Annotated in this window: 51 protein-coding genes, 1 tRNA gene and 1 pseudogene (1 of these 53 running past the window's edge); 28 read left to right on the top strand and 25 right to left on the bottom strand. The window is 62.9% G+C overall.

Features of this window, described 5'->3' with window-relative positions:
• The first annotated feature begins 184 nt into the window (after positions 1-184).
• Entirely contained in the window at positions 185-526 is a 342-nt protein-coding gene (locus AC0L3U_RS04360) for a hypothetical protein (protein ID WP_473360831.1), read from the top strand.
• A gap of 4 nt (positions 527-530) precedes the next feature.
• Here the strand turns inward: AC0L3U_RS04360 and AC0L3U_RS04365 are convergent, their stop codons facing one another.
• The 4 genes from AC0L3U_RS04365 to AC0L3U_RS04380 all read right to left on the bottom strand — a co-directional run bounded on the left by AC0L3U_RS04365 (position 531) and on the right by AC0L3U_RS04380 (position 4,041).
• Complete coding sequence (locus AC0L3U_RS04365; protein ID WP_473360832.1) at positions 531-1,172, bottom strand: peptidoglycan recognition protein family protein; 642 nt, start codon at positions 1,170-1,172, stop codon at positions 531-533.
• A gap of 34 nt (positions 1,173-1,206) precedes the next feature.
• Positions 1,207-2,418, bottom strand: a complete 1,212-nt coding sequence (locus AC0L3U_RS04370) for a GGDEF domain-containing protein (RefSeq protein ID WP_473360833.1) — start codon at positions 2,416-2,418, stop codon at positions 1,207-1,209.
• 580 nt (positions 2,419-2,998) lie between these two features.
• Positions 2,999-3,610 (bottom strand): LysE family translocator, encoded by a 612-nt coding sequence (locus tag AC0L3U_RS04375; protein WP_473360834.1) that lies wholly within the window; start codon positions 3,608-3,610, stop codon positions 2,999-3,001.
• A 56-nt stretch (positions 3,611-3,666) separates the two neighbouring features.
• Positions 3,667-4,041: a response regulator gene (locus AC0L3U_RS04380; RefSeq protein ID WP_247403712.1), complete on the bottom strand. Its 375-nt coding sequence runs from the start codon at positions 4,039-4,041 to the stop codon at positions 3,667-3,669.
• Between the two features lie 127 nt (positions 4,042-4,168).
• Here AC0L3U_RS04380 and AC0L3U_RS04385 point away from each other — a divergent pair, with 127 nt between their 5' ends.
• Complete coding sequence (locus tag AC0L3U_RS04385) at positions 4,169-5,005, top strand: SDR family NAD(P)-dependent oxidoreductase (RefSeq protein ID WP_473360835.1); 837 nt, start codon at positions 4,169-4,171, stop codon at positions 5,003-5,005.
• Between the two features lie 120 nt (positions 5,006-5,125).
• Here AC0L3U_RS04385 and AC0L3U_RS04390 read toward each other — a convergent pair whose 3' ends face one another.
• Positions 5,126-5,932 carry a lytic murein transglycosylase gene (locus tag AC0L3U_RS04390; protein WP_473360836.1) on the bottom strand — a complete coding sequence of 269 codons (807 nt, stop codon included), beginning with the start codon at positions 5,930-5,932 and terminating at the stop codon, positions 5,126-5,128.
• A gap of 175 nt (positions 5,933-6,107) precedes the next feature.
• Here AC0L3U_RS04390 and AC0L3U_RS04395 point away from each other — a divergent pair, with 175 nt between their 5' ends.
• Together AC0L3U_RS04395 and AC0L3U_RS04400 are read left to right on the top strand one after the other, a co-directional pair.
• Positions 6,108-7,046: an OmpA family protein gene (locus AC0L3U_RS04395; RefSeq protein WP_473360837.1), complete on the top strand. Its 939-nt coding sequence runs from the start codon at positions 6,108-6,110 to the stop codon at positions 7,044-7,046.
• Positions 7,047-7,643: 597 nt separating this feature from the next.
• Complete coding sequence (locus tag AC0L3U_RS04400) at positions 7,644-7,880, top strand: hypothetical protein (protein ID WP_007614643.1); 237 nt, start codon at positions 7,644-7,646, stop codon at positions 7,878-7,880.
• Between the two features lie 566 nt (positions 7,881-8,446).
• Here the strand turns inward: AC0L3U_RS04400 and AC0L3U_RS04405 are convergent.
• The 3 genes from AC0L3U_RS04405 to dnaG form a co-directional block, all read right to left on the bottom strand.
• Positions 8,447-9,520, bottom strand: a complete 1,074-nt coding sequence (locus AC0L3U_RS04405) for a ParA family protein (protein ID WP_473360838.1) — start codon at positions 9,518-9,520, stop codon at positions 8,447-8,449.
• 473 nt (positions 9,521-9,993) lie between these two features.
• Positions 9,994-12,144, bottom strand: coding sequence for an RNA polymerase sigma factor RpoD (rpoD, locus tag AC0L3U_RS04410; protein WP_473360839.1), 2,151 nt, complete (start codon positions 12,142-12,144; stop codon positions 9,994-9,996).
• 377 nt (positions 12,145-12,521) lie between these two features.
• Positions 12,522-14,534, bottom strand: coding sequence for a DNA primase (dnaG, locus tag AC0L3U_RS04415; RefSeq protein WP_473360840.1), 2,013 nt, complete (start codon positions 14,532-14,534; stop codon positions 12,522-12,524).
• A gap of 192 nt (positions 14,535-14,726) precedes the next feature.
• On the opposite strand from dnaG, the gene AC0L3U_RS04420 reads away from it, so the two are divergent.
• Positions 14,727-15,290 (top strand): chlorite dismutase family protein, encoded by a 564-nt coding sequence (locus AC0L3U_RS04420; protein ID WP_473360841.1) that lies wholly within the window; start codon positions 14,727-14,729, stop codon positions 15,288-15,290.
• On the opposite strand, the gene AC0L3U_RS04425 is transcribed toward AC0L3U_RS04420, so the two are convergent.
• Positions 15,287-15,685, bottom strand: coding sequence for a gamma-glutamylcyclotransferase family protein (locus AC0L3U_RS04425; protein ID WP_473360842.1), 399 nt, complete (start codon positions 15,683-15,685; stop codon positions 15,287-15,289). The two genes, AC0L3U_RS04420 and AC0L3U_RS04425, sit on opposite strands and share 4 nt — an antisense overlap.
• Positions 15,686-15,775: 90 nt before the next feature.
• Complete coding sequence (locus AC0L3U_RS04430; protein WP_473360843.1) at positions 15,776-16,687, bottom strand: transglutaminase family protein; 912 nt, start codon at positions 16,685-16,687, stop codon at positions 15,776-15,778.
• A 91-nt stretch (positions 16,688-16,778) separates the two neighbouring features.
• On the opposite strand from AC0L3U_RS04430, the gene AC0L3U_RS04435 reads away from it, so the two are divergent.
• On the top strand, positions 16,779-17,585 hold the full coding sequence (locus AC0L3U_RS04435) for an N-formylglutamate amidohydrolase (RefSeq protein WP_473360844.1): 807 nt from the start codon (positions 16,779-16,781) through the stop codon (positions 17,583-17,585).
• Between the two features lie 11 nt (positions 17,586-17,596).
• Here AC0L3U_RS04435 and AC0L3U_RS04440 read toward each other — a convergent pair whose 3' ends face one another.
• Positions 17,597-18,217 carry a LysE family translocator gene (locus AC0L3U_RS04440; RefSeq protein WP_473360845.1) on the bottom strand — a complete coding sequence of 207 codons (621 nt, stop codon included), beginning with the start codon at positions 18,215-18,217 and terminating at the stop codon, positions 17,597-17,599.
• A gap of 166 nt (positions 18,218-18,383) precedes the next feature.
• Here AC0L3U_RS04440 and AC0L3U_RS04445 point away from each other — a divergent pair, with 166 nt between their 5' ends.
• The 3 genes from AC0L3U_RS04445 to AC0L3U_RS04455 are packed head-to-tail and all read left to right on the top strand — an operon-like array spanning position 18,384 to position 19,670.
• Positions 18,384-18,698, top strand: a complete 315-nt coding sequence (locus tag AC0L3U_RS04445; RefSeq protein ID WP_027565303.1) for an ArsR/SmtB family transcription factor — start codon at positions 18,384-18,386, stop codon at positions 18,696-18,698.
• On the top strand, positions 18,691-19,161 hold the full coding sequence (locus tag AC0L3U_RS04450) for an SRPBCC family protein (protein ID WP_473360846.1): 471 nt from the start codon (positions 18,691-18,693) through the stop codon (positions 19,159-19,161). The genes AC0L3U_RS04445 and AC0L3U_RS04450 overlap by 8 nt, the downstream gene beginning before the upstream one ends.
• Entirely contained in the window at positions 19,158-19,670 is a 513-nt protein-coding gene (locus tag AC0L3U_RS04455; protein WP_473360847.1) for an SRPBCC family protein, read from the top strand. The genes AC0L3U_RS04450 and AC0L3U_RS04455 overlap by 4 nt, the downstream gene beginning before the upstream one ends.
• A gap of 18 nt (positions 19,671-19,688) precedes the next feature.
• Here AC0L3U_RS04455 and AC0L3U_RS04460 read toward each other — a convergent pair whose 3' ends face one another.
• Positions 19,689-19,865: a hypothetical protein gene (locus AC0L3U_RS04460; RefSeq protein ID WP_197031093.1), complete on the bottom strand. Its 177-nt coding sequence runs from the start codon at positions 19,863-19,865 to the stop codon at positions 19,689-19,691.
• Positions 19,866-20,274: 409 nt separating this feature from the next.
• Between AC0L3U_RS04460 and AC0L3U_RS04465 the strand changes: the two genes are divergently transcribed.
• A complete protein-coding gene (locus AC0L3U_RS04465) occupies positions 20,275-21,081 on the top strand; it encodes a transglutaminase-like domain-containing protein (protein WP_473347001.1) in 807 nt (268 codons plus the stop codon).
• A complete protein-coding gene (locus tag AC0L3U_RS04470; protein WP_018453604.1) occupies positions 21,081-21,272 on the top strand; it encodes a hypothetical protein in 192 nt (63 codons plus the stop codon). The genes AC0L3U_RS04465 and AC0L3U_RS04470 overlap by 1 nt, the downstream gene beginning before the upstream one ends.
• 27 nt (positions 21,273-21,299) lie before the next feature.
• Here AC0L3U_RS04470 and AC0L3U_RS04475 read toward each other — a convergent pair whose 3' ends face one another.
• Positions 21,300-22,073 carry a DUF2189 domain-containing protein gene (locus tag AC0L3U_RS04475; protein ID WP_473360848.1) on the bottom strand — a complete coding sequence of 258 codons (774 nt, stop codon included), beginning with the start codon at positions 22,071-22,073 and terminating at the stop codon, positions 21,300-21,302.
• A 313-nt stretch (positions 22,074-22,386) separates the two neighbouring features.
• Here AC0L3U_RS04475 and AC0L3U_RS04480 point away from each other — a divergent pair, with 313 nt between their 5' ends.
• Complete coding sequence (locus tag AC0L3U_RS04480; protein WP_473360849.1) at positions 22,387-24,615, top strand: ATP-binding protein; 2,229 nt, start codon at positions 22,387-22,389, stop codon at positions 24,613-24,615.
• A 14-nt stretch (positions 24,616-24,629) separates the two neighbouring features.
• On the opposite strand, the gene AC0L3U_RS04485 is transcribed toward AC0L3U_RS04480, so the two are convergent.
• From AC0L3U_RS04485 to AC0L3U_RS04500, 4 genes and pseudogenes are all read right to left on the bottom strand, one after another.
• Positions 24,630-26,240: an acyl-CoA synthetase gene (locus AC0L3U_RS04485; RefSeq protein ID WP_473361101.1), complete on the bottom strand. Its 1,611-nt coding sequence runs from the start codon at positions 26,238-26,240 to the stop codon at positions 24,630-24,632.
• 122 nt (positions 26,241-26,362) lie between these two features.
• Positions 26,363-27,499: an epoxide hydrolase family protein gene (locus AC0L3U_RS04490; RefSeq protein WP_473360850.1), complete on the bottom strand. Its 1,137-nt coding sequence runs from the start codon at positions 27,497-27,499 to the stop codon at positions 26,363-26,365.
• 158 nt (positions 27,500-27,657) lie between these two features.
• Entirely contained in the window at positions 27,658-28,113 is a 456-nt protein-coding gene (locus tag AC0L3U_RS04495; protein WP_007614677.1) for a GatB/YqeY domain-containing protein, read from the bottom strand.
• Positions 28,114-28,146: 33 nt separating this feature from the next.
• Positions 28,147-28,890, bottom strand: a pseudogene (locus AC0L3U_RS04500) (alpha/beta fold hydrolase); the annotation flags it as partial.
• Positions 28,891-29,021: 131 nt separating this feature from the next.
• Between AC0L3U_RS04500 and carA the strand changes: the two are divergent.
• Positions 29,022-30,212, top strand: a complete 1,191-nt coding sequence (carA, locus tag AC0L3U_RS04505) for a glutamine-hydrolyzing carbamoyl-phosphate synthase small subunit (RefSeq protein ID WP_473360851.1) — start codon at positions 29,022-29,024, stop codon at positions 30,210-30,212.
• 126 nt (positions 30,213-30,338) lie between these two features.
• Entirely contained in the window at positions 30,339-30,860 is a 522-nt protein-coding gene (locus tag AC0L3U_RS04510) for a hypothetical protein (RefSeq protein ID WP_473360852.1), read from the top strand.
• A gap of 112 nt (positions 30,861-30,972) precedes the next feature.
• On the opposite strand, the gene AC0L3U_RS04515 is transcribed toward AC0L3U_RS04510, so the two are convergent.
• Complete coding sequence (locus tag AC0L3U_RS04515) at positions 30,973-31,497, bottom strand: Dps family protein (protein ID WP_007596666.1); 525 nt, start codon at positions 31,495-31,497, stop codon at positions 30,973-30,975.
• 113 nt (positions 31,498-31,610) lie between these two features.
• On the opposite strand from AC0L3U_RS04515, the gene AC0L3U_RS04520 reads away from it, so the two are divergent.
• Complete coding sequence (locus AC0L3U_RS04520) at positions 31,611-32,312, top strand: class I SAM-dependent methyltransferase (protein WP_473360853.1); 702 nt, start codon at positions 31,611-31,613, stop codon at positions 32,310-32,312.
• Between the two features lie 256 nt (positions 32,313-32,568).
• On the opposite strand, the gene AC0L3U_RS04525 is transcribed toward AC0L3U_RS04520, so the two are convergent.
• On the bottom strand, positions 32,569-32,940 hold the full coding sequence (locus AC0L3U_RS04525) for an ArsR/SmtB family transcription factor (protein WP_473347017.1): 372 nt from the start codon (positions 32,938-32,940) through the stop codon (positions 32,569-32,571).
• Between the two features lie 112 nt (positions 32,941-33,052).
• On the opposite strand from AC0L3U_RS04525, the gene AC0L3U_RS04530 reads away from it, so the two are divergent.
• The 3 genes from AC0L3U_RS04530 (at position 33,053) to greA (ending at position 38,517) form a co-directional block, all read left to right on the top strand.
• Positions 33,053-34,222 carry an MFS transporter gene (locus AC0L3U_RS04530; RefSeq protein WP_473360854.1) on the top strand — a complete coding sequence of 390 codons (1,170 nt, stop codon included), beginning with the start codon at positions 33,053-33,055 and terminating at the stop codon, positions 34,220-34,222.
• Between the two features lie 144 nt (positions 34,223-34,366).
• Positions 34,367-37,831, top strand: coding sequence for a carbamoyl-phosphate synthase large subunit (gene carB, locus AC0L3U_RS04535; protein WP_473360855.1), 3,465 nt, complete (start codon positions 34,367-34,369; stop codon positions 37,829-37,831).
• A 212-nt stretch (positions 37,832-38,043) separates the two neighbouring features.
• Positions 38,044-38,517, top strand: coding sequence for a transcription elongation factor GreA (gene greA, locus AC0L3U_RS04540; protein ID WP_007596674.1), 474 nt, complete (start codon positions 38,044-38,046; stop codon positions 38,515-38,517).
• An 89-nt stretch (positions 38,518-38,606) separates the two neighbouring features.
• Here greA and AC0L3U_RS04545 read toward each other — a convergent pair whose 3' ends face one another.
• Entirely contained in the window at positions 38,607-39,086 is a 480-nt protein-coding gene (locus tag AC0L3U_RS04545) for an Lrp/AsnC family transcriptional regulator (protein WP_007596676.1), read from the bottom strand.
• 265 nt (positions 39,087-39,351) lie between these two features.
• Here AC0L3U_RS04545 and trxB point away from each other — a divergent pair, with 265 nt between their 5' ends.
• From trxB to AC0L3U_RS04570, 5 genes are all read left to right on the top strand, one after another.
• Entirely contained in the window at positions 39,352-40,317 is a 966-nt protein-coding gene (gene trxB, locus AC0L3U_RS04550) for a thioredoxin-disulfide reductase (protein WP_473360856.1), read from the top strand.
• Between the two features lie 5 nt (positions 40,318-40,322).
• Positions 40,323-41,246: a LysR family transcriptional regulator gene (locus AC0L3U_RS04555; protein ID WP_007614700.1), complete on the top strand. Its 924-nt coding sequence runs from the start codon at positions 40,323-40,325 to the stop codon at positions 41,244-41,246.
• 462 nt (positions 41,247-41,708) lie between these two features.
• On the top strand, positions 41,709-42,617 hold the full coding sequence (locus AC0L3U_RS04560; protein WP_473360857.1) for a 4-hydroxy-tetrahydrodipicolinate synthase family protein: 909 nt from the start codon (positions 41,709-41,711) through the stop codon (positions 42,615-42,617).
• A 179-nt stretch (positions 42,618-42,796) separates the two neighbouring features.
• The gene (locus tag AC0L3U_RS04565) at positions 42,797-42,943 is read left to right on the top strand and encodes a hypothetical protein (protein WP_166517545.1); all 147 of its coding nucleotides are present in this window, start codon (positions 42,797-42,799) and stop codon (positions 42,941-42,943) included.
• A 98-nt stretch (positions 42,944-43,041) separates the two neighbouring features.
• Entirely contained in the window at positions 43,042-43,221 is a 180-nt protein-coding gene (locus AC0L3U_RS04570) for a hypothetical protein (RefSeq protein WP_007596684.1), read from the top strand.
• Positions 43,222-43,299: 78 nt separating this feature from the next.
• Here the strand turns inward: AC0L3U_RS04570 and AC0L3U_RS04575 are convergent, their stop codons facing one another.
• Positions 43,300-43,977, bottom strand: a complete 678-nt coding sequence (locus AC0L3U_RS04575) for a ParA family protein (RefSeq protein WP_007596685.1) — start codon at positions 43,975-43,977, stop codon at positions 43,300-43,302.
• Between the two features lie 446 nt (positions 43,978-44,423).
• Positions 44,424-44,786, bottom strand: coding sequence for a hypothetical protein (locus AC0L3U_RS04580; RefSeq protein ID WP_027520308.1), 363 nt, complete (start codon positions 44,784-44,786; stop codon positions 44,424-44,426).
• Positions 44,787-45,108: 322 nt separating this feature from the next.
• Between AC0L3U_RS04580 and AC0L3U_RS04585 the strand changes: the two genes are divergently transcribed.
• From AC0L3U_RS04585 to AC0L3U_RS04595, 3 genes are read left to right on the top strand one after another with little or no spacing between them, the layout of a single operon-like run.
• Positions 45,109-46,275: a CaiB/BaiF CoA transferase family protein gene (locus tag AC0L3U_RS04585; protein ID WP_473360858.1), complete on the top strand. Its 1,167-nt coding sequence runs from the start codon at positions 45,109-45,111 to the stop codon at positions 46,273-46,275.
• Positions 46,272-47,201, top strand: a complete 930-nt coding sequence (locus tag AC0L3U_RS04590) for an HpcH/HpaI aldolase/citrate lyase family protein (protein ID WP_473360859.1) — start codon at positions 46,272-46,274, stop codon at positions 47,199-47,201. Before AC0L3U_RS04585 ends, AC0L3U_RS04590 begins: the two co-directional genes overlap by 4 nt.
• A gap of 6 nt (positions 47,202-47,207) precedes the next feature.
• Positions 47,208-48,146 carry an AEC family transporter gene (locus AC0L3U_RS04595; protein ID WP_473360860.1) on the top strand — a complete coding sequence of 313 codons (939 nt, stop codon included), beginning with the start codon at positions 47,208-47,210 and terminating at the stop codon, positions 48,144-48,146.
• Positions 48,147-48,435: 289 nt separating this feature from the next.
• On the opposite strand, the gene tenA is transcribed toward AC0L3U_RS04595, so the two are convergent.
• Positions 48,436-49,110 (bottom strand): thiaminase II, encoded by a 675-nt coding sequence (gene tenA, locus AC0L3U_RS04600; protein WP_473360861.1) that lies wholly within the window; start codon positions 49,108-49,110, stop codon positions 48,436-48,438.
• 702 nt (positions 49,111-49,812) lie between these two features.
• Here tenA and AC0L3U_RS04605 point away from each other — a divergent pair.
• Positions 49,813-53,001 (top strand): STAND family AAA ATPase, encoded by a 3,189-nt coding sequence (locus AC0L3U_RS04605; protein ID WP_473360862.1) that lies wholly within the window; start codon positions 49,813-49,815, stop codon positions 52,999-53,001.
• 76 nt (positions 53,002-53,077) lie between these two features.
• Here the strand turns inward: AC0L3U_RS04605 and AC0L3U_RS04610 are convergent.
• Both AC0L3U_RS04610 and AC0L3U_RS04615 read right to left on the bottom strand, forming a co-directional pair.
• Positions 53,078-53,154: transfer RNA gene (locus tag AC0L3U_RS04610), tRNA-His, on the bottom strand.
• Between the two features lie 194 nt (positions 53,155-53,348).
• On the bottom strand, positions 53,349-53,780 hold the full coding sequence (locus AC0L3U_RS04615) for a phasin (protein WP_473360863.1): 432 nt from the start codon (positions 53,778-53,780) through the stop codon (positions 53,349-53,351).
• A 652-nt stretch (positions 53,781-54,432) separates the two neighbouring features.
• Between AC0L3U_RS04615 and AC0L3U_RS04620 the strand changes: the two genes are divergently transcribed.
• Positions 54,433-56,564, top strand: partial view of a PAS domain-containing sensor histidine kinase gene (locus AC0L3U_RS04620; RefSeq protein WP_473360864.1) — the 5' portion only. 1,249 nt of this gene lie beyond the right edge of the window; only the first 2,132 of its 3,381 coding nucleotides appear in the window; its start codon is at positions 54,433-54,435; its stop codon lies beyond the right edge, outside the window.

Here is a 56,564-nt window from a genome sequence, read left to right on the forward strand (position 1 = left end):
GAATCGACCAGACCAGCCCATTTTGATGTGTCAGCTATGTCTCCGAACACCTGTCAGTGATCTGCCCGGTCTAAACATTGAACCGGGCGATGACAGCCGGTTTGTGGCTCTGCCTTGAACCCGCACTGCCGGTCGACCGACCAAAAGCATCGGACCGGCAGCCTCAAGAGAACGGACACAGACCGTGTCGATCATCCTGCAATCCACCGTCGGCGGTTTCTCCGCCCAGTTCACGCGCAAGCTGCCGCTGGTCGAGCAGGCGATGCGCGACCACGGGCTCGAGCCGTCGGAGTTCGTGATTTCGAAGGACTATGCCTCGACCGCAACGATCCCGCTGATGGGTCCGTTCTTCTTCAATTACAGCGTCTACTTCGGCGACGAGACATTCACCGTCACCGAACCGAACGACATGGTGTTCCTGGACTACTTCTTCAAACGCGTGCTGGCGGTGGATGACCCACCGGAACTGCCGCGGCGGCCGGGCTTGATCCGGCGGCTGTTCGACTGGATGTCGCAACCGGTGTAGCTCGTCACTCCCCCCAAGTTCTTGCCCCCCAAACCCGCGCCAGCGTCGCGAGCCAGCAGCCTTCGCAATAGCGGGCGTCCTTGTAGTCGATCCAGTTGTGTGCATAGACGTGGTCGAGCGGGATGCCGTAGCGCGCGCGCAGGATCTGGACGAGGATCTTCCACGCCGCGACCTGCGCCGCGGTCGGGCCCGTCGTGACGTCGGGATAGTTGCCGGCGAACTCGACGCCGATCGAATTGTCGCGCAGCACCTGGCGAAAGGTAGGCTTGTTGTCGATGTACTTGTTGTCGTTGCGGTTGGCACCGTCGCCATGGGTCGGCACCAGGTTTTCCGCGACCGCCCAATAGACGGTGCCGTCGGTCTCCACCCACAATGTGACGCCGCGACGCGTGGGATTCTTCGCCTGCTCTTGCGCGCCGCCGCGCGCCGAGCCGGCCGGTCCCTCGGTCTGGTGCACGATGATGTTGCGCCAGGGTCTTGCGTTGCCGACATGGCCCCATGGCGCCAGCCACACCATCTTCAGGCCGGGAATGTCGGGTGTGCCGGAGGCGCGCGCGAGCTTTGCGAGCTCGGCGTCGGTCGCAGCGGCAGGTGCGATCAGAATGAGAGCGGCGAGAACGGCAGCGAGCAGGCGAGAGATCATCATGCGGGTCCAATGCGGACCAGAGATTAGCACGCCCTTACGCGAATTTGCGCAAGGCCTCGCCCGGACCGATCGGGTCAGGCATGAGCGGCGGCGCCGGATCGTGGACGGCAAAGTCGTTCTTGCCGTTCTTCTTGGCCGCATAGAGGGCGTGGTCGGCATGCGCGATCAAGCGGTCCGGAAACTGGCCGACGCCGCGGTCCCACTGCGCCACCCCGATCGAGATCGCGATCGGAATGTCGACGCCGGTGCAAGTGACGGCATCCTGGCGGCAGACCTCGAGCACGCGGCGGGCGATCGCAGCCGCCTCGCGCAAGGTCGACGACGGCAGCACCACGCAGAATTCGTCGCCGCCGGTGCGGGCGAGCATATCGCCGGGCCTCAAGCGCGTCTGCGCCATCAGGGTGAAGTGCTGCAGGCAGGCATCTCCCGCGGCATGACCATGGGTGTCGTTGACGGCCTTGAAGCCGTCGAGATCGATCACCAGCAGCGAGAACGGCTCGCTGCTGCGCTCCGAGCGGGCGCATTCTTCACCCAGCCGCTGCAACAGATGCCGCCGGTTGGCGACGCCGGTGAGATCGTCGAGCAGCGCGAGGTCGGCAACCTCGTTGCGCAGGCGGTCCATCGCCATCAGCAGGAAGCCGAAATTGAGCGTCATCGACAGAAACAGCAGGCCCAGCACCATGACGGCATGAGACTCCCCTCCGGAGACCGACGAGAAATCGCCGCCGAGCAGATTGCCGATCGCACGGGCCGCGAAGATCGCGATGATGGTGATGATCACGATGCCGGAGAGCCGGGCTCCCGGGCTGGCACGGCCTTCCGATGGCGACAGCAGCAAACGCAGCGACAGCGCCAGCGGCAGCCCCTGGCCGAGCGAGTAGCTGAGCATGCGCAGCTGCATGTGATCGTATGCGACCATGAAGAACACGACGCCGCCGAGGCTGAGAATTCCCGTCGCGGCCATGAGGCGCCAGGACACCGGCCGACCGTAGAAGCGCTGAATGCCCATGGCGGCAAGGCAGCTCGCCGCGATGACGCCGGCGGCTCCGAGCAGAAGCGGGACAGGCGAAACGACGAAAAGGCGGATCAGGGCCGCCATCGTGCCGGTCGCGCCGACGAAGCACGATGCCATCCAGAACCGCGCGGCCGCGAATTTCGGATAGGAGCGCGTCACGTAGGCCCAGATCAGGCCGAGCGCCAGGAAGTTGACGACGAACACGGTCCAGAGTGTCGGCACGTTCAGCATGGCGCGCGCCACACGCGCAGCGTCGCGCCCTCTGTCCCTGCCAGCTGTCCGTTCATGACCCCGTCCCCGTTTTCTTGCGGAGACAATGCGGCCGTCGCGCTTAACGGAGTCTCACTGCGATCCGCGAAAACATGCCTTTGGTTTTGGATTCATGAACGGCTAGCGCATGGTCGGATCGTCGAGCACGCCGGCGATGCGGATTCGCGGGCCAAAATCACCCGAAAATGCATCTGAGCTGTGGATAACGCGATGACACGGATGTGACAGCGCGGGGCAGAAGCGCGCGAATCTGCTGAGCTTGTCATCGAGGATGTTGCGAGGCTGGCCCTCCGCCGAGCATCCCTCGTGTCGCGTTTCACCATTAACCCTGAAGAGGATCCTATGGCTAAGAAAGCGAAGAAGGCGAAGAAGGCGACGAAGAAGAAGGCCAAGAAGGCAGCGAAGAAGAAGTAACGAGGCTTCTTATTCTTTGCCCGGGTGGAGCTCGCTCCGCCCGGGCGTCGGGTGGGAGTTCTGAATTGGAAGACGGCGGGCGCAAGGCCCGCTTTTTATTGGCTTCCGCCTTTAATGGCTGGAGAAGTTACCGCTCCGCGAACGCCAGCTTGGCGCCGAGCGCGGCGAAGCCGGCGGCAAAACTCCGGCGCAGCCAGGCCATGACGCGCGGGCGGGAGATCACGCGCTCGCGCACCGAGGCTGCGCAGAGGCCGTAGACCACGAACACCGCAAACGTCATCGCCATGAAGGCGCCGCTCAATTCCAGCATCCGCGCCAGCACATGGCCCTCGTCCGCGGCGATGAACTGCGGCAGGAAAGCCAGGAAGAAGATCGACAGCTTCGGATTGAGGATGTTGATCAGGAAGCCGGTCACGATCACCCGGCCGACCGAACGCTCGCGGATCTCGCCGTCCACCGCCAGCGCCCCGGTCTCGCGCAGCGCCTGCCAGGACATGTAGAGCAGATAGGCGACGCCGCACCATTTCAGCGCAGCGAAGGCGAGCGCACTGGTGTGGAGCACGGCGGCGAGCCCCAGCATCGCGGCCGTCATGTGCGGCACGATCCCGAGGGTGCAGCCGAAAGCGGCCGCGATGCTCGCGCGCGAGCCGCGGGTCAGCGCGGCGGCCAGCGTGTAGAGCACCCCGGTGCCGGGCGAGGCGACGACGATCAGCGAAGTAAGCAGGAAGGACAAGGTCATGGACAGACCTTATCACCGCGCCCTGGACCACGAAAGCCGGCCCAGCGGGATCGCCGTCAGGACAGCTGCGCGATCTCGGCCTCGCGGAGGACGTCGAGCGGCGCCCAGGGCTTGGCCCAGAACTTTGCGCCGTTCGGCAAGGGCTGCATCAAGGGGCGGCCGGAGGTGACGACGACGTCGAGCTTCGGGTTGCGGTCCTTGGCGACGTGCGCGAGCTCGACGCCGTTCATGCGGCCCGCAAGCTGGACGTCGGTCATCATCAGGCAGAGCGCGCCGGCGCTCTTCTCCAGCACAAGCTCGGCCGCCTCGGCGCTCTCGCACTGAATGACGTCGTAGCCGCTTTCTTCGAGAAGAAGACTGAGCATCTCCCTCTGCATGAGGTCGTCTTCCACGATCAGTGCGGTGGCTCGAAACGGTTGTGCTTGTCCCATCGGCGGCTCCCAATGCTGCCTGTCTTCATCAAGTAACGTAGGTTAAGGTGGGAACAGCGATGCGGTTCGGTTCCAATATGAAAAAATGTAAATCATAGTTCCGCTCGAGAGGCTTGACGGGGACATCATGACAGCGATCTGCGGCGCCGCCGCCATTACCGGAGCGGCAAGCGGTATCGGCCGCGCGCTGGCGATCGAGCTTGCGCGGCGCGGCTGCGATCTCGCGCTTGCCGATCGCGACGAGGCCGGGCTGAAGACGCTCGCTGCCGAGATCGGAGCCGCATGCAAGATCAGCCTGCATCGGATCGACGTCAGCGAGCCCGACGACATCGCGCAGTTCGCGCGTGAGGCGACCGTCGCGCATCCCGCGCTCGGCATCGTCGTCAACAATGCCGGCGTGGCGCTGATGGGCTCGTTCGACGAGATCGACCAGGCGCAGATGGACTGGCTGTTCAACATCAATTTCTGGGGCGTGGTGCACGGCACGCGCGCCTTCCTACCGCATCTGAAGACGCTGGGCGAGGCGCACATCGTCAACCTGTCCTCGATCTTCGGCATCATCGCCCCGCCGGGACAGTCGGCCTATGCCGCGGCGAAATTCGCGGTGCGCGGCTTTTCCGAGAGCGTGCGGCACGAGCTTGCAGTCGCGGGCAGCCCTGTGAGGTTGTCGGTCGTGCATCCCGGCGGCGTCGCCACCGCCATCGCCCGCAATTCGCGCACCGGGATCGGCGTCACCGACAATGCGCGCCGGTCGCAATCGATCGAGCGGTTCGAGAACGCGGCCAAGACCACGCCGCGCGACGCCGCGCTACGCATCATCAAGGGCATCGAGAGAAACGAGCCGCGCATCCTGATCGGCAACGACGCCCGCTTCATGGATCTCCTGCAGCGATTCCGCCCGGCAACGTACTGGGCGCCGTTGCAGCGCAAGCTGGAGAGGATGGCGAAGGGGCTGGCGAAGTAGGTCAGGGGCGCGGCACTGTCTCCGCTCGTCATTGCGAGGAGCGCAGCGACGAAGCAATCCAGACTGTCTCCACCTGGATTGCTTCGCTGCGCCCGCAATGACGATTGTGGTTAGCTCCCCTCACTGCCCCGCCAGCCGATCGGCAAAATACCCGATCGTCTTGCGATAGATCACCGCCCTGTTCCATTCGCGCATCGCCTCGAAATTGGCAGTGCCTTCGCCGTAGGGCTGGCCCATCTTGAAGCCGCTGGTGTGGAGCAGGTTCGCGGTGGAGGCGAGCACGTCGGGAACGCTGTGGCGGAGATCGACGTGGCCGTCGCCGTCGAAATCGACGCCGTACTTGATGTAGGAGGACGGTAGGAACTGGGTCTGGCCGATCTCGCCGGCATAGGCGCCGATGAGGTCGCGCAGCGGCAGGTCACCGCGCTGCACGATCTTCAGTGCCGCGAGCAGCTCGCCCTGGAATAGCTCGGTGCGGCGGCAATCATGCGCCAGCGTCGCCAGCGTGCGGACCACCGGCAGCTTGCCGATGTCGCCCTTGCCGAAATCGCTCTCCAGGCCCCAGATCGCGATCAGGATATAGCGGGGCACGCCGAACTGCTGCTCGATGCGCGAGAGCAGCGCGGCATGGCGCTGCAGCAGCGCCTTGCCGCCATTGATGCGGCCGGGGCCGACCCGGGTCGAGACATACTGCTCAAAACTCTTGTTGAAGGTGTAACGCTGGCGCCGGTCGAAGGCGAGCACCGCGCCATCCTGCTGCACACCGCTGAGCGCCGCGCTGGTCACGCCCGCCGAGACGCCGGCAGCTTGCGCTTCCGAGGTCATGCTGGCGACAAAGCTGTTGAAGTCGCCGCCACAGCGCGCGGCTTGCGCCGATCCGCCGGCCAGACAGGCGATGAAGGCGATGGCCAAGGCGTATTTCGACATTCGGATGAATCCTACAGGGAATGGGCGGGGGAGCAGCGCGCGATCATGCCCGGGAACCGGATTCGCGTCAAAGCGGCAAATCCTCGCCAGAACCGATCGCTGCCTGCCTGCGACAAATCAAATGCGATCGCCCCCTCCCCAACCGATCGAGATGACCATGCCTATGCGGATCTCCATGCTCATGTCCATGTCGCGCCGGATGCTCGCCGTCCTCGCCTTGCTCTCCCTCACCGTGACTGCCGCTTCCGCGCAGACGCGCGATGCCGCCGGCAGCCGCGACTATCCCGGCATCGGCCGGTTCGCCGGCAGCGTCATCACCGGCTATGTGATGAAGGATTTTGACGCGGCGCGGATGCAGGCGGCTCCCTTCAAGGACGGCCAGCCCGTCGATGCGCGGCGGCTCGAGGGCCGCGTCTTTCGCATCGCCTATCGCACTAATCCCGGCCCCTCGATCCTGGAAGTGTCGCGCAATTTCGAGACGCAGCTTGCCAAAGCCGGCTTCGAGACCCTGCTCGCCTGCGATACCGATGCCTGCGGCGCCATTCCCTTTACTGAAGCTATCGACACGCTGCCGGTCCCGCAGATGTGGGTCGATGGTTTCAACTATCGTTACTACGCCGGCCGCAAGACCGAGGGCGGGCGCGAGAGCTTTGCCAGCGTCCTGGCCAGCCAGAACAACCAGGACATCACAGCGCAGGTCACCGTCGCCGAGCTCGGCGCCATCGCCAACAAGATGGTGGACGCCGCCGCGATGGCGAAGGGGCTTGGCGAGACCGGTCACATCGCGCTCTACGGCATCTATTTCGACACCGACAAGGCCGTGCTCAAGCCCGAGAGCCGCCCGACGCTGGAGCAGATCGCAAAGCTGCTGACGAGCCAGCCGCAGCTCAACGTCTTCATCGTCGGCCACACCGACAGCCAGGGCGCCTATGAGTACAATCTCGACCTGTCGAAGCGCCGCGCCGAAGCCGTCGCAGCCGAGCTGGTGAAGAGTTTTCGCATCGCGCCGACGCGATTGCGCACTGCCGGTGTTGGATTGCTGGCGCCGGTGGGTCCCAATGCGACGGAGCCCGCCCGTGCGTTGAATCGTCGGGTGGAGCTGGTGGCGCCGTGAGATTGGTGCATGCTGCGCGCGCAGCATGATGGAACAATGCGAAGGCGAAAACGAATTAACATATGTTAGTCAGCGCAATTTCTGCACGCACGCGGGAATACGTGCAGGCAAACGCACTTTTCAACAAGGCGCGCGCCGGTCGCTGCATTGCGAGAGCAGGAAATATGAGCAAAGTGATTTGGCCATCCAAGCAATTGCTTTGACGCTGATCGAAACGCGAAGTCGCGACTACTGCATATCTGATGCGTTCGCTGAGACATCGCAGCGCCAACGATTTGCCTTGCCACGGCATGGCGCCGGTTATAACCTTCTATTCTAGGTTGTCGCCCCGCCAGCCCCGGGCGACGCTGAAGACCAAAATAAACGGCGGGCTTCGCGGCCCGCCGTTTGTTGAGGCAAGGGTGAGACAAGGGTCTCCTCAAGGAGCGCATCGGGTTTTACGAAGCGTTGGACGCTTCCACACGACATCCAGGCGCCTCGCAAACGGGTTCGTCGATCGATCGCGCAGCCGGTTCTGCCGCTGCAGGCCCGCAGCCAGCCCCCGGAAACCTGCCAAAGTCATTTGACTATGGCCCCCTGATCGACGAAAAGCCGGCCATGGCCAAAAAACCCGGAACTAATCCCAAGGGCGAATTCGCCTTTTTCAACGTCTTCTATGAAGACGGCTCCCAACGCTCCAACCGGCGCGTGCCCGCCGAATTGCTCGGCGGCCTCGACGGCGACGAGCCGGCCCGCGCCTACATCATGGAGCAGGACCGCGAGATCGCCGAAAAGTCCGGCCGCCCGGCGCTGGAGATCAAGAACCTTGAGCGGGTCGGGGCGAAGAAGAAGTAGGCTTCGCTCGCGCGACAGGCGGAGCGTCAGCAGAAACAAGAACGGCGGGCCTCGGCCCGCCGTTTTCGTCTAAATGTGGGCTGGATTGAGTCCGGGCCACCTAAAGCAGTTATCGAGGAGCTCCGCAGCTTCCGCCTCTTTGACGAATGCTTCAGTTTACGTGCGCCTTGGGCTAACTGGCAGCCCTCAGTCAGACTTCTCTTTCGTCATAAATGCCGCGCCGCGCGCAAGTCGAGCGCGCAAGTTGTCGACAACAAACGAGGACAGCTTCTCAGTATCCTTCCACTTGGATGTACGCCCAGCCGGATCAAAACCGTTAACGCGTATAATCGACTGAAGAGTCTCCTTCGAGAGGGCCCCTAGCCACAAGATAAACTCCGTTTCACCAATCTCTCCCCACTTAGAGTAGATGTCTGGAGCGATTTCTTGTGGCGCATTTGAAGCCTTCAGAGACCGGCCTCCCTTCGCGGGTAGCGAACTTAGCACCATCTCCAACTTATTCGCGAAATTCGGATTGTGGTCTGCCTCTTGTGCTAAGAGTTCGACCAACCCGCGCAAGAGCGCGACTAGTTCTTTCTCTTTTCGCATAGCTGTACAATTTCCTCAGTAAGTCCGCGCAGAGCCGGATAGGCTGTTCCGTACTTTCCTTTAAATGTGCGGATGTCCGCATCGACGTCGGCACCGCGCGCAACGTCTACAGTTTGTGGGATGGCATTAGAGAAAAGCGGAGGTTGCTGAAATCCTCCGACAGCTCCAAAGTGCCCAAGTCGACCGGATCGCAGATCAGAAATTACTCTACGATGTAGATTGTTTGCTTGCACCTTTGTCGCAACGATCCCAACCGCCGGAATCACTTTCCCTATGTCGTTTGAGAAGCGAGCCACATTATCGACGATCTGATAGATACCCCAGGTCGACACGATGTCAGGAATCGTTGGGATAACGTATCCAGTCGAGATACGGAGACCATTTTTTGTGATCGCACCAAGACTAGGTGGACAATCGATAATTATGTAATCGTAACGTTCGATTATCGGTGCGAGAGCTTCACGAAGTATCTCGATCGGATTTGTAGTGAAGTTTCCGGTAAGAGCTATCATTGGGATTTTGTCCTGCATCTCAATCAGTCTGATGCTCGAAGACAATAGGTCGAGCCGCGCGATCCCATCGTTGATCGTTGAAACGCGCCGAACGATGGCTGTCTCAATGTCGAATTTCGGCTCACTCTGAGGATTTAGCCGATCCGCGAATAGCTGAGCGACGGTGTTGCCCGCTTGATCCAACTCGGCCCACTTATCCTCCGTAATTACGGTGACCGTTGCATTGGTCTGTGGATCAAGATCAATCAGCAAAACGTGCTTTCGATCTTCTTGTGCGAGAATTTCGGCCACAGCCACAGCAGTAGTCGTTTTTCCAACTCCTCCCTTGAGATTAATGAAGCTTAAAACGTGGGTTTCTTCTCCACGAAAGCTTTTTACCCATGCACTTGCAACCTCACGCTTCCACACCGGACCACTCTGAAGCGTCTGAAATGGCTTCGGAAAATGGTCGTAACGTAGCCGCCAATTGGAGACCGCCTGTTTCGATGTTTTAGCCATTTCGGCAATTTCGGCAATTCCGACAAGATCGAGCTGTGCCATAGGTATTACCTCAAATAGACCAATCTGTGAACTTTATACACAAAACTTGACAGATGTGCAATATCTCGATAGTGATCAGATGTTGTTGCTGAGAGGGGGCACGTGGATGAAATCATGAAATCGAACACAGGAGATTAGGTTGAGAGTGATAGTTCGTTTTTCGCTAAACAACGATTCTGGCAGTGGATTGAGGAACGCGCTGGCGGCAGTTCTTGAAGGCGCAGGTCTGATAAGAACGACCAAGACGGCCACCTACGAAGGCGACCTAGATGAAGCCGCGATCCGGGATACCCTACGTAAATTCTGGAATATAGCGGACGGGTATGTGCCGGCGTATGTCGATCACTTTTGGATGTACGCTGACCAAACGGACCAGGACGCACAGAGTAAGGCCGCTTAGTTCGAGCGCGAGAAAAAGGGAAACGGCGGGCTTTCGCCCGCCGTTTCCCTTTTTTCAGAATCTACAATCCCGATCAATTATCCAAAAAGCTCCGCAGCTTCCTCGACCTTGACGGATGCTTCAGCTTCCGCAGGGCCTTCGCCTCGATCTGACGAATACGCTCTCTCGTCACCGAAAACTGCTGGCCGACTTCTTCCAGCGTGTGGTCGGTGTTCATGCCGATGCCGAAGCGCATGCGCAGGACGCGCTCTTCGCGCGGGGTGAGCGAGGCGAGCACGCGCGTGGTGGTTTCGCGCAGGTTGGACTGGATCGCGGCGTCGATCGGCAGGATCGCGTTCTTGTCCTCGATGAAATCGCCGAGGTGCGAATCCTCTTCGTCACCGACGGGCGTTTCCAGCGACAACGGCTCCTTGGCGATCTTGAGGACTTTTCGCACTTTCTCCAGCGGCATGCCGAGCTTTTCGGCCAATTCCTCAGGAGTGGGCTCGCGGCCGATCTCGTTGAGCATCTGGCGCGAGGTGCGCACGATCTTGTTGATCGTCTCGATCATGTGCACGGGGATGCGGATGGTGCGCGCCTGGTCGGCGATCGAGCGGGTGATCGCCTGTCGGATCCACCATGTGGCGTAGGTCGAGAACTTGTAGCCGCGGCGGTACTCGAACTTGTCGACGGCCTTCATCAGGCCGATGTTGCCTTCCTGGATCAGGTCGAGGAACTGCAGGCCGCGGTTGGTGTATTTCTTGGCGATCGAGATCACGAGACGGAGGTTGGCTTCCACCATCTCCTTCTTGGCCTGGCGGGCTTCGCGCTCGCCCTTCTGCACGGAGTGCACGATCTTGCGGAACTCGATGATCTCCAAGCCAGTCAGCGCCGCTAACTGATGCACCTCGTGACGGAGGTCCTTGATGCGGTCCTTCTCGTAATGGACGAAGTTCTTCCAGCCCTTGGCCGACAGCTTCGAGACACGGTTGAGCCAGCGCGGATCGAGCTCCGAGCCGGTGTAGTTGCGCAGGAAGTCCTCGCGCGCGACCCCGTGGCTGTCGGCAAGGCGCATCAGGCGGCCCTCATGCGAGACGAGGCGCTTGTTGATGTCGTAGAGCTGCTCGACCAGCGAGTCGATACGCGCCTGGTTCAGGCGCAGCGACTTCACCTCGACGATGATCTCGTCCTTGAGCTTGCGGTATTTGCGCTCCTGGTGCGGCGAGAGCGAGGGGCCGTGCGAGGTGCTCTCGAGCTGGTTCTGGATGTCCTGCTCTTGCAGCTTGCGCAGCTTCTTGTAGCTGTCGGCGATCTTGTCGAAGATCTCGACGACCTTCGGCTTGAGCTCGGCCTCGATCGCCGCAAGCGACATCTGGTTCTCGAACTCGTCGTCCTCGTCCATGTCGGCTTCGGCGGCGGACTCCGCCGGATCCTTCGCGGCGTCGCCGGCATTGCCGGGCGCAGGCGCGGCGCGGAACGGGGTCGGCGCCGGCGGTGCGGCCGGCGGGGCGACATGCGCGGGCGCGGCACCGGTGGCCTGGCCGCCTTCGGCCGTCGCTTCACCGGTCTCGCCGTTGGGACCCGCGATCATCGCATTGTTCATGCCGGCCTTGGCGTCGGGGCCGGCATAGGTGGCTTCGAGATCGATGATGTCGCGAAGGAAGATCTTTCCTTCGTTGAGCTCGTCGCGCCAGATGATGATGGCCTGGAAGGTCAGCGGGCTTTCGCACAGACCTGCGATCATCGCCTCGCGGCCGGCCTCGATGCGCTTCGCAATCGCGATTTCGCCTTCGCGCGACAGCAGCTCGACGGTGCCCATCTCGCGCAGATACATGCGCACGGGATCGTCGGTGCGCTCGCCCGGCTCGCTCTTCTTGACCTCGGTGACGGCCTTCTGGGTGACTTCGACCAGCTCGTTGTCGGTCTCGTCCTCGCCGCTCTCGTCCTTGTCCTCCTCGCCTTCGCTATCGTCGGCTTCGGTGACGTTGATGCCCATGTCCGAGAGCATGGACATGATGTCCTCGATCTGCTCGGGAGAGGTCTGGTCGGACGGCAAAACTTCGTTGAGCTGATCGAAGGTCACGAAGCCGCGCTTCTTGGCCTGCTTGATCATCTTCTTCACGGCCGCGTCGGACAGATCGAGCAACGGCGAGGGCGCGTCCTGGGAGTCCTTCTCCGGCGCGTCCGCTGCCTTGTCGTCTTTTTCCTTGTCCTTCGCCTGCAGCGTCTTTGCCTTGGTGGCCATCCATTGCTCCTAAACGCGTTTCACACAGACGTTCGCCGCGCCCGCGTGAAATCACTTGAACCTGTTGCTCGATGCTCTCGCTTCGTCAGATCTCGACACGGAAAGGGCGGCGCGGACCTCTTGTCGCCACCCCCGACCTTTCACTCGCCGGATTTGCCTAACGCTTCGTAGAGCCTCTTTGTCGCAGCGGATGCAGGTGTAGTGCCAACAGCAATTGCGCGGATTCATTCCTGACGCGTCTGTTCTGCCTGCGGCCGCCTGGTGGCCAAAGTGCTACAAGACCGTTAAGCCTCGATTAACCCTGTTTTTGCCGCCAAACCTCGGATTTGGCGAGTCTTTTAGCGGTTCCGGTCCCGGCCGTCCGCATGATTCTTTCATCACACGCTCTTCTGGAACCGGCCCGACAGCTCGCCAAAACCCTCGATCAGGGCCTCGGTGCCGTCGACTTCGCCTATCCGAGCCTTGACGTCGCGTAGCCACGCCATGTTGGCCTCGCTGGGATCCTCCCCCAAGGCCAGCTCGGCGTCTTTCAGCTCTCTAAGTAGTGAATGGTACTGCCGATGCAAGGCGACCAGCTGATGCCAGGTGGAGAGAACGTCGTCCCGTGCGGCGCCCTCGCGGGCGCCCCACACCGCCGCGGTCGTAATGCCGCCCTCAACCCTTTGAAGAGCCTGTGAAAATCCACCCTTCTCGAGGTCGCTGCGCATCTTCTCGGCGAGCTCGCCAGGGTCCGGCGAATGGTGATGGTCGTTGGCAAAGGCAGCGATGATGCCGGCCCGGAGCTTGTGGACCTCGGGATGAGCGAGCTCCAGGGCCGCGACCTCCTCGAGGTGATCGTGCAGCAGCCAGGGATGGTTGATCAGGATTTGCAGGATCAGGGCCTCCCGGCGGGAGATGGCGCTGCGCTGGCCGCGCATGATCGGGCTTGCCGCGAGCTGCGCGCTCGCCGCCTGGTAGGGCCCGGAGGGCAGCTGGATCGGACCGGGCGGGCCGCGGCGGCCACCAAATCCCTGACCGCCGAATCGATTCGCGCCTCCCCCACCACGGGGCTGGAACTGACGTCCGGCCGAGCCGGGGCGGAAATTGCCACGGCCGCCGCCAAAGCCGCCGCGCCCGCCTTCGGGGGCAAAGGCGCGCTGCAGCCGTTCGGCAAGATCCTGCCGATAATAGCGCCGCACCACCTCGTCGCGGATGCCGTTGGAAAGCTCCTTGATGCGCGCCTCCAGCGCGGCGCGGCGCTCGGGCGTGGCGAAATTGCCGCCTTCGAGCTCGCGCGACCAGATCATCTCGGCGAGCGGACGCGCCGCCGCGATCACCTCCTCGATCGCGCCGCGACCGCCGGAGCGCACGAGATCGTCGGGGTCCTGCCCCTCCGGCAGCAGCGCAAAACGAAGACTCTTGCCGGGTGCGAGGAACGGCAAGGCGAGGTCCGCGGCACGATAAGCCGCCTTCTGGCCGGCGCGGTCGCCGTCGAAGCAGAGGATCGGCTCGTCCGCCATTTTCCAGAGCAGCGCGAGCTGGTTTTCGGTAAGCGCGGTGCCGAGCGGCGCCACGCTGCCGGCGAAGCCCGCGGTGACCATGGCGATGACGTCGACATAGCCTTCGACCACGACCAGGGCGCTGCCGTCATGAGTGGCCTTGCGCGCGGTCTGGTGGTTGTAGAGATTGTCGCCCTTGTGGAAGAGCGGCGTCTCCGGCGAGTTCAGGTACTTGGCCGGAACGTCCTTCTCCAGCGCGCGCCCGCCGAAGGCGATGACGCGGCCGCGCAAATCGGTAATCGGAAACATCACGCGGTCGCGGAAGCGATCATAGGGCACCGGGATGTCGTTGCCGGCCACCAGCATGCCGGTCTCGACCATGTCATCGACGGAGACGCCGAGCTTGCCGAGATGCTCTTTCAGCGCAAAGCGATCGGGCGGCGCATAGCCCAGCCGAAACTGCAATTGCGTCGCCGGCGAGATCTCGCGATCGGCGAGATAGCCGCGCGCCTTAGCGCCGACGCGCGAGGCCAGCGTCTCGGCGAAGAACTTCGCGGCGAGATCCATCACGTCATGCAGCGAGCGGCGGCGCTGCTCCTGACGCGCCGCATCCGGCGTCACCGCCGGTAGCGGCAGGCCCGCCATATTGGCGAGCCGCTCCACGGCCTCCGCGAACGGCAGGCCGTCGGTCTCCATCATGAAGCTGATGATGTCGCCGTGCTTGCCCGAGGAGAAGTCGTGGTAAAAGCCCTTCTGGTCGTTGACGTAGAAGGACGGCGTCTTTTCCTGCTGGAACGGCGACAGCCCCTTCCATTCCCGCCCCGCCTTCTTCAGCTTGACGCGCTTGCCCACGACTTCGGAGACCGAAAGCCGGGCACGCAGCTCGTCGAGGAATTGGGGCGTGAAGCGCATGGGCTCTGTGTAACGCGAAACCGTGTGAGTCGGGCGAAGGGATCAGGGATATAGGGACGCCCCGTCCAGAAGTCAGGTTTGTCAGGCTTATACGCGCTGTTCACAGCCCTTCGGTCATCCCGGCGCCCGCGGAGTGTGAGCCCGGACTGCCAGAGGCCTTGAACCCGCCTCGGTTCCACGCTTCCATGCGCCATGTTCAGGACCTTCCGAGGCGGCCAGAGCGGGGGTTGGCGCATCACCTCGATTTCGCCTGTCACGGGCGAGCCCCTCGCCTTCATGCCGGCACTGTCGGTCACCGACAGCGAGGCCATCGCGCTGCCGCTGGTGCCCTCGCGCAATGCCTGGCGCCTGGTCGGTGTCGCGAGCAGCTTGCGCTACACCGAGCGCGCCGAGAAGCAGCAGCTCACGGCCGTGCAGGCCAGCCTCGGCCGGCTGGAAGCAACCAGCGCGGCGCTGATCCCGATCCGCAAGTCGCAGGCCTGGTGGGATCTGACCCAGGAAGAGCGCCGCAGGATATTTGAAGACAAGTCGCATCACATCGCGAGCAGCCTGCGCTTCCTGCCCGCGATCGCGCGCCAGCTCTATCATTGCCGCGACCTCGGCGGGCCCTTCGATTTCCTGACCTGGTTCGAATTCGCGCCCGCCCACGCCTCGCTGTTCGAGGAGCTGGTCGGGCTGCTTAGGCGCACCGAGGAATGGACCTATGTCGAGCGCGAGGTCGATGTGCGCGCGGTGAAGGAAGTGCTGTCGGCCTAGTGACCGAGGAAGCGGCCGGATTCGATGCGCGGCAGATCGGTGACGGGCCAGTTGTAGATGTAAGTCCAGGCCGGCGCCGTCACCCCGTCCGCGCCTGTTACGTCGACCAGCTGGCGCAGATATTCGGTCGGCTCCGGAAAGCCCTCGCCGCAGGCCTCGTACATGTCGAGCTCGCGCAACAGCTCGTCGGGCACGCACAGCTGGAAGAGTTCGCCGTGGACGCGGTCGGACGGCCCATCGGAGAGCAGCAGCCCCGGATAATGCTTCACCAGAACGAGCCGGCCGCGGCAGGTCGCTTCACTGATGAAATCAGCGTGGCCCGCAAGCAGCCGCGCCATCGGATGGTCGAAGCCGCGCATCAGCGTGCCGTAGACGAAAAGACGATCGGAGGTCATGAAGGCTCTATAGCTACGAATTCTGCAGAGCGACAGCGCCACACATTCCACTGTCGCCCTGGCGAAAGCCAGGACGACGACGGTGAGCGGCTACGAGACTTCCGCCTCCAGCTCCTCGCCGCTGCGCTGCTCGTCCGACACCACCCTGATGGTGACGTCCATGGCGTCGAACGCGCCCGCGGGGCCGATATAGACGCCGTGCAGCGGGATCGCCTGGCGCGGATCGCGTGCGACCGCGACGCGGATGAGGTCGCGGGTGCCGACGATGCCATTGGTCGGATCGAACTCGATCCAGCCCGCGCTCGGCAGGTAGACCTGCACCCAGGCATGCGTCGAACCACCGCCGACATGGCGCTGCTCGATATCCTCCGGCAGGAAGATGTAGCCGGAGACGAATCGTGCGGCGATGCCGAGATGGCGCAGCGCCTCGATCATGAACAGCGCGTAATCGCGGCAGGTCCCGCTACCGGACTGCAAGGTGTCGAGCGGATGCTGCGTGCCCAGCTCGTGGCGCTTGCGGTATTTAAACCGCTCGCGGATGCCGTGGGTCATGCCGCTCAGGATCTTGAAGGTCGGCGTCGGCGCGTCCTCGTCGAGAAAGCCGCGCGCCCATTCCGCGATCTCGCCGTCGGGATCGGTGTATTGCGGCGTGATGTAGTGGACGAGGTCGGGAAACTCCTCGTCGTCATAGGCGAACGGATAGAAATAGGCCGAGTCGTCCGGCGTCAGCGCGAACTCCTCGACTGGATTGTGCTCGACGGTGACGTGCCAGTCGAAGACCAACGTGTCCGCGCGCTCGTCAAAATTCGCGATCGCGACGGAATTGCCGAACACGTCGTGAATCCAGTGCAGCGACATCGGCTCCGGCGAGATCTCGAGCCTGGAGTCGAGCACGCGCAGATCATGGCCGTCGCGCGGACGCAGCATGATCCTGTGCTCGCCGAACGCCACGGGGCGGGTGTAGCGATATTCGGTCTTGTGATGAATCGTCAGCAGCGGCATCGTCAGGCAATCATGGTGAGGTCGGGCGGACCAATCTATAGCAATCCCGCCCGATTCTTCGGGGTGACTGCTGTTTCATTAGGCAATCAGGATGGCTTTAGACACAATCGAGGCGACCAATCAACTCCTCAGCGAGGGTGACGTCCCCCCGGTGCACGAGGTGAATGCGCAAGGGACATCGCCCTTTTTGCTCACCTCGGACCACTACGGGCGGGTATTGCCGCGCGCGCTTGGCGATCTCGGCGTCGCGGGAGGCGAGCTGACGCGGCATATCGCCTGGGACATCGGCATCGCGGGTGTCGCCGACCGGCTGGCAGAGATGCTGGGCGCACATCTGATCGCCCAGCGCTATTCGCGGCTGGTGATCGACTGCAACCGCCCGCCCGGCGCCGTGAGCTCGATCCCCCTGATTTCCGAAGCAACCGCGATCCCGCGCAACGAGGGAATTTCGGAGCAGGAGCGCACAGCGCGCCGGCGCGAGATTTTCGAGCCCTATCACCGCCGTATCGATGCCGCGATCGGCCGCCGCGTGCACGACAAGCGGCCGACGGTGCTGGTGTCGCTGCACAGCTTCACCCCCGTTTACGCCGGCGTCGCGCGTCCCTGGCACATCGGCGCGCTTTACAATCGGGACACCGTGCTGCCGCGGCGGCTGCTCAGGCATCTGCGCAGAGAGAGCGATCTCGTCGTCGGCGACAACGAGCCCTACGCGGTCAACGACCTCACCGACTACACCATTCCCGTGCACGGCGAGGGCCGCGGCATCGTCAACACCGGCATCGAGATCCGCCAGGATCTGATCGCCGACCAGTCCGGCCAGCAACAATGGGCCGAGCGGTTGGCGGGGATTTTTGCGGAGATCGAGCTGGAGCTGCGGGCAGAGAGGCTTATCGACTAGCCCGATGGCGGTTATTTTGCCCTGGTCAGCGCCAGCCAGATGCCGCCGCCGATCATGAAGCCGCCGGAGATGCGCGACATCATGCGGGTGCGGCGGGCCGAAAAGAACTTACGGGCCCGCCCCGCGGCGATGGCGTAGAGCGCGTCCGTCATCACCGCAGTGACCATGAAGGTTGCACCCAGCAGCGCGACCTGCGGGAAGTGGTCGCGATTCATGTCCATGAACTGCGGGATGAAGGCGCCGAAGAACACCAGCACCTTCGGGTTCGACAGCAGCACCAGGAAACCTTGCAGGAAGAATCCGCCGCGCGGCGGCGCCGGCGGCTGGTCCACATTGACGCCCTCGACCGGCGCCCAGATCAGCTTGACCCCGAGCCAGACCAGATAGGCGGCGCCGGCAAAGCGCACCCAGTCGAACCAGTAGCCCATGGTCGCCATCAGCGAGGTCAGGCCGACCGCGACGATGCCGATGACGATGGCAAGACCGGCCTGCGCGCCGGCCACATTGGTCAACGCCGCACGCGTGCCGTGGCGCAGCCCGTTGGCGATGACGAGCGTGACGATCGGCCCCGGCAGCAGCGCCAGCGCGATGCAGGCGGCAAGGAAGGCGAGATAGGCTTGCAGAGACATCATGGGGAGGACTCGCTGAGAGCGGTTTTGAGCATTAATGCATGACACTCAATGTCCGTCCAGCGCCGCAGCCCCCACGTCTTCATCTCCGGCGTCTGCAGGAACACGAGCACCGCGCGCTGCATCACCGTCTTGACATGCAACCATTTGGTTGCCTATTATCGTCACCATGGATGAGGTCTTCAAAGCGCTCGCCGATGCGTCACGACGGTCGCTGCTCGACAGGCTTCACACCAGGAACGGCCAGACGCTGAACGAACTCTGCGAAGGCCTCGCGATGACGCGCCAGGCGGTGACCAAGCACCTTGCGATTCTGGAACAGGCCAATCTGGTCACGACCATCAGGCACGGCCGCGAGAAGCTGCACTATCTCAATCCAGTTCCGATCCATCAGATCGGCGAACGCTGGATCAAGAAATTCGAGCGCGGCAAGCTCGCCGCACTCGGCGAGTTGAAACGCCAGTTGGAGAAGCGCGATGAGTAAGCCGCAATTCGTCTATGTCACCTACATCGAGACCACGCCAACGAGGCTGTGGGAGGCGCTGACATCAAGCGAGTTCACCAAGCAATATTGGTTCGGCGCCGAGGTCAGGTCCGACTGGAAAATCGGCTCCCCTTTCGCGCTGCTGCTGGACGGCGAGACCACCGATTCCGGCGAAATCCTCGAAGCCGATCCGCCGCGGCGGTTGTCCTACAGCTTCAAGCACCAGAAATACGAAGAGCTGCGCGGCGAACCGATCTCGCGCGTCGTGTTCACCATCGAACCGTTCGGCTCGCTCGTGCGTTTGACCGTGCTGCATGACGGCTTCGTCGAAGGCGGCAAATATCTCGGCGCCGTTTCCAACGGCTGGCCGGCGATCCTGTCCGGTCTCAAGAGCCTGCTGGAACGCGGCAAAGTGCTGGCCATTCCGCGCGCAGCCCTCAACAAGGGATTCGATGCAAAATGAACCTCGATCAGTTCAAGCCGCTCACCGTCTACACGATCTACATCGCCGCGACGCCGGACAAGGTGTGGGAGGCGCTGACCTCCGCCGAGTTCAGCCGCAAATACTTTTCCGGCTTTGCGGTTGAAATGGAGCCCAGACTCGGCGGCAAATTCATCGTGCGCGCGCCTGACGGGTCGGAACACATCTCAGGCGATGTGTTCGAATACGATCCGCCGAACAGGCTGACGGTGACGTGGAACGTCAACTGGCCCGACCTCGTCGCAAAGCTCGGCACCACGCTTGTCACTTACGAGATCGAACAAGCCGGCGAGGCCGTCCGCCTCACCATGAGCGAACGTCACGACCGCCCGCTCAGCGACGACATCCTTTCCGGCGGCCGCACCGGCTGGCCCGCAATCCTATCGGGGCTGAAGAGCCTGCTGGAAACGGGCAAGGCGCCGCAGATCAAGATGGCGCCGCCGGCGCAGATGCTGGAAGCGTTGAAGGCGATGGGGATCAAGACGCCGTAGCGGACGAACCCTGCGCCGTCACCGCTTCTTCTTCACCGGCGGATTGATTTCGTCGATCTTGCGACTGCAATCCGCTTCCGAAACGTGCGGGCCCGAGACAAAGGTCCCGCTGACCTTGATCGCGTACCAGCCCGACTCGACGCCGAGCCGGAGCGCTTCTTCTGTCTTGACGTGCCGTGGCGAGAGAGCTTGCATCGGTTGAGTTTGCATCGGGTGCTTTCGGTTGGCGTTCGATCTCATGATCGAATCGCGGTGAAACCTTCAGGCGTCCGCGGCACGGGCGTGCCGCGGACGCCTCACCGCTGGAGCGGGCAATCTGCGCAACGACCGCTGTTGCGACGTCGCGATGAGTCGGCTCCGCCAGTGCGAGGGAATGAGGCGCTTCACGTCGCGCGAATAGTCGTGGCGCTGCATATGCGCAGAGACGACAGGTTCTTTCCGACGTTGTCGGCACCGTGCGCGCAATCGCCGCAATTAGCTATCGTTTTCTCGCCCGTGCCGCGCTTTTGAAGCGCTAATTGCCGTTCGCGACCGAATAAGCCGTCGAAGCCTTGTGATCGGCCGCTTCGTAGCCATGTTGGGAGCTTAGCCAAGGGAAAAACGTATGAAGCTCCGCGTCGGGTTTGAGATGCTATACGAATTCCCGCAACCGACGCCTATGATCATGGTGTTAGGCACGCACTTCACCCGCGCCTCCGATGTCATCGTGCCCGACCTGGTGACCACGAGACCCTCGGTGCCGATCACTCCCTATCGCGACCTCTTCGGCAATTGGTGCAGCCGTATCGTAGCGCCGGCCGGCACCTTTCGCCTTGCCGGCGATGGGGTCGTGAGCGACAGCGGCCTGCCCGACCCAGCGTTTCCGAACGCAGTTCAGCACGCCGTCGAGGCGCTGCCGACCGACACGCTCGTCTATCTGCTCGGCAGTCGCTACTGCGAGACCGATCGCCTGTCGGATATCGCGTGGAAATTGTTCGAGCACACGCCGCCCGGCTGGGCGCGGGTCCAGGCCATCTGCGATTTCGTTCATCGTCACATCGCCTTCGGCTATGAGCACGCGCGCGCAACCAAGACGGCGCGGGAAGTCTACGACGAAGGAAAGGGTGTGTGCCGCGACTATGCTCATCTTGCCATCGCGTTCTGCCGCTGCATGAACATCCCGGCGCGCTACTGCACCGGCTATCTTAGCGACATCGGCACGCCGAAGCCCTGGGCCGCGGGAGATTTCGCCGGCTGGTTCGAGGCTTATCTCGGCGGAAGCTGGCACATGTTCGATCCCCGCAACAACACGCCGCGGATCGGCCGCGTGCTGATCGCGCAGGGACGCGATGCCGCGGACGTCCCGATCACCCAGACCTTCGGTCCGAATAAGCTGCTCAATTTCAAGGTATGGACCGACGAGGTTGCCTGATGACAGACAGCAGCGTTGCGCTTAGCGCCGATGAATTTGCGTCGTTGGCCGAGATCGGCAAGGGCAAGGCGCAAGGCGAAATTCCGCAAGCGCACGGCGAGCGGCTGACCAACCTCGGTTATGCGATCAGGCGCCTCGGTGAACTCGAACTGACCTCATCAGGCGAGCGCCGGCTGGCAACGGGCGAATAGCTCGCTGGCGTTGCGTCCGGCTCGCTGTTACGCCACCGGCACCACGATCCGCCGATAAAGATGCCAGGTCGCGTGCCCGAGCACGGGCAGCGTCACCACCAGCCCCAGAAAATACGGCAGCGCCGAGACGATCAGGACCATCACGATCACCGCGGCCCAGCCAATCATCGGCAGCGGGCTGGCGACGACCGCGCGCACGCTCGTCACCATCGCCGTGACGAAATCGACCTCACGATCGAGCAGCAGCGGAAACGACACCACGGTCAGCGAAAACAGGATCAACGACAGCACCGCGCCGACCGCGTTGCCGATGCCGAGGAACAGCAAGCCCTCGTTCGTGGTCAGCACCACCGTCATGAACTCCTGCAGGCTCGGGAACGAGGCATGCAGGCCGAGCAGCAGCGCGATCAGAAGCCGCACCTGATACATCCAGACCACGAAGACGAACAGCGTGACGAAGGCCATCCAGCCGATCTCGCTGCGCGCGCGCACGGCCGACCAGATCGCGCCGGGCGAGACGGGCTCGCCGCGCTCGCGGCGACGGCTGACTTCATAGAGCCCGATCGCCACGAATGGCCCGAGCAGCGCGAAGCCGGCGGCCAGCGGATAGACCAGATAGACCATGCCGAACGCGGTGAAGCACAGCATGATGGCAATGCCGCCGGCGGCGTAGAGCGCACCGAAGCAGAGGCCGTAAAGCGGCAGCGCCTGGAAATCACGCAGGCCCTCGACCAGCGCCTCGGCGATGTCGGTCGCCGCGACGGGACGCACCACCGGATCGACCTTGCCCGAAATGGACATCAGCTCCCTCCTCCTTAACCGGTGCGATCTCCGTCGCACGCGGATGACCTCGATCTTAGAGTCCCCGCGGCCGGCGCGCACGCGCGAGTTGACGGCCGGACGACGGTATCCCGAGGCCGCCGGCGCAGACCCGGGAAAGCCATCGCGCCGTCGGCGGCGCTCCTTTCGAGAAGCTCATCCGTGCTGCAACTAGCTCGAAATCTTTCCCCGTCGAGGACATTTTCGGCCCGTTGCCTATGGACTGAGCGGAGGGTGGTGCCGCAAATTGGGTCCTTGAACGAGCGCGCGATGACCAGATTGGACCGTCCGACCGATGAGCTTGCGTACCCGGCTACTGATACTCGTCATCGCGGCCATGCTGGTGCCGGCGAGCCTCGTCGGGCTGCGTTTCGTGCAGAACCGGAGCAGTGAAATCAACGCCGCCCTGGCCAATCTGGCGGCCTCGGCCGACGACATTGCCAGCGATCTGAGTGAGAAGATTCAAGGGACCGCGCAGCTTCACTACGGTCTGGCCCGCGCACGCGACCTCGACACGCGCGACAAGGCGGCATGCTCTGCGTTTCTATCGGACGTGCGCGAGGAATACCCTCAGTTCACGGGAATCCTGACCATCGACCCTGACGGCAGCCTGTTCTGCGACTCGCTGCGGACCAACCGCACCCTCGATCTGAGGGATCGCGCCTATTTCAAGCAGGCCCTGGTCTCGCGTAGCGTCGTGGTTGAGCCGGTATTCGGCCGGCTGACCGGAATATCGGTGCTCCAGATCGCATATCCGGTGCGATCGGAGGCGGGCGCGCTGAAGCTGGTGCTGCTCGCCTCGTTCAACCTGCGCAAATTCGCCGAGTATCACCACAAGCGGCTGCTCGCCGAGAAGGATGTCCTGCTCATCGACGCCAAGGGCACCGTTCTCGTCGCCCCCTCGACAGCCGGCTGGACCGCGCCCGTGGGCGCGTCGATTGCGGGATCCGACCTGCTCCGCTTCGCGACGGCTCCCGATCAAAATGCATTTCAGGAAGTGACCGATCGCGACGGCCGCACGCAGGTCTGGGCCGTCGCCCACTCGCCTTCGATCCGTGATGCCGGCCTCTACATCCTGGTCGGACGCTCCAAGGACGGACTGGTCGCGGCGGCGAATCGCCGGCTCTACGAGGACATGGCGATCCTCGCGGTGGCCTTGCTGCTGCTGCTGGCCGGCGTATGGATCCTCGCGACCGTGAGCGTGGGGCGCCAGGTCGGGCGGCTCGCCAACATGGCGAAGAGACTCGGGCTCGGCGATCTCAGCGCCCGAATTCCCCCTCCCCATCCGCGCGGCGAGCTGGGCGGATTGATGACCCTGCTCAACAGCACCGCCGAGTCGCTCGAGCAGCAACGCGCGGCCATCGCGGACCTCAACCAGAAGCTCAGCCAATCCCAGAAGATGGAGGCCATGGGCCAGCTCACCGGCGGCGTGGCGCATGACTTCAACAATCTCCTCACCGTCATTCTCGGCAATTCGGAGCACCTTGCCGACAGGCTGGCGGGGAACAAGGAGTTGCACCGGATCGCCGGCGACATCGCGACGGCCGCCGAGCGCGGCTCCGACCTGACGCGGAGCCTGCTCGCCTTCGCGCGCAAGCAGCCCCTGAGGCCGCGAGAGATCGACATCGGCGAGAAGCTTAAGGAGATGGAACACTTGTTGCGCCGCCCCTTGGGCGAGCACATCGAATGCACCTTCGCGCTCGCACCGGACCTGTGGTTGATCAGCATCGATCCCGGCCAGCTGACGACTGCGCTGCTCAATCTCGTGCTCAACGCGCGCGATGTCATGCAGTTGGGCGGCAGGCTGACGATCGAGGCGCGCAATGTCTCGCTCGGTGAATCCGACTTGGACATCAATGGCGAACCGCGACCCGGCGACTATGTCATGGTGGCCGTGACCGACACCGGCAGCGGCATGACCGCCGAGGTGGCGAGCCGGGCGTTCGAGCCGTTCTTCACCACCAAGGAGGTCGGCAAGGGGACCGGGCTCGGCCTGAGCATGGTCTACGGGTTTGTTCGACAGTCCGGCGGGCTGGTGCAGATGCAGTCCGCACCGAGACAAGGCAGCACCGTCAGGCTGTTCTTTCCCCGCCTGGCGACACCGCCAAACGAGGACGCCTCACCCGCCGAAGGGATCGTCACGCGCGAAGGAAGCGAGACCATTCTCGTCGTCGAGGACGACGACATGGTTCGGACTTATGTCGAAAGCGAGCTGAAGACGCTCGGCTACCGCGTCATCACGGCCGCAAGCGGCCCGGCAGCGCTCGACGTGTTGCGCCAGTCCGGCGACATCGACCTGCTGTTCAGCGACGTCGTGATGCCCGGCGGCATGTTCGGGCCGGAGCTTGCCAGGCAAGCAATCCAGTTGCGGCCCGGGCTCAAGGTGCTCTTCACCTCCGGCTACAGCCAAAATCCGGTCAAGGCGCCCGATGGAATCGGCGATGCCCGCATCCTGACCAAGCCGTTCCGGCGGCGAGACCTCGCCGCGATGCTGCGGTCCGCGCTGTCGACGCCGCAGCGGTGAGATGACGATGTGCTCTACCCGAGCGCTCGCAGCTCGCGCCGCAGCACCTTTCCGGTGGCGGTCATCGGCAATGTCTCCGCGAACTCCACGAAGCGCGGGTATTCGTGGGCGGCGAGCTGCACCTTGACGAACTCCTGGATCTCGCGCGCGAGCGCGCCGCCGGCGGCAAAGCCCGGGCGCAGCACGATCCAGGCCTTGATCGATTCGGTGCGGATCGGATCGGGAATGCCGACCACCGCCGCCATCGCCACTGCCGGATGCTTCATCAGCGTGTGCTCGATCTCGGACGGACCGACGCGATAACCGGCGGTGGTGATGACGTCGTCCTCGCGGCTGACGTACCAGAAGTAACCGTCCTCGTCCTGAATGCCGAGATCGCCGGTGAGCAGGAACTCGCCGGCATATTTCTTCGCCGTCGCCTCCGGATTGCGCCAGTATTCCAGCATCGTGCAAGGACAGGGTTGGCGCACGCCGATGATGCCGCGCTGGCCAGGTGGCTGCTCCTCGCCTCTGTCGTTGACGATGCGAACATCGAAACCCGGCGTCGCCTTGCCCATCGAACCGGGGCGGATCGGAAACAGATTCGCGTTGCTGCCGATCACGAGATTGCATTCGGTCTGGCCAAACACCTCATGCGCGTCGATGCCGAAAGTCTCGCGCACCCATCCGAGCAGCTCGCCGCCGAGGGACTCGCCGCCGGTAAAGATGCTGCGCAGCCTGACGCCCGGATGCGTCACGCCGGCCTGCCGCATCAGCTTCAGCGCGGTCGGCGGCAGGAAGACATTGCGCACGCCGAGATCGGCCATCATCTGCATCGCCGCTTGCGGCTCGAACTTTCGCGCGCGGTGGCCGACCAGAGGAATGCCGTGATACCAGAACGCGAACAGGCCGTTGATGAGGCCGCCGATCCAGGCCCAGTCTGCCGGCGTCCACATCAGATCGCCGGGGCGCGGCAGGAAGTTGTGGCACATCTCGACATTGGGGAGATGTCCGAGCACGACGCGGTGGGCGTGCAGCGCGCCCTTCGGATTGCCCGTCGTGCCCGAGGTGTAGATGATCAGCGCGGGATCGTCCGCAGACGTGTCCACCAGCCTGAACTCGGGCGATGCCGCCTTGACCGAATTCCAGAACGATGTCGTGCCCGCCGGCGTTCGTTCGCCAACGATGTAGACATTCTTCAGCTCCGGCAGACGGTCGCGAATCTTCGAAAGCTTCTCCCAGCCCGCCTTGTCGGTGACGATCGCCTTGGCCTGCGAGTTCGACAGACGGAATTCCAGCGCGTCTTCGCCGAACAGCGCGAACAGCGGAATGGAGATCATCGCCGAACGGAACGCGGCCATATGCGCGATCGGCAGCTCAAGCGACTGCGACAGGAACACCGCGACGCGGTCGCCGCGGGCAAGACCATCTGCCTTCAGCACATTGGCGAAGCGGCGCGACATCTCCGCAACCTCGTCAAAGGATGTGCGCGTGATGGCGCCGTTCTCGTCGACATAGACCAGCGCGAGCCGGCCGGTGCCGTCGGCGTGGCGATCGCAGCAGGCCTCCGCCATATTGAAGCGCGCCGGGATCTCCCAGCGGAAATTGCTGTAGAGTTCGTCGTAAGTGCTGGCTTCGGTGAGCATGGCTGCGGGCGTTTCCACGATCTCGGCGTCATGGCCGGACTTGTTCCGGCCATCCACGTTCTTGTTTGGCCCCAGTTTAAGGACGTGGATGCCCGGGACAAGCCCGGGCATGACGGCTGTGGCTACCGCACCGTCCGGAAGAACTTTCTGACCTCGCCGACATACAGCTCCGGCTGCTCGAATGCGGCGAAATGGCCGCCCTTCTCCATCTCGCTCCAATGCGTGATGTTGTGAAAGTTCGGCTCCATCCAGCGCCGCACCGGCGTGATGATCTCCTTGGGGAAGACAGCCACGCCCGTCGGCACCTTGACGACCGGCGAGGTCCGGCGCTTGCCGAAGCTTTCCCAATAGAGCCGCGCAGACGAGGTCGCCGTCTCCGTCGCCCAGTAGAGCATGACGTTGTCGAGCAGCTCGTCCTTGGTGAAGATGTTTTCGGGATGACCGTTGCAATCGGTCCAGGCCCAGAATTTTTCCAGAATCCAGGCCGCCTGTCCGCTCGGCGAATCGGTCAGAGCGTAACCGAGTGTCTGCGGCCGCGTCGATTGCTGCTTCGAATAGCCGGAGTCGAGGTCGACATAATGCTTGAGGCCGGCGAGCGCGCGCTTCTCTTCCGGCGTCGGTTCGCCCTCGACTTTCGGCGCGGCGTTGAAGGCGAGCGTGACGTGGATGCCGGCGCAATGCTCGCCGTCCTGCATGCCAAGCGAGGTCGTCACCGCCGAGCCCCAGTCGCCGCCCTGCGCGCCATAACTAATATAGCCGAGCCGATCCATCAGCTTGGCCCAGGTCGCGGCGATACGATCGACGCCCCAGCCGGTGGTGTTCGGTTTGCCGGAGAACCCAAAGCCCGGCAGCGACGGACAGACGACATGGAAAGCATCGGCGGGATTGCCGCCATGCGCGACAGGATCGACCAGCGGCGCGATCACCTTCTGGAATTCGACGATCGAGCCGGGCCAGCCATGGGTGATGATCAGCGGCAGCGCCGACGGCTCCTTCGAGCGCACATGCAGGAAGTGGATGTCGAGCCCGTCGATCTCGGTGGTGAACTGCTCGAAGCGGTTGAGTTTTGCCTCGCGCGCGCGCCAGTCGTAGCCATCAGCCCAATAGGCGCAGATCTCCTGGATCCATGCCAGCGGCGCACCCTGCCTCCAGTCGGAGACGAGCTCCGCCTCCGGCCAGCGCGTGCGGGCCAGGCGCGATTTGAGGTCGGTGAGAATGTCGTCGCTGATGGCGACGCGGAACGGCTTGATGGCGGTCATGGGAGAGGCCCTGCTCATCGGAGGTTCGTCATGGCCGGGCTCGTCCCGGCCATCCACGTTCTTTTTCTTCATTCTGAAGAACGTGGATGCCCGGCACAAGGCCGGGCATAACGGGATGATAGTCTGTCAGCTCCTGGCAAACCTTTCGGCGCGGCCGTCTAGCCCGTCAGAGCAGCCTTCACCAAACCGGAGGCCTTGCCGAAATCCATCTGGCCGGCGTACTTCGTCTTCAGCACGGCGATCACCTTGCCCATGTCCTTCATGCCGGCGGCGCCGGTCTCGGCGATCGCGTCCGAGATCGCCTTCTTGACGTCGTCGTCCGACATCTGCTTCGGCAGATACGCCGAGATCACCGCGATCTCCTCGCGCTCCTGCGCCGCGAGCTCGGCACGGCCGCCCTTCTCGTAGAGCTCGACCGATTCCTGGCGTTGCTTGATCATCTTCTGAAACACGCCGAGCAGATCCGCGTCCGACAGCGGCGGCTTGCCGCTGCCGCGCGCCTCGATGTCGGCGTTCTTGATGGTCGAATTGACCATGCGCAGCGTGGACAGCTTGCGCTCTTCCTTGGCCTTCATGGCCTCCTTGACCGCATTGTTGATGTCGTCGCGCAGCATGATCGTGCTCCCCTAGAATATCCGAGGCCTGATCTAGGCCGTTCGCGGCCCTGAGACAACCGGGGGTCCCAGCCATTCGACCAGCGCGCGCACCGTCGCCGCGGGCTGCTCCGGCTGCGGCAGATGTCCGCAATTCTCCAAAACGACGAGCCTTGCACCGGCAATGCCCTCCGCCATCTCCTTCGAGAATGCGTTGGGAATCGTTTTGTCCGCATCGCCCGTCAGCACCAACGTCGGGCATTTGACCGTCGCGAGCGTCCGCCGTGAATCCACCCGCGCGATGATCGCGGTCTGCTGTCGCAGATAGCCTTCGACGCCGACGTCCTCGCCCTGCTCATGCACGAGCTGGCGAATACCGGCATCGTCGCGGCGCGACGGATGCACCAGTTCGGGAAACATCTCCTCGCGCGCGGCACGCAGCTCGCCGCGCCTGGCCCGCTCCATCAGGCCGCGCCGGCGCGCGGTCGCCTCCTCCGCGTCGGGCCGCGCCTGAGTGTTGATCAACGCGAGCCTGGCCACCCGCTCGGGCGCCTGGCGCATGATCTCGAGGGCGATGTAGCCGCCCATGGAATGGCCGGCGAGCGCGAAGCGCGGCGGCGCCTCGCTCAGCACCCGCCGGGCGATTGCCGCCATGCTGTCGTCGCGAATATGGTTGGCGACCATCACCGGGCCGAACCGCCACAGCGCTGGGATGACCGGCGCATAGATCCGGGCCGAGGAAGCTAATCCCGGAACCAGCAGAATCGGCGTCGTCTGGTCCATTATTGCCTCCCAAGCCCCGGAACTTGCCGGAAATTATGCCGCGGAGCTTAGGGGCCCAAGGCGACCTGTCAAATATGCAAAAACGCATGTGAATCGGCGCATCTCCGCTTTGACGCCGGCGCCCGCGGAGACTATGAACCGGGCTCATGACACAACATGATAACGATCCCGCCTGGCCGGACCACAAACCGACCGCGCTGTTGGTGCTTGCCGATGGCACGGTGCTGGAAGGCTTTGGCCTTGGCGCCGAAGGCCAAGCCGTCGGCGAGGTCTGCTTCAACACCGCGATGACCGGCTATGAGGAGATCCTCACCGATCCCTCCTATGCCGGCCAGCTCATCACCTTCACGTTCCCCCATATCGGCAACGTCGGCACCAATGACGACGACATCGAGACGGTGAACATGGCCGCGACGCCCGGCGCGCGCGGCGTGATCCTGCGCACCGCGATCACCGATCCCTCGAACTACCGCGCCACCAAGCACCTCGACCAGTGGCTGAAGGCCCGCGGCATCATCGGCCTCTCCGGCATCGACACCCGCGCGCTGACCGCGCTGATCCGCAACAAGGGCATGCCCAACGCCGTGATCGCGCACGCCAGGGATGGCGAGTTCGACCTGCACGGCCTGAAGGAAGAAGCGCGCGAATGGCCGGGCCTCGAGGGCATGGACCTCGTTCCGATGGTCACCTCGGGCCAGCGCTTCACCTGGGACGAGACGCCCTGGCTCTGGGAGAAGGGCTTTGGCCGTCAGGACAAGCCTGAGTTCAACGTGGTCGCCATCGATTACGGCATCAAGCGCAACATTCTGCGCCTGCTCGCCGGCGTCGGCTGCAAGATCACGGTGGTGCCGGCAACGACGTCATCCGAGGACATCCTGGCGATGAAGCCGGACGGCGTGTTCCTGTCCAACGGTCCCGGCGATCCGGCCGCGACCGGCAAATATGCCGTGCCCGTGATCCAGGACGTGATCAAGTCGGGCACGCCGACTTTCGGAATTTGCCTCGGCCATCAGATGCTCGGCCTCGCCGTCGGCGCCAAGACCAAGAAGATGCACCAGGGCCACCACGGCGCCAATCATCCCGTCAAGGACGAGACCACCGGCAAGGTCGAGATCACCTCGATGAACCACGGCTTTGCCGTGGACGAGAGCACCCTGCCGACGGGCGCAACCCAGACCCACATCTCGCTGTTCGACGGCTCCAATTGCGGCATCCAGCTCGACGGCAAGCCGGTGTTCTCGGTGCAGTACCACCCCGAGGCCTCGCCGGGTCCGCGCGACTCGCACTATCTGTTCCAGCGTTTTGCGGACCTGATGCGGCAGAAGAAGAGCGCGTAAGTCGCGCGCTCTTTCGCAACTAACGTCATGACAAAAAGCCCGGGCCTGGTCCCGGGCTTTTTTCGTCAAAGGAACGCCGCTCAACTCCTATCGTTGATCCCTGCTACGCTCACGCAGGAGCCCTTTATGTCCGTCGTTCGCAACAATGCCGAGCCGCTCGCCATCGTGTTTGAGGATGACGGGCTCGTACCGAACAATATCCTCCCCTTCCTGGTCTACCAGGCCGCGGTGAAGCTTGATTCCAGACAGCCGGAAGAGACGATCGAACGCTTGTTCGAAGCGAACGGCTGGGGCGGCACGTGGCGCAATGGCGTCTTCGACTATCTGCATTATCACGCGACGGTGCACGAGGTGCTCGGTGTTGCGCGTGGCAGCGCGCGCGTGCGCTTCGGCGGCGACCATGGCCAGGAGCTGGAGATCAAGGCCGGCGACGTCGCGATCCTGCCCGCCGGCACAGGTCACCAACGCATCAAGGCCAGCGCGGACTTCTGCGTGATCGGCGCCTATCCGCCGGGTGCGAAGATGGAGGTCACCCGCGCAACACCGGAGAACCACGCGAAAGCGCTGAAGACGATTCCAAACGTCGCGCTGCCGCCGGCCGATCCGGTGACGGGGAAGGACGGGGCGTTGATGCGGTTGTGGCTGTAGCTACAAGCAAGGTGATGTAGGGTGGGTTAGCGAAGCGTAACCCACCTCTTCTGTTTCCGCGGAGGCAGACGTGGTGGATTACGCCTGCGGCTAATCCACCCTACGACCTATCCTACGCCTCGTTCGCACCTTCCTGTCTTGTGGCTTCGAACAGGAACCAGGTGCGGCGCTCGGTCTCGTCGATGAAGTTTTCGAGGATGCTGGCGCTGGCGACGTCACCGGCGTCGTCGCAGACCTCGTGCGCCTTGCGCATTGCCGCGGCGACATGCTTGTTGTCCTGCATCAGCTCGCGCAGCATCTCGCGGGGCGGGACATAGTCTTCGTTGTTGTCCTTGATGGTCTGGAGCTTGGCGATCTGCCCGATCGATTTCAGCGTGGTGCCGCCGATCTTGCGGACGCGCTCGGCGAGCTGGTCGGTGGTGGCGAAGATCTGGTCGGACTGTTCGTCGAGCAGCAGATGATAATCGCGGAAATGCCGGCCGCTGATGTGCCAGTGGAAATTCTTGGTCTTTAGATACAGCGCGAAGGCGTCGGCCAGAAGGACGTTGAGCGCCTCCGAAACCTTGTTGACGGCCTGGGACGAAAGATCGGTGGGAGTGTCGAGGTCGGGCGAGACCTTTTGTGGGGCTTTGCTCACGGGAAACCTTCCTGTTAGGACGCAGACATTGACGGCGCGCCGCCGCACCCCTAACGCAGGCGGGCAGCGCCGGTTCCTGCAGCGGAACCGTTTGGCGGGGGCCCTCGACGACCATGGACGATTGGATCGATTACTACGACTCGACGCATACGATCTATGTCAGCAAGCTGCATCGCGACTTGCACTTCCAGATCATCGCGCGGGACATCATCGGCTACATCTCCTCGCCCGAGGCGACCGTGCTCGACTATGCCTGCGGCGAGGCGCTGTCGGCTAGCCAGGTCGCAGCGGCCTGCGGCAAGTTGATCCTCGCCGAGCCCGCGCCCGGCGTGCGCGGCCGGTTGATCTCGCGGTTTGCCCCGAACACGAAAATCCGCGTCCGGTCGCTCGACGACGTCCACAACATGCAGGAGCAGTCGATCGATCTCGTCGTGATGAACTCGGTCGCGCAATACATGGCGCCGGACGAGCTCGACGCCGCACTTCTCAACTTCCGCCGCATCCTAAAGCCCTCGGGCAAGCTCGTGCTGGGCGACATCCTCCAGCCCAATGTCGGCATGTTCAGGGACGTCACAGCGCTACTCAGCTTCGGCCTTCGTCACGGCTTTTTGAAAGATGCGCTGATCGGGCTGATCAGCACCGCATTGTCGGATTACCGTCAGCTGCGCACGCGCATCGGGCTGCAGCGCTACAGTGAGGAGGAGATCACCGCCAAGCTCAAGGCAGCCGGCTTCACGGTCCAGCGCGCTCACCGCAATATCGGCCACAATAGCTGGCGCATGACGTTCGTCGCGCGGCCGCCGTTGGTCCGTTGAGCTTCGTGAATCCGTTAAGCATAACGCCTGCCTGAGGTGGCTTGTCGCACCCCGATCAGTAATGATCGTCGCGGCCCGGTGGCGGAAGTGTCTACGCGAGGGCGATGCATCGCTCTTTATCCTGGTTCAAATCCAGGCCGGGTCTCCAGCCTTCGCTGGCTCCGCCAGCTTCGGCTCGGCGAGCCCTATCGTGGCGAAGGCTGCCGCGGCGAAGCCGAAGGGCGAAGCCGGGCGATTGGCGCACAATCTCTCAACTTCAATCTGCCTCAACCACATCGCGCTGCGACAGCAGCTGCAGCCGGTCCGCCTCCTTGGCGGCCGAGCTGATCACTGCATCGAGCAGACCCGGAAAGCGTGCGTCCAGATCATCGCGGCGCAGCCGCACGAAGCGGTTGGTGCCGGCGACGCGGGTCTGCATCAGGCCGCATTCGCGTAGCTTGGCGAAGTGATAGGCGAGATTCGACTTGCCGCTGAGCGCGTTGAAATCGCCGCAGCACAGCTCGCCGCTGACATGGTCCTGCTGCGCGAGCTGGTACACGATCGCCAATCTGATCGGATCGCTCAGGCAATCCAGAATCATCGGCAGTTCGATTTGCTCGCGGGTGGGGTGAGGTGGGGTGCGGCTCATGGTCTGAGCATCATAGCGAAATGGCCTCGATGTTCAATAGTTCTTGAACCAATTGACTCCTGATCCGGCCCCCTCGATAGTTCAATAAACATTGAACATAGGGAATTCTCGGATGAGCGTATTCTGGTTGGCTCTGGCGGCCTTTGCGATCGGCACGGAAGGCTTTGTCATTGCTGGGCTTTTGCCGTCGATCGCAACCGACCTGGCGATTTCCGTGCCCGCCGCTGGGCAATTGGTCACGGCCTACGCCCTCACCTACGCGGTCGGCTCGCCGATCCTGGCGGTGACGCTGAACAATATCGACCGCCGCACGGTGCTGGCCCTGGCGCTATCGACTTTCATTGCCGGAAACCTCGCGGCGATGGTGGCGTCGAATTACGCCCTGTTGCTGGCCTCGCGCATGCTGATGGCGCTGGGCTCCGGGCTGTGCATGCCGACCGCGCTGGCCGTATCCGTGGCCGTCGCCGCGCCGGAGCGACGCGGCCGTGCGGTGGCGTTGGTCACCTCAGGCCTCACGGTTGCGACCGTCATCGGCGTTCCCCTCGGCAATCTCGTCGGCAGCCTGCTCGGCTGGCGTGCGACCTTTGCCATGGTCGCCCTGATCGGCGCCGTTGCGCTCGCCGGCCTCCTGCTCGGCCTGCCCCGCGGCCTGCCGCGCAACACGGCCTCGCTCAGCGATCGGCTGGCGGTGGCGCGTCACCGCAATATCCTGACGGCGCTTCTGATCACGATTTTATGGGCGCTCGGCGGCTTCACCGTGTTCACCTATTTCGCGGTCCCGCTGCGTGGCCTTGGCTTCGACGCCTCGCAGATCAGCCTCGCGCTGCTGGTGTTCGGCGGCGCCGCCGCGATCGGTAACATGCTCGGCGGCGTCCTCGCCGACCGGCTCGGCACGCTCGCCACAGCAGGTCTCGGGCTTGCCGGCATGGCCAGCGCGCTGATCCTGCATTCGCTGGTCCTGAAGCTGATGCCGGGACAGGCGCATTATGCGGTGCTGGGCGCGATCTTCCTCTGGGGCATCTCGGGATGGGCGTTCTACCCGGCTCAGGTCGCCAGCATCATCCGGATCGAGCCGCAGGCCTCGATGATCGCGCTCTCGCTCAACGCCTCGGCGATGTATCTCGGCTTTTCGATCGGCGGAGCCTTGGGCGGCGCCGTGCTTGCGGCCTGGAGCCCGGCGGATCTGGGCTGGGTCGGCGGATTGAGCGTTTCGGCGGCTCTTCTGGTCCATCTCGCCCGCGGCTGGCAGGCCCGGCCAAAACCGGTCAAAATTGCCGGTTGATGGGCGTTTTTCGGGGTTTCGCCGCCCTGAAAACTGGTCTAAGACCCACCCCGCGCGCGAGGGGGACCACCGCGCTCTCGGCCAAAGGGACGCGCAGCAGGCGCGCCCTTTTTTTGTGCCCAAATTCCACTTCGGCGAGAGTTGATGCCCAAACGTACAGACATCACCACCATCCTGATCATCGGCGCCGGTCCCATCGTGATCGGCCAGGCCTGCGAGTTCGACTATTCGGGCACCCAGGCGGTGAAGACGCTGAAGGAAGAGGGCTATCGCATCGTCCTCGTCAATTCCAATCCGGCCACCATCATGACCGACCCGGAATTGGCCGATGCCACCTATATCGAGCCGATCACGCCCGAGATCGTCGCGAAAATCATCGAGAAGGAACGTCACGTCATTCCCGGCGGCTTCGCGCTGCTGCCGACCATGGGCGGACAGACCGCGCTGAACTGCGCGCTGTCGCTGCGCCAGCAAGGCACGCTGGAAAAGTTCGACGTCGAGATGATCGGCGCTACCGCGGACGCGATCGACAAGGCCGAGGACCGCCAGCTGTTCCGCGAGGCCATGACCAAGATCGGGCTCGAGACGCCGAAGTCGCGGCTCGCCAACGCCTCCGCCCTGAAGAAGTCTTTCCGCGACAAGTACCAGGCCGATCGCGCAAAGGCAGCGGGCGCGGAACTCGCAGAGCTGGAGCGGCAGTGGACGCTCGGCGAGAGCGACCGCCGCAAGCGCTATCAGGAATATGCGCTCGGCCAGGCGCTGATGGCGCTCTCCGAGATCGGCCTGCCCGCGATCATCCGCCCCTCCTTCACCATGGGCGGCACCGGCGGCGGCATTGCCTACAACAAGGAAGAGTTCCTCGACATCATCGAGCGCGGCCTGGATGCGTCTCCCACCAACGAAGTGCTGATCGAAGAATCCGTGCTCGGCTGGAAAGAGTACGAGATGGAGGTGGTGCGCGACAAGAAAGACAATTGCATCATCGTCTGCTCGATCGAGAACCTCGATCCGATGGGCGTGCACACCGGTGATTCCATCACGGTGGCGCCGGCGCTGACGCTGACCGACAAGGAATACCAGATCATGCGCGACGCCTCGCTGGCGGTGCTGCGCGAGATCGGCGTCGAGACCGGCGGCTCCAACGTGCAGTTCGGCGTCAACCCCGAGGACGGCCGCATGGTCGTCATCGAGATGAATCCGCGCGTGTCGCGTTCCTCCGCCCTGGCTTCGAAAGCCACTGGATTTCCGATCGCAAAGGTCGCCGCCAAGCTTGCGGTCGGCTACACGCTCGACGAAATCGCCAACGACATCACCGGCGGCGCCACGCCGGCCTCGTTCGAGCCGACGATCGACTATGTCGTCACCAAGGTGCCGCGTTTCGCATTCGAGAAATTCCCCGGTGCCTCCACCACGCTGACCACGTCGATGAAGTCGGTCGGCGAAGTCATGGCGATCGGCCGCACCTTCCAGGAAAGCCTTCAGAAGGCCTTGCGCGGGCTCGAGACCGGCCTCACCGGCCTTGACGAGATCGAGATCGAAGGTCTCGGCCGCGACGACGACAAGAATGCGATCCGCGCTGCGCTGGGCACGCCGACGCCGAACCGGCTGCTCCAGGTCGCGCAGGCGATGCGGCTCGGCTGGTCGGACGAGGAGATCTTCAATTCCTGCAAGATCGATCCGTGGTTCCTCAGCGAGATGCGCGGCATCGTCGAGATGGAAGCGAAGGTCCGCAAGAACGGACTGCCGGGCAACGCCTTCGGCATGCGCACGCTCAAGGCCATGGGCTTCTCCGATGCCAGGCTCGCGGTGATCGCGGAGACAACGGAGGCCGAGGTCACGGCGAAGCGCCACGCGCTCGGCGTTCGCCCGGTCTACAAGCGCATCGACACCTGCGCGGCCGAGTTCGCTTCGCCCACCGCCTACATGTACTCGACCTATGAGGCGCCGTTCGCGGGCGCGCCTGCGGACGAGAGCTCGCCGTCTGACAAGAAGAAGGTCATCATTCTCGGCGGCGGCCCGAACCGCATCGGCCAGGGCATTGAATTCGACTATTGCTGCTGTCACGCCTGCTTCGCGCTGCACGACGCCGGCTACGAATCCATCATGGTCAACTGCAACCCGGAGACGGTGTCGACCGACTACGACACTGCCGACCGGCTCTATTTCGAGCCGCTCACCGCCGAGGACGTGCTGGAGATCATCGCAAAGGAACGCACGAACGGCACGCTGCATGGCGTGATCGTGCAGTTCGGCGGCCAGACCCCGCTCAAGCTCGCGCGCGCGCTGGAAGCCGCCGAAGTGCCGATCCTCGGCACCTCGCCCGACGCCATCGACCTTGCGGAAGACCGCGACCGCTTCAAGCGCGTGCTCGACAAGCTGCGGCTGAAGCAGCCCAAGAACGGCATCGCCTATTCGGTCGAGCAGGCGAGGCTCGTCTGCTCGGATCTCGGACTACCGCTGGTGGTGCGCCCGTCCTACGTGCTTGGCGGCCGCGCGATGCAAATCATCCGCGAGGAGAACCAGCTCAACGATTACCTGCTCGGCACGCTGCCGGAGCTGGTGCCGTCTGACGTCAAGGCGCGCTACCCGAACGACAAGACCGGCCAGATCAACACCGTGCTCGGCAAAAACCCGCTGCTGTTCGACCGCTATCTGTCAGATGCGACCGAGATCGACGTCGACTGCCTCTGCGACGGCAAGGACACCTTCATCGTCGGCATCATGGAGCACATCGAGGAAGCCGGCATCCATTCCGGCGACAGCGCCTGCTCGCTGCCGCCGCACTCGCTCGATGCCAAGATGATCGACGAGCTGGAGCGGCAGACCCGCGAGCTGGCGCTCGGCCTCGACGTTGTCGGCCTGATGAACGTGCAATACGCGATCAAAGACGGCGATATCTACGTGCTCGAAGTCAATCCGCGCGCCTCGCGCACGGTGCCCTTCGTCGCCAAGGTGGTCGGAACGCCGGTCGCGAAGATCGCCGCGCGCGTCATGGCCGGCGAGAAGCTCGCCGACTTCAAGCTGAAGAAGGCGGAGCTCAAGCATGTCGGCGTGAAGGAATCGGTGTTTCCATTCGCCCGCTTCCCCGGCGTCGACACCGTGTTGGGTCCGGAGATGCGCTCGACCGGCGAGGTCATGGGCATCGACCGTTCCTTCGCGGTGGCGTTCGCCAAGAGCCAGCTCGGCGGCGGCACGCGGGTGCCGCGCAAGGGCACGGTGTTCGTCTCCGTTCGCGAGAGCGACAAGACGCGCATCGCCGAGGCCGTTCGCGAGCTGCATTCGCTCGGCTTCAAGGTGCTGGCGACGTCGGGCACGGCCCGCTTCCTGACCGACCAGGGCATCCCGACCGAGAAGGTGAACAAGGTGCTGGAGGGCCGGCCGCACATCGTCGACGCCATCACCAATGGCGAGGTCCAGCTCGTCTTCAACACCACCGAAGGCCCGCAGGCGCTCGCCGACAGCCGTTCGTTGCGGCGCGCGGCCCTCTTGCATAAAGTGCCGTATTACACCACTCTTTCCGGGGCCGTGGCGGCCGCGCAGGGCATCCGCGCCTATCTGGGCGGGGACCTTGAGGTTCGGACCCTGCAGAGCTACTTTTCGGAAACCTGATCGCGAGCGGGAGGCCCAACCTTCCGCTAAGTGATTGGCGATGAAGCCACTATGGCCGGAGGAACTGTCCGGCCATATGGTTGTTCTGTTCCGGCGCCAAGCCCATATGAACGTTCGGCGGCACGCGCGTTGAGCCCCCGGACAGACTGACGAATCAAGTTGCGTGCGCGTTGACATGTCGGGGCGCGCGCGACCGAAGGACGAGAGAAGAGATGGAAAAGGTACCGATGACTGCGGGCGGCTTTGCCGCGCTCGGGGAAGAACTGAAGAAGCGCCAGTCGGAGGACCGTCCGCGGATCATCGAGCATATCGCCGAGGCGCGCTCGCACGGAGACCTGTCGGAGAACGCGGAATACCACGCCGCGAAGGAAGAGCAGTCCCACAATGAAGGCCGCATCGCCGAGCTCGAGGACAAGCTCGCGCGCGCCGACATCATCGACATCTCGAAGCTGTCCGGCGACACCATCAAGTTCGGCGCCACCGTGACACTGGTCGACGAGGACACCGAAAAGAAGACGGTGTGGCAGATCGTCGGCGAGGTCGAGGCCGACGCCAAGAAGGGCCGCATCTCCATCACCTCGCCGCTCGCGCGCGCGCTGATCGGCAAGAAGAAGGGCTCAACCGTCGAGGTCAACGCACCCGGCGGCGCCAAGGCTTATGAGATCACCAAGGTGGAGTGGCGGTAACGATTTGCCGTTGCGTGTGATTTGAAAAAGGCCGCGCACTGCGCGGCCTTTTCTGTATCTGCGTGTTGCTGGCAATGACGGAGGAGACGTTACCTTCGTCCCCTCACGTCGAGTGGCACGGCCGCCTCGTATTTCGAATTGTGCAGCACCAGCGAGGTCCGCACATTGCGGACGTGCGGAGCGGCGGTCAAATGGGTGACGAAATCCTGGAAGGTGGCCATGTCGGGTGCGACGCATTTCAGGATGAAATCGACTTCGCCCGACAGCATCCAGCACTCGCGCACCAGCGGCTCGGCGCGGACGAACTCCTCGAAGGCGCGCAAATCGGCCTCGGCCTGGCTGGAGAGGTGCACTGCGGCAAACACGGTGACGTCGAAGCCGAGCTTGCGTGCGTCCAGAAGTCCGCGATAGCCGTGGATATATCCCTCCTCCTCCAGCGCCCGGACTCGGCGCAGGCAGGGCGGCGGCGAAATGCCGACGCGCTTGGCCAGCTCGACATTCGTGATTCGACCGTCGGCCTGAATCTCGGTGAGAATTTTCAGGTCGATCTCGTCTAGGTTCCGCGACACGTGATTGGAACTCCTGGCCTTTACGGCGGTATTGGTGGCTCTATCGCAATCCTCATAGCCCAGACCGCACACTCGGCGCAATTTTATTGCGCGTGCAGCGCAATCGGCTTTTGTTCCCTGTTGGAAAAATCCGCCGACATGGAATGCAATTCTTGCATAGCTCACCAGAAGGCTTAGATTACCTCTGATATTTCAGCGCCTCCGCGAGGCCTCCCGGCACGTTCCGCGCCCGCGCTGCAGTCCCCCGTGAAAGGCATCTGTCGAAATGTCCGCCGCTGTCCATGCAAAGGTCGTCATCATCGGCTCCGGCCCCGCCGGCTACACGGCGGCGATCTACGCCGCGCGCGCGATGCTCGAGCCGATCCTGATCCAGGGCATCCAGGCGGGCGGCCAGCTCACCATCACTACCGACGTCGAGAACTATCCGGGCTTCGCCGACGTGATCCAGGGCCCCTGGCTGATGGAGCAGATGGAGAAGCAGGCGCTGCATGTGGGCACCCAGATCAAGACCGATCTGGTGACCAAGCTCGACACCTCGCAGCGCCCCTTTCGCCTGACCTGCGATAGCGGTGACGTCTATCTCGCCGACACCGTCATCCTCGCCACCGGCGCCCAGGCGCGCTGGCTCGGTCTGCCGTCCGAAGCGAAATTCCAGGGTGGCGGCGTCTCGGCCTGTGCCACCTGTGACGGCTTCTTCTACCGCAACAAGCAAGTCGTGGTGGTCGGCGGCGGCAATACCGCGGTCGAGGAAGCGCTGTACCTCACCAACCATGCCTCGCAGGTCACCATCGTGCATCGTCGCGATCACTTCCGCGCCGAACGCATCCTGCAGGAGCGTCTGTTCAAGCACCCGAAGATCAAGGTGGTCTGGGACTCAGCCGTCGACGAAATCTGCGGCACCGAGAACCCGAACAAGGTCACCCATGTGCGACTGAAGAACGTCAAGACCGGCGCCTTGACCGATGTGCCGACCGACGGCGTCTTCGTCGCCATCGGGCATGCCCCGGCGACCGAGCTCGTGGCGGGACAGATCAAGCTGAAACCGTCGGGCTATGTCGAGCTCGCCCCGAACTCGACCGCCACCTCGGTGCCCGGACTGTTCGCCGCCGGCGACGTCGCCGACGAGACCTATCGTCAAGCGGTGACGGCGGCCGGTCTCGGCTGCATGGCGGCGCTCGAGGCGGAACGATTTTTGGCCCTGCGCGCCAGCGAGCGCGCGGCAGCGGAATAGACATCATGGCAAGAACACGCGACGGATTTACGGATATGGACTGGGACAAGCTGAAGGTGTTTCACGCCGCGGCGGAAGCGGGCAGCTTCACGCACGCGGGCGAGCAGCTCGGCCTGTCGCAATCGGCGGTGTCACGCCAGGTCTCGGCACTGGAGCAGGAGCTCTCGGTCTCGCTGTTCCACCGCCACGCCCGCGGCCTGATCCTCACCGAACAGGGCGACCTCCTGTTCCGCACCGCCCATGACGTGTTCATGCAGCTGCAGGCGGCGCGCGCGAAGCTGACCGACAGCCGCGAGCGGCCGAGCGGCGATCTCAAGATCACCACCACGCCCGGCGTCGGCATCAACTGGCTGATCCCCAGGCTCGGCGAATTCACCGCGCTCTATCCGGAAATACGGATCTCGCTGATCGTCACGGACGAGGAGCTTGATCTCTCGATGCGTGAGGCCGACGTCGCGATCCGCACCCGCAAGCCGACGCAGCCGGATCTCATCCAGCGCAAGCTGTTCGCGATGGGCTTCCACGCTTATTGCTCGCCCGATTACATCAAGCGCTTCGGCACGCCGCGCACGCTGGAGGAGCTCGACTCCCACCGCATCATCACGCTCTCCGACGGCAACTTCGCGCCGCATCTTCAGAACCGCAACTGGCTGGTCGAAGCGGGGCGCAACGGCTCGGGTCCGCGCGAAGCCTATTTCAGGGTCAACAACATTCTCGGCCTCGTCCGCGCCTGTCAGCAGGGCCTCGGCATTGCCGCGCTGCCGGATTATCTCATCGAAGAACAGAGCCGCCTCGTGCAGCTGTTCGGCGAATCGGATTCGATCCAGCTCGATACGTATTTTGTTTATCCGGAAGAGCTGAAGACGGTTGCGCGCGTGCAAGTGTTCCGCGACTTCGTGGTGAGCAAGGCGCAGCGCTGGCCGTCCTGATTTCCGCATGTCTGACATGCGGCTTGGACGCTTGATGCATGGCGCGAAGCTAGCCCATAATCTCTACACGCTGAGCCTTCGCGTTGCGCATTTGTCCCCCTCCTCCAGTGGCGCGGGAGTTCAGTAATCCCTCTTGGAAGGTGATTGTGTCGGCCTCACGTGGCCAATACCTTAAGCCGGGCTCGATCGAGCCCGGCTTTTTTTTGGCAGATCCGGCCCTCGCCCTCCACGTGTATTGACAGTTCCATGCTTACCCCGCATCATTTGCGAATGATCACGAAGTCGTGCGCAATCTCGTCGCAGGCAGTCGCCTCGAAAAAAGGCCCCCATCTGGGGACCTCGGATTTTTGCGCGCGCTAACAGCCTTCGTCATCGCGAGCCGAAACTTCGAAAACCCCGCCGCCTGGACGGGGTTTTTTCATGTGCCCCGTCTCAGGATTTTTCCCGAGAAGGAGATGGAACATGACCGGACTACAGGAACATTTGCACGGGCTCTGGCTGCCGCTGATAACGCCGTTTCGCGACGGCGCTCTCGACGAGAGGTCGCTGCGCCGGCTGACACGGCATTACAGCGGACAGGCCGTCGACGGCTTCATCCTGGGGGCGACCTCCGGTGAAGGCATGACGCTGCGCGGCGCCGAGCTCGAACGCCTCGTCGCCATCGTGCGCGACGAGCTGGCCACCGGCCACAGCAAGCTTCCGATCTGCCTCGGATTGTCAGGCGCGGACACCTCGCGGCTGAAGGAACGTCTCGACGCGACCGCGGACTGGCCGATCGATGGTTATCTGATCGCGAGCCCGTATTATGTGCGGCCGTCGCAGCGCGGGTTGCTGGCGCATTTCGAGGCGCTCGCCGATCACGCCGCCTGGCCGCTCGCGCTCTACAACATCCCCTATCGCACCTCGGTCAACATCACCAACCAGACGCTGCTGCGGCTTGCAGGGCATCCGAACATCATCGGCCTGAAGGATTGCGGCGCAAGCCGCGACCAATCCATCGCGCTGCTGCGCGACCGTCCTGCGGACTTTCGCGTGCTGACCGGCGAGGACGCGAATTATTTCGAGGCGCTCAGCGACGGCGCCGACGGCGGCATCGTGCTGTCGGCCCATCTCGAGACCGCGACGTTTGCGGCAGTCCAAGCCGAGTTGAAGCGCGGCAATCACGATGCGGCGCTGGCGCGCTGGCAGGAGGTCGCGGACCTGACGCGCCTGTTGTTCACCGAGCCCAGTCCCGCGCCGGCAAAATACTGGCTGTGGCGCACGGGTCTGATCGACAGCCCCGAAGTGCGCCTGCCGATGGTCGAGATCGGCAGCGAACTCGCCGTCCAGTTCGACCGCGAGATCGAGCGACGCATGCAAGTCGCGGCGTAGCTGATAGCCCCTCACCCCACCCTCTCCCCGTAAGAACGGGGAGAGGGAGTGAGAGAGCATGTCCCGTGGTTAACCGCGCCCCAACGGCCTTCGCTGCTGCCGCATGGCGCATCCACGGCTCGTTTACGCAATCGCGCCTATCGTCTTCATTCAAAGTCTTTTCAAATGGGGGAATGATCATGGGGCAGCGCATCCGCCCGACGGCGGCAGACATGTTCGCATCCGCTGATTTCTTGCGGGGAATTGTGGTGGTGTCGTCGTTCGGGTTCTGGGCGGTGATGCTCGGCCTGATGCCGGTGCTGGTGTTTCGGGTCTGGTTGGCGTGATGGAAGCGCAGGTCCGGATGGTTAATCCGTGGTAGCAGCTGTGTTCAAAAGCGCGCCAAACTGCGACCCGGAATTTTAAAATATCTCACGTAGCGTTCATGCCCATAAGCGAAGAAATCGCGGGGGCGTTTGTGAATAGTCATAACGAGATGGCGTCGCATTACGACGCTGGACAGCAGGGCTTCACCACCGAGGACATTCTCTGGGCCGCCGGCATCTGGTCGGTGATCCTCACTTTGTCGCCGGTGATCGTGTTCTACATGCTGATGGTCGCCTAGCGGCAAAGTCATCTTCCCAAAAACGCAAAACGCGCGGAGGTCCGCGCGTTTTTCGTCCGGGGAATGATTTGTGAAAAATTACGCCGCCTGCTTGTGCATTGCGCCGGAAGCCGACGCCGTGCCGCGAATAGCCTTCACCGAACGTTCGATCGCCGCCCACAGCCTTGCGATTTCCTGAGCCGCACGACTCTCGGCCTGATATTCCCGCGCGCCCTCGCCGTGGCTCAACGCCATCAGCAGATCCGAACGGTTGGTGATCTGGCCGCCCCACACCGGAGCACGGAACTTCGCCAGCGCCTCGCGGGCAATCGTGACGATCGGGCTTTCGGACTCGTCGCGGCGCGCCGGCGCACCGTTGAGCACGACCGCGTAGGGCTTGCGCGCCGCACGGCACATCTGGATGGTTTCCTGCACCGCGTTGACGTCGAACACGCCGGGACGGGCGGGAATCACCACCATGGTGGCATTGCGGATGGCGTCGTCGACGACGGCCGACAGGTTCGGCGGCGTGTCGATCAACACCCATTCATAACCGTCGCGCTTGGCAGCGGAGACGATGCCGCTGACCGAGTTCACCGCGGACTTGATCGGCGGCTCGTTGGTGCCACGCAGCTTGTGCCACAGCGTGAGCGAGCCTTGCGGATCCGCATCGACGAGCAGGATCGGCTTGGTCGCCTTGATCTGCGCGGCGAGATGCGCGGCCAGCGTACTCTTGCCTGAGCCACCTTTACGCGATGCAAAAACAATAACGTTCATACCTCTGCCTCCAGATTGACCCCAGGCGGCGAAAATGAATCACCCCGGTGATTCGGGAAAGAAAAATTTATCATAAGTTATGTCGGCGCCATGAAATAACAAAGCGCGTTGGCTTTTGAGTCACACTGCTGCGTGCGACGACGGCTTCACACCGGCAATCGTGCATTTATTGAGCAGTCCGGCGGGAAAAAATGGGGTGCAACCTCGCCGCGCAATCCGTTTCGCGACTCGTTTCCATCCCCACATGATCGCAATTGTCGCAAGCGTCCGCACACGAAGGCGAACAAAAGGAGTCCGGTGGCTGGTGTGGGGCTGATGCCTGGGGCGGTTTGTCTCAAGGGGCGAGCGAACGAGGGGCGGACACGCAAATGCCCGGGACGTCAAACGCACTGCGCGCTGTGGCCCGGGCATGGTCGAGTTTCAAAAAGGGAACGCGGTGCCCGCGCTCAGCCTTCGCTGGCTTTCTTCTTCTTGGCCGGCTTGGTGCTCTTCTTCGCCGTCCGGGCCGAGCTCTTGGGCGCGATGCTGGTCGGCTTGCCGGCGCGGGGCGCCGCCGCCATGCCCGGCTCAGGTCCCGGCCGGAAGAAGGCCCGGCACTGCGGCGAGAGCTGCGACTTCTTCTGGATCATGCAGGCGGTGATGGCGTCGACGTTCGGAACGAACTCGCCGCACAGCCGCATCGCATCGGGCGTGCAGGCCTGCTGCTCCTCCTGGGAGTAGGCAAAGCCTTCACCAGGGTGGATCAGGACGGCCAGGGCGATGCCCGTGATCGCAGCAGCGAAAGATTTCTTAAAGCGGAACGCCGGCATCGATCCCCCCAAATGTCGAGTCGGAGCGGATAGTGGGTGAACGGGCGTTCGTTGGCAACCGAGGCGAGATGCGAAAGCCGGGACGTGTGCGGTCTCGGCAACAGGGCCCCCTAAAACAAAAAACGCGAAAACAACCCCATGCACAGTACCCAAGTCCATGTGTTGATTGGACTTTGCAGATCGCGATTTGCGGATTTTACGAAATGAAGTTTGACTCGTCGGGCAAAACAGGGGCATGATGCCACCATCACAGAACGTGCGTGGGGTGGTCGGCTTGTCTCCTGCGCTGGACAAAAGCGTGAGCGGGAGCGGAGACGATTGCATGGAGCGACATGAGGCGGAGCTGCCGCTGTCGGGCGTGACGGTGGTCTCGCTCGAGCAGGCGATCGCGGCTCCTCTGGCCAGCCGGCATCTTGCGGACTGGGGCGCGCGCGTCATCAAGATCGAGCGGCCGGGGGATGGCGATTTCTGCCGCGACTACGATCACGTGATGAACGGGATGTCGAGCCAGTTCGTCTGGACCAACAGGTCGAAGGAAAGCCTCGCCATCGACATCAAGAGCCCGGAAGGCCAGGAGGTGCTCGAGGCCTTGCTGCCGCAGGCCGACGTCTTCATCCAGAACCTGGCGCCCGGTGCGGCGGAGCGGCTGGGCCTCGATGCCGCTTCGCTGCTGCGAAAATTTCCCCGGATCATCGCCTGCGACGTTTCGGGCTATGGCGCGGGCGGCGCCTACAGCAACAAGAAGGCCTACGATCTCCTGGTGCAATGCGAGGCCGGTGTCCTCGCCATCAACGGCACCGAGGCGGAGCCCGCCAAGGTCGGACTTTCCGTGGTCGATATCGCCACCGGCATGTACATCCTCAACGGCGTGCTGATGGCGCTGTATCGCCGCGAGCGGACCGGCAAGGGCACCGCCTTCCAGGCCTCGCTGTTCGATTCCATCACGGATTGGATGAGCTATCCCGCCTTCTACACGCAGAGTACGGGCCGGCCGCTGCCGCGAACCGGGGCAAGGCACGCAACGATAGCGCCGTATGGCCCGTTCCGCGTCGGCGACGGCAACACGATCTTCTTCGGCATCCAGAACGACCGGGAATGGCGGTCGCTGTGCGTCATCGTGCTTGGCGATGCCGCATTCGCCGATCATCCCCGCTTCCGCACCAATCCGCTGCGGATGCAGAACAGGGACGATCTGCAGGTCCATATCGAGCAGCGTTTTGCGGCGATGACCAGTGACGAGGTGCTGCGGCTGCTCGACGAGGCCTCGATCGCCAACGCACATCTGAATTCGGTCGAGGCTTTCCTGGAGCACGAGCAGCTCCGCGCCCGCTCCCGGGTGCAAACGGTGGGCACTCGTTGCGGCCCGGTGATGAGCTTCCTGCCGGCTCTCACCATTCCCGGGCTGTCGCCCCGGATGGATCCGGTGCCTGACGTCGGGCAGCACAACCAGGCCATCCTCAGCGAGCTCGGTCTCGCAAAGGAGACATGACCATGGCCCCTCAGCGGCCGACGCGGGTCTATCTGGCCGTTCCCGCGCATCGCTCCCGTCTCGTCGCCAAGGCCGCGGCCTCGGCCGCAGATGCGGTGTTCATGGATCTCGAGGACGCGGTGCCGCCGTCCGAGAAGGGCGCGGCGCTTGAGGAAGCTGCGCAGGCGTTGTCCTCCCTGGATTGGGGCAACAAGGTCGTCGCTGTCAGGATCAACGCCGTCGACAGCCCCTTCATCGCGGAGGAAATCCGCACGCTCGCTGCGCTGCCCCGGCTGGATTCGGTGATCGTGCCGAAGGCGGAGCGCCCGAGCGACATCGCCGCCATTGCCGAGCAGCTGCGCGCGGCCGCGCTGGATCGCCCCTCGCCTGTGGCGCTCGAGCTGCTGATCGAGACCGCGCTGGGTCTCGTCAATGTCGACGCGCTCGCCGCCGCGCACCAAAGCGTCGCCGCGCTTCATCTTGGCGTCGGCGATTTCGCGGCGTCGATCGGCGCCCGCTCCTCGGAAATCGGCGCGTCGCCGGACGGCTACCGTCACGTGGGCTCCGCCGAGAGCGGCTATGCCTCCGCCCCGCTCGATCTGTTCGCCTATCCGATGATGCGCCTGCTGGTGGCCGCGCGTGCGTTCGGCCTGCGCGCGATCGACGGCCCCTGCGGCGCGTTCCGGGATGCCCAACTGACGGAAAGCAGCGCGCTCAAGGCGGCTGCGATGGGTTTTGACGGCAAGCAGGTGATCCATCCAGACCAGATCGAACCGACGCTGCGGGCGTTCGTCCCGTCCGAAACTGAACTGGCGCACGCACGGCGGGTGGTCGAGGCCATGGAGCAGGCCGAGGCGCAGGGCCAGGGCGCGGTGACCCTCGACGGCAAGATGATCGACTATGCCAATGTCCGCATGGCGCGCAGGATCATCGAGATGGGGTCGTAGCGGCGCATGGCCACCGTGCTGATCGTCGCGCCGGTGTTTGCGCTGATCGCGGCCGGCTATGCCGCGGTGCTGTTTCGCTTCGTCTCGGAGACCGCGCACAAGGGCATCTCCGAGTTCGCCTTCAGCATCGCGATTCCCGCGCTGCTGTTCCGCACCATCGTCGTGTCGGAATTTTCCGGCGTCAGCCCGTGGCGGATGTGGGGCGCCTATTACGGCGCGCTCGCGCTCACCTGGATCGCGGCGTTGGCGCTGTCAGCGCTGCTGCGGAAGCGGCGCGAGGACCGCGAGGACGGCGTCGTGTTCGCGATCGGCTCGGTCTACGGCAACATCGTGATGCTCGGCATTCCCCTCACCCTCTCGGCGCTGGGCAACGAGGCTGCGGGGCCGATGGCGCTGATCCTGTCGGTGAACACGCCGTTGCTCTGGCTCTGCGGCACGCTGCAGATGGAGCTGGTCGACCGCAAGCAGAAAGCTTCGGCGGCGTCGCTGATCGTGCCGGTGTTGCTGGATCTTTCCCGCAACCCGATCATGCTCGCGATCGGCTTCGGCCTCGTCTGGCGTCTCACCGGCCTCGGCCTGCATCCGGTCGTCGACCGGACCGTCGAGCTGCTGGCGCAGGCGGGCTCGCCGGCGGCGCTGATCGCGCTCGGCATCAATTTGTTTCGCTTTGAGGTCAAGGGCGAGAAGCTCGGCATCCTCGCCATGAGCGCGCTCAAACTGCTGGCGATGCCGGCCGCCGCGTTCGTGCTGGCAAAACTGCTCGACCTGCCGCCACTCGCGGCCGGCGTGGTCGTGCTGTTCGCGGCGATGCCGACCGGCGCGAATGCGTACATCTTCGCGGTGCAGTATCAGCGGCTGGTGAACCCGGTGTCGGGCGCGGTGGCGCTGGGCACGCTGCTGGCGGCGGTGACGTTGCCGGTGGTGGTGTGGGTGGTGGCGAGGTGAAGTGTCAGAGCCTGGCGAGTGCGCCGCACCACCTCCCAAATATCAAATCAGCGCAGGCCCAGAAACGAGAGCACCACACCAACCACGACGACGAGTCCGACCAGATAGATAAGTCCGTTCATGTCTCAGCTCCTCAGCGTTGTCAGTCCTGCCGCAAAACAAACACCCAAGGTCGTGAAAAGGTTCGGCGTTGCCCGACGCCGATTTCTCCTGAAATGGGGGAACGAAAGCGACCGATCCTGCGTCGTGGCGTGCTGAGCCCTCGCCCCCATCCTGACTGCCGAAAGGGTTATTGAACGCGCTGGCCCTCGCGCCAGGCCATCTCCCAGAAGTCTGCCTCGAGTCGGGTGGCTTCCTTGAAGATCGCAATCAGTTCTGCCTCGCGGGCCGGCGTGGCGTAGAGATCGGCGAGATGCTCCATATGCGCCCGTGCTTTGGCGGCGACCTCCTGGTACGGCGCGCCGGCGTACTCGGCGATCCAGACGCGATAGGCGTTCGTCGCGGCGTCCGCGAGAGGGAGCGAGGCGAGCCGCGTCGCGATCTCCGCGTACCCGATCACGCAGGGGGCAAGTGCCACCTTGAGAGCCAGCAGGTCGCCGCGCATTCCCGCATCTAACACATAGCGTGTATAGGCCAGCATCTCAGCCGCCGGCGGGGCCTGTTCAAGGTCGGTCGGGGACAGCCCCCAATCGGCACAGAGCTTCACATGCAGGTTCATCTCGACATCGAGGATGGCCGAAAGGCCGGCCGCTGCTTCACGCATGTCGGCAAGTCTGGGCGACTTGTAGACCGCGAGCGCGTAGGCGCGAGCAAACTCGATGAGGAACAGATAGTCCTGAACGAGGTAGTGACGAAACGCCGCTTCGGGGAGCGAGCCGTCTGCCAATCCGTTCGTGAAGGGGTGCTCAGTGTAGGCACGCCACTCGACGGATGCTGCTGTCTTGAGACGCTGGAAGAAACTCACGATCTTGTTGCCTGGCTTGCTTGTCCATGAACGTCTTTGGTTCGCTACCGATAGCGCATTGCGGACTAAGGAGCTACGGCCGACCGCGGACAAAATTGGCTTTGAGCGTTGCGGATAAGGCAATCCCCGCGTCGAGTTTTGTGCACTGTTACAGTAATCCGAACTATTCGATGTCATTGCGAAGTCGTTGAGGATTGGCTCTGACCAACCCGAGTGACACCGCAGATCATAATGCCAGCGCACTACTTTAATGTTGCCGGATATCGCAGGTGCTTGTCGCAGCTAGCGCCTGTCGAGTTCGGCGACGAGGGCTTCTCGCCAGTCTTGCAAGTGACCAAGCTGCGGTTCACGCGGAGTTTCGTGCACTGGACCGCGTTTCATTGCCGCGATCAACGTCGAGCTTGGTAACACCGAACGGATCGAAGCCCTACTGATCCGATGATCGATGGCGTACTCGATGCCGCGACGTTGATCGTTGGTCGACCCCCGACCGACCGTCGATGTCGGGGCACTCCTAGGTAGATCTCAGAAACATCGAAACAACAGCATGGGACCGTGGCCCTTAGTTCGGGGCCCTACGGCCATGTTCGATTCGTTCAGCCACTGGAGCCGAACCAAAGCATCTTCTTTGTGCGGTTGCTCACAATGAAGGGCTTAGTCTTTGGTCGCATCTGGTGAGCCCATCAACATGCGGGATTTTTCATGGCTACCACTTCAGGACGAAGACTTGGCGTGCTACACCTCTCGTCATTTGCCGCGACCGAGGGTTCTATGCAAATCATTCACTTAACCGACCTGCATTATACAAGAAACTCCCCCTTCCAAATTCAGCTCATCGAAGCGCTGCTGATCGATCTCAAAAAGATCATGGATGACGGCGCTTCGCCAGATTTCTTAGTCTTTTCAGGAGATCTTGTGAACGACCCTGACGAAGCCGGAATCTACGAAGAATTCGAAGAGAAATTTCTAAGGCCTGTTTTAGAGCTACTGCTGTTGAGCTCGGCGGATATCGTTTTTTGCCCCGGCAACCATGATGTAAGCCGGAAGGAAATCGCTGCATGGGCCGACGAACGGAAGAAGCTCGTTGATGCAATGGACAGAAGCCAGCAGGCGCTCAACGATCACCTTAAGTTGGCCCCGACTACTGCATACGCCTACGCGATCGGCTCCGGCTTTTTCGGTCTCGCAAAGAAATACGGCCATGAATGGACTAATCCGTACACAAAGACCTACAATTTTCCTGGCAAGGCCATCAGCTTCGTCGCGATAAACACTGGGTACGCATGCGGGCTTGAGGGCTCCAAGCATGATCGCGGAAAATTAGGCCTTGCTGTGGGAAACGTACTTTCGGCGTTTCAAGAAGTTACCCCCGGTCACAAGACCTACTCGCTTATGCATCACACAACCGCTGACCTGAATGAGCATACGAGCCATTTATTTCTGCCAATGCTCTTCAAAAAATCCGCCCTTCACATGTTTGGGCACGTCCACCAAGCACATCCGATCATTATGATGTCACCGGGAACGAGCTGCTACACTGTGCAAGGCGGTGCACTTTATGAGAGAGATGGGCAATACAACGGCTATTCAGTCATCACCCTCGCAGAAGCCGAAAATTATACGTCCACCGCCTACAGAACGTACTGGATTGATCGCCAAGAATTTGACGTTGGCACAAATGTTACATCGGGCGGGATTTTCTACAACACGGCAGCTGCGCAATCCTATTGGACAAACCTTGTCCCAGTCGCCTCCAACGACGACGTTAGCTACTGGTTGCTTGAAAGTCTCGCCGGAGTTGCAAAAGAGCTAGACAAAACGATGACTTCGAAACGATTGCGCGACATTTTCGTCGAGCCAATCATTACAAAGTCGCGGCCAGATGACGATGCCGGGAACCGATCCCAGCGCATTTCCGTTTCAGACATCTTGAAGGCTACAAATCACGCCGTCATCTCGGCCGCGAGCGAATACGGAGGCACCTCGCTTCTCAACTTCATCGTGATGTCTTATCATGAGGAGTGCGCAAGTCTCCCTAAAGCCGTAGTGCCTGCGTTCGTCGACGCGAGGCGCATCAAAGGAGCTTACGAGGCGGCTGTAAATAAAGCTCTCCGTGATGGTTTGCCGGAGAGTGAAGATCGGCGGCTAAAGCTCAGTCCTTTACACGATAGCGGGCGCCTCGTCGTTGTTTGCGATGACATTGATCCGCAAAAACCGACGCATGTAAATTTCATTAAGGCGGTTCGAAGCCTTTATCCGAAGGCGCGCCTCATTGTCGGCATAAAGCTCAACTTGCTTGATACTGAGCGACTACGCCCAATGATCGGTATCGACAACTATGACCTTTTTCAGATCGCGGCTCTTTCTCGTGGCAAAGTCCGAACTCTCGTTGAAAAATGGCACCTTCCAACGCGATACCAAACAGACACTGTAGTCGACGAAATCCATTCGCGCTTCCAGGCGCTGGGGATACCCCAGACGGCAGCTTATGTTGCTATCTATTTGGCCGTCCTGGAGGACAGTGAAGGATACGACCCGTTAAACTCGTCTACCGTCATTGAAAATTTCGTCGAAAGCAGTCTTCAAAAGCACAAGCCACGATTTATCTTTCGCAGCTCTTTCGACTACAGAAATCAAATCGACTACCTTGGAGCAATTGCGGAGAGCATGTGCCGCGAGAATCGCTTCATCATTCCGTACGAAGATATTTACAAGTGGACTAAGGAACACTTTGAAGGAATTGGACAGGAGCACGACTACGGCAAGTTGATCCGCCACTTCATTGACGCCAAAGTTTTTGCTGACGAAGGCAATTCAATCTATTTCCGCTACAATATTTTTCTGTCCTTTTTCGTCGCACACAGAATGCAGCAGGCTCAAGCTTTCCGAAAATGGATGCTCGATGACCACCGATACACGAGCTACATCTCCGAATTCGACATCTACTGTGGCCTTTCTCGTCAAGACGAAGAAACACTTGAGTTTTTCGGGAAGGAATTCTCGGAATTTGAAGCCAAGCTTGAAGCTCTAGTAACTCCCCTTTCATGGACCGACCGGTTGGAGACGCTCACTGTCCCAGCAGCCAAAAAGACCGATGTTGAAGCCTTCACGAGCAGCATCGAAAAGCAGCTAACTAAAGCCGGAACACCCGCAGAGCGGGATGAGGAAATTTCGAAGCAAATCTCGGAAAAGGAAAACGTGCGGCCTCAGGCCCACCGTCCTGATGTTATGGGCGTTCTCCCAAGCTGGGTATTGAGTTTGCGGGCCTACACGGTGGCGCTCAAGAATCTGGAGAACATTCCTCGCGAAAAGAAAGAGCAACATCTCACGCGCATTCTAGCGGGCTGGTCGAAGATTATCTTGTATGGATGCATAGTTTTTAAGAACGTGATCGAAAAACGACGCCTGCAGATCGGGGACATGGACTTTGAACTCGACCTCCCACCCAAGTTAGACGCGCGAATTCTTCGAATGTTTTTCCTGACAATCCCCATATATGTCTCGGAAGTGATGCGGCGCGACTTGGGCTCGCAGAAGCTGCAGCTACAGCTGAAGAATGATGAGCTAGCGAAATCTCTCTCTGACTCGTTTCTTCAAACGTCGCTTTATGCGGATCTGAAGCTTCCCGAATACATCAACCGGCTAAAAGCTTTTCAGAAGAAGTCCGACGATTCGCACCTGTTTTTGGAAATACTGCTGCTCAAGATGCGAATGATATTCCTGCGGCTAGGACTTCAGGAAAGCGAGCAGCTTCCTTTTCTCGCTGTTGCCGCTGAAATCAGTGCGGATCTCAAGGGACTTAAAGGTGATGAGCGGACGAAGGAGATCGATCGTTACACGCACGATTTGCGACGTTTGGCTCGGGTAAACAAGCTGCGGGATAATATGTGATCGCACCCAGCGCCACGGGAGTTGCTTCGCGACCAAAATCGCCACCAATCGTGCACTGCTAAATGGTTAATCCCGCTGGTACAGTTGGGTGGGCTCGAACCACCGACCTCCTGTTCCACAGACAGGCGCTCTAACCAACTGAGCTACAACTGCATCCTTGCGAGCCGCCCGAGGGGCGCCCTTGATAGGGCCGGTCACCGAGGAGGGCTGGACGGGGCGGAAACTAGGTGCAACGGGCGTTTTTGGCAAGGCCGCAACACCCTCAAAACGTCCCGCAAACGAGGTTATTTCCAAAGCAAAACCCGGGCTCTAGGCCCGGGTTTCTTAATTGAGACGGCCGCGCCGGATCAGGCGGCGGGGTAGAGCTTCGCGGCGGAGGCCTTGATCGGCTCGACGGTCGCGGTGGCGACGCGCTGGGTCAGCTCGGCGAGCTCCCGGGCCTGGGCCTGAAAGGTCTCGAGCTGCGCCTTGGAATGGTTGGTCCACAGCGAGAACGCATCCTGCGGCGCCTTCACGCTGAACAGCTCCTGGGTGAAGTCGAGATGGGCCTTGGTGTTGGCCTTCGCGAACTCCATCAGCTTGGCGGTGTATTCGCTCACGCCCTTGTGGGCGGACGAGAACACGGCCTCGACAGTGCCGTTGTGGGTCTCGGCGGCGTCCTTGAACTTGGCGTAGTTCTCGCGGGCCTGCGACACGCCCTTTTCGGCGAACGCACGCACCTGCTCGGGGACCTCGAACGGAATGATCGAGGCAGAAAACGGATCAGTCGCACCTGTCATGGGTTGTCCCTCACACTAATGAAAAAACGGAGTGAGCCTTCAGGCGCGCCCGCCGGCCAACCGGGTGACGGGTGCGAAGACTGGAAACACGAAACGAATGATGGCTCGCCCAGCGCCCGCACCAATGCCTGCCTAAAATGTCAACATTGTGCAACGCAACGGGTTTGGAGGGTGCATTGCAAAATTTAATCTCGGGGAGGATGAGGTTCCCGGGCTGGGGAACCGGTGGTTGAGGTGTTTTGAGGCCGCTGGCCGCGCTGTCTCCGTTCCCTCCCCCCTTGTGGGGGAGGGTCAGGGAGGGGGGGCCGCACGGGGATTCTGTCCGTCGCGCTCCGGGCCTCAGGCAACGACTGACACCTTTTGCTGGGCTTACCCCTCTCCCTCACCCTCCCCCACAAGGGGCGAGGGAACGCAGCTTGGGTGGGGCGGGAGCTCGGCTTGATGCGACTGACCATTTGCCACGCGCGAATCCTGCGGATGCAGCGCTGGCACGCCTTGCGGGCCTGGGGACATTAAGGTTATCGCGGCTTTAGGCCTTGCCGCCTAGGCTTCGGACGTGGACCTGCCCGCGGCTGCGGGCGATACTAACCCTTTCTTAAGGCTGCCATTCCCGGCAGCTTGATGCGCACAAGCGGGACGCGAAGCCGGTCGGATGACGAGTTCGGATTTCCAGTTGCGAGGCGTGGGCGATCCCCGGCTGGCCGTGCACGCGACCTCGCCGCTGCCCGCCTGGCTCTGGTCGATCGACGGCACGCGCGTGCTCTGGGCCAATCCGGTCGGGGCAAGGCTGTTCGGCGCGGCCAATGCCACGGCGTTGGCCGAGAAGAACTTCGGTCCGGCCGACAGCCACCGCCGCCAGATCATCCGGCTTGCCGGCCGGCTGCCTCCGAACGGCGCCATCCGGCTCGAACGGCTGCGCGGCTTCGGCGCCCGGCTCGGAACGCTGATGACCTGCGCCTGTGCCCGGCTCGACTTCGCCGATGGCGGTCGCGCAGTGCTCGTCACCGCGATGGACCCGATGCTGCGCTCGATGCCCCTGGTCGAACGCCTGCTTCGTCTGGTCGACGGCGCCAAGACGCCGATGGCGGCGTTCGCGCCCGACGGTCTGTTCGTCGGCGCCAGCGAAACGGCCCGCACCCTGCTCGGCTTCCGCGATCTCAGCGAAGCCGGCCTCGAACAAGCGCGCAGCGATGCGCTTCGCCAAGGCCGCGCCGAGACGCCGATCGGCATCGGCCAGATGGTGCTGCAGCGGGTCGGCAGCGGGGCCGATATCGGCCTAGTCGCGCTGATCGAGCCTGCCGTGCAGCAGGCGGCGGCTGCGAGCGTGGACGTCGAACCCGCGGCCGCTGAACACATCGCGCGCGACGACATCGTTCAGCGTGAGCCTGCCCCGCCCCCTGCTCCGGCCGCCGTGCCCGAGCATATGCAAGCTGCGCCGCCGCACGAGGCGCCATCCGAAATCGCGCTGTTCGATGCCTTTGCCGAGGACGCGCCGGCGACCGAGATCGTGACGATCCAGCAAGCCGTCGAGCAAGCGGCCGAAGCCGCGCCAGAAACTCCGGTTGAAAACTCGGCCGAAGCCATGGTGTCGCCGCAGGACGCGCCGACCGTAACCGGCATGGTCGAGCCGCCGTCGGGCCACGAAGAGCCGCCCGCACCGCGTCAGCATCCGCTGCGCTTCCTCTGGAAGATGGATGCAGAGGGCCGCTTTGCGCTTCTCTCCGACGAATTCATCCACCTGATCGGTCCGCGCACGGCCGCCGGCTTCGACCGCCCCTGGCGCGAGATCGCCGACGCATTCGCGCTCGATCCTGACAGCCGCGTGGCGCAGGCGCTTGCCAGCAAGGATACTTGGGCCGGGATCACCGTGAACTGGCCGGCCGACGGCGGCGAGCATCTGCCGGTCGAGCTTGCCGGGCTTCCGGTCTATGACGGCGACCGCAATTTCGCGGGCTTCAGGGGCTTTGGCGTCTGCCGCGATCTCGACGGCCTCAACCGGCTCGATGCGCTCAGGCGTTTTGAGTTGTTGGCCGAACCGGCAGCACCGCAAAGCCTGTCCGCCGATGTGGTCGAGCCGGAGCATGAACCCGAGCCAGTGTTAGAGGCGCCGCCGCCTCCGCCGATCGAGCCGCCCGCACCTGAGCCTGAGCCTGAAGCTGAACTGCCCGAACCCGCAACCGACGCGAATTCACATCCAACCGATCCGGAAACGCCAGTGGAAACGCCTCCCAATGTCCTGCCGTTCCGCGCGCCCGGCGACACGCGATCGCCGACGCTGACGCCGGTCGAGAACAGCGCATTCAACGAGCTCGCCCGGCAATTGTCCGAGCGCCTCGAACGCGACAAGGAAACCATCGCGGCGTCGGCCGAGCCGGCGGATGCCGAGATCACGCCCGAGGCGCCGACGCCGGAGCCCAAGTCTGAGGCTGAACCGCCGCACGCGCCGGCCGAATGGCTGACCGCGCCCGCGCCGCCGGCGCACGGCCACAGCCCGCGCGATCGCGCGCTGCTCGACCTGCTGCCAACAGGCATCCTGATCTACCGGCTCGACCGCCTGCTCTACGCCAACCCCGCCTTTCTCGCGCGCATGGGCTATGCCAGCCTGAGCGCACTGGAGAATGCCGGTGGGCTGGATGCGCTCTATGTCGAGCCGGGCGTGTCCGCGGCCAGCAGCACGTCGCAAGCAGGCACGCCTGTCACGATCAGCGCGACACTCGCCAATGGCGAAGCGCCGCTGCCGACCACCGAGGCGCATCTGCACGCGATCGACTGGGACTGCGAGAG

This window comes from Bradyrhizobium sp. Kon69, from assembly GCF_055807515.1.

Bases quoted from the DNA above. Each gene is read 5' to 3' on its own strand.
- AC0L3U_RS04365 (WP_473360832.1), bottom strand. From the start codon at position 1,172: ATGATGATCTCTCGCCTGCTCGCTGCCGTTCTCGCCGCTCTCATTCTG.
- AC0L3U_RS04370 (WP_473360833.1), bottom strand. From the start codon at position 2,418: ATGCTGAACGTGCCGACACTCTGGACCGTGTTCGTCGTCAACTTCCTG.
- AC0L3U_RS04375 (WP_473360834.1), bottom strand. From the start codon at position 3,610: ATGACCTTGTCCTTCCTGCTTACTTCGCTGATCGTCGTCGCCTCGCCC.
- AC0L3U_RS04380 (WP_247403712.1), bottom strand. From the start codon at position 4,041: ATGGGACAAGCACAACCGTTTCGAGCCACCGCACTGATCGTGGAAGAC.
- AC0L3U_RS04385 (WP_473360835.1), top strand. From the start codon at position 4,169: ATGACAGCGATCTGCGGCGCCGCCGCCATTACCGGAGCGGCAAGCGGT.
- AC0L3U_RS04390 (WP_473360836.1), bottom strand. From the start codon at position 5,932: ATGTCGAAATACGCCTTGGCCATCGCCTTCATCGCCTGTCTGGCCGGC.
- AC0L3U_RS04395 (WP_473360837.1), top strand. From the start codon at position 6,108: ATGCTCATGTCCATGTCGCGCCGGATGCTCGCCGTCCTCGCCTTGCTC.
- AC0L3U_RS04400 (WP_007614643.1), top strand. From the start codon at position 7,644: ATGGCCAAAAAACCCGGAACTAATCCCAAGGGCGAATTCGCCTTTTTC.
- AC0L3U_RS04405 (WP_473360838.1), bottom strand. From the start codon at position 9,520: ATGGCACAGCTCGATCTTGTCGGAATTGCCGAAATTGCCGAAATGGCT.
- rpoD (WP_473360839.1), bottom strand. From the start codon at position 12,144: ATGGCCACCAAGGCAAAGACGCTGCAGGCGAAGGACAAGGAAAAAGAC.
- dnaG (WP_473360840.1), bottom strand. From the start codon at position 14,534: ATGCGCTTCACGCCCCAATTCCTCGACGAGCTGCGTGCCCGGCTTTCG.
- AC0L3U_RS04420 (WP_473360841.1), top strand. From the start codon at position 14,727: ATGTTCAGGACCTTCCGAGGCGGCCAGAGCGGGGGTTGGCGCATCACC.
- AC0L3U_RS04425 (WP_473360842.1), bottom strand. From the start codon at position 15,685: ATGACCTCCGATCGTCTTTTCGTCTACGGCACGCTGATGCGCGGCTTC.
- AC0L3U_RS04430 (WP_473360843.1), bottom strand. From the start codon at position 16,687: ATGCCGCTGCTGACGATTCATCACAAGACCGAATATCGCTACACCCGC.
- AC0L3U_RS04435 (WP_473360844.1), top strand. From the start codon at position 16,779: ATGGCTTTAGACACAATCGAGGCGACCAATCAACTCCTCAGCGAGGGT.
- AC0L3U_RS04440 (WP_473360845.1), bottom strand. From the start codon at position 18,217: ATGATGTCTCTGCAAGCCTATCTCGCCTTCCTTGCCGCCTGCATCGCG.
- AC0L3U_RS04445 (WP_027565303.1), top strand. From the start codon at position 18,384: ATGGATGAGGTCTTCAAAGCGCTCGCCGATGCGTCACGACGGTCGCTG.
- AC0L3U_RS04450 (WP_473360846.1), top strand. From the start codon at position 18,691: ATGAGTAAGCCGCAATTCGTCTATGTCACCTACATCGAGACCACGCCA.
- AC0L3U_RS04455 (WP_473360847.1), top strand. From the start codon at position 19,158: ATGAACCTCGATCAGTTCAAGCCGCTCACCGTCTACACGATCTACATC.
- AC0L3U_RS04460 (WP_197031093.1), bottom strand. From the start codon at position 19,865: ATGCAAGCTCTCTCGCCACGGCACGTCAAGACAGAAGAAGCGCTCCGG.
- AC0L3U_RS04465 (WP_473347001.1), top strand. From the start codon at position 20,275: ATGAAGCTCCGCGTCGGGTTTGAGATGCTATACGAATTCCCGCAACCG.
- AC0L3U_RS04470 (WP_018453604.1), top strand. From the start codon at position 21,081: ATGACAGACAGCAGCGTTGCGCTTAGCGCCGATGAATTTGCGTCGTTG.
- AC0L3U_RS04475 (WP_473360848.1), bottom strand. From the start codon at position 22,073: ATGTCCATTTCGGGCAAGGTCGATCCGGTGGTGCGTCCCGTCGCGGCG.
- AC0L3U_RS04480 (WP_473360849.1), top strand. From the start codon at position 22,387: ATGAGCTTGCGTACCCGGCTACTGATACTCGTCATCGCGGCCATGCTG.
- AC0L3U_RS04485 (WP_473361101.1), bottom strand. From the start codon at position 26,240: ATGCTCACCGAAGCCAGCACTTACGACGAACTCTACAGCAATTTCCGC.
- AC0L3U_RS04490 (WP_473360850.1), bottom strand. From the start codon at position 27,499: ATGACCGCCATCAAGCCGTTCCGCGTCGCCATCAGCGACGACATTCTC.
- AC0L3U_RS04495 (WP_007614677.1), bottom strand. From the start codon at position 28,113: ATGCTGCGCGACGACATCAACAATGCGGTCAAGGAGGCCATGAAGGCC.
- carA (WP_473360851.1), top strand. From the start codon at position 29,022: ATGACACAACATGATAACGATCCCGCCTGGCCGGACCACAAACCGACC.
- AC0L3U_RS04510 (WP_473360852.1), top strand. From the start codon at position 30,339: ATGTCCGTCGTTCGCAACAATGCCGAGCCGCTCGCCATCGTGTTTGAG.
- AC0L3U_RS04520 (WP_473360853.1), top strand. From the start codon at position 31,611: ATGGACGATTGGATCGATTACTACGACTCGACGCATACGATCTATGTC.
- AC0L3U_RS04525 (WP_473347017.1), bottom strand. From the start codon at position 32,940: ATGAGCCGCACCCCACCTCACCCCACCCGCGAGCAAATCGAACTGCCG.
- AC0L3U_RS04530 (WP_473360854.1), top strand. From the start codon at position 33,053: ATGAGCGTATTCTGGTTGGCTCTGGCGGCCTTTGCGATCGGCACGGAA.
- carB (WP_473360855.1), top strand. From the start codon at position 34,367: ATGCCCAAACGTACAGACATCACCACCATCCTGATCATCGGCGCCGGT.
- greA (WP_007596674.1), top strand. From the start codon at position 38,044: ATGGAAAAGGTACCGATGACTGCGGGCGGCTTTGCCGCGCTCGGGGAA.
- trxB (WP_473360856.1), top strand. From the start codon at position 39,352: ATGTCCGCCGCTGTCCATGCAAAGGTCGTCATCATCGGCTCCGGCCCC.
- AC0L3U_RS04555 (WP_007614700.1), top strand. From the start codon at position 40,323: ATGGCAAGAACACGCGACGGATTTACGGATATGGACTGGGACAAGCTG.
- AC0L3U_RS04560 (WP_473360857.1), top strand. From the start codon at position 41,709: ATGACCGGACTACAGGAACATTTGCACGGGCTCTGGCTGCCGCTGATA.
- AC0L3U_RS04565 (WP_166517545.1), top strand. From the start codon at position 42,797: ATGGGGCAGCGCATCCGCCCGACGGCGGCAGACATGTTCGCATCCGCT.
- AC0L3U_RS04570 (WP_007596684.1), top strand. From the start codon at position 43,042: ATGCCCATAAGCGAAGAAATCGCGGGGGCGTTTGTGAATAGTCATAAC.
- AC0L3U_RS04575 (WP_007596685.1), bottom strand. From the start codon at position 43,977: ATGAACGTTATTGTTTTTGCATCGCGTAAAGGTGGCTCAGGCAAGAGT.
- AC0L3U_RS04580 (WP_027520308.1), bottom strand. From the start codon at position 44,786: ATGCCGGCGTTCCGCTTTAAGAAATCTTTCGCTGCTGCGATCACGGGC.
- AC0L3U_RS04585 (WP_473360858.1), top strand. From the start codon at position 45,109: ATGGAGCGACATGAGGCGGAGCTGCCGCTGTCGGGCGTGACGGTGGTC.
- AC0L3U_RS04590 (WP_473360859.1), top strand. From the start codon at position 46,272: ATGACCATGGCCCCTCAGCGGCCGACGCGGGTCTATCTGGCCGTTCCC.
- AC0L3U_RS04595 (WP_473360860.1), top strand. From the start codon at position 47,208: ATGGCCACCGTGCTGATCGTCGCGCCGGTGTTTGCGCTGATCGCGGCC.
- AC0L3U_RS04605 (WP_473360862.1), top strand. From the start codon at position 49,813: ATGGCTACCACTTCAGGACGAAGACTTGGCGTGCTACACCTCTCGTCA.
- AC0L3U_RS04615 (WP_473360863.1), bottom strand. From the start codon at position 53,780: ATGACAGGTGCGACTGATCCGTTTTCTGCCTCGATCATTCCGTTCGAG.